We start from the raw sequence: 57,671 nt of genomic DNA on the forward strand, positions 1-57,671 counted from the left end.
CCGCGCTTGCGTGGGGACTTTCGGTGCGCTCCGCGCCACAACTCCCCACGCGAGCGGGGTGGGTGGGGTGACCGGGACCAACGGCGGACAATGAAGGGTGCGGCGATCGGTATGGACGCGCCAGCGGCCAGATCGCCGTGCCCGGCCCCCGCGGGAGCGGCGATCCGCACCCGGCACCCACCGGGGACATCATGATCTTGAAGTTGTTTTTGATCTTCGGATCGTGGGCAATCGGGGCGACGAGGCTCACACCCGGCGCGGAGGGGGTCGGCGGACGCGGGGAGAACGGCATGATCCACAATGGACGCTGCTCGGAAAGACCGTGCCAGCTGGGCGATCATCAGAATCGATAGTCGGACTGGTTGTGCGCTTTTATCTCCGCGGTCTGCCAATTCCGGGCAGTCGAGGACAGCGCGGCCGGAACCGGGCGGTAGTCTGGGACGGCAAGACTGCAGACGTACAGGAGGCCGAACGAGTGGCCAGTGTCGCCGAGGTCAGAGCGGCTGTGGACGCCGCGCTCCAGCAGGTGAACGAGGGGCAGGCGGCGATACAGGCGGCTCGGGAGAAGCTCGGTGAGGCTCAGCAGAGCCTGGCCGCGGCGCTCGACGGGAGCGCCCACGACGCGGTCGGCACCGCGCATGCCTCGCTGTCTCAAGCCGATCAACAGCTTGAGGAGTGTTTCACCGCGACGCTGGTCGCGGTCGAGGCGGCGCAGACCTACACCGCCACCCTCTGACGCGATGTCGCTGCTGCAGGAACTCGGCGCCCGCCTCCGGGCCGCCTCCGACGAGTTGCCCGACGGCCTCGTCGTGGTGGCGATGGAGAAACTCCGCACCGCCACCGAACTGCTGAACTGGGTGCGCGAGGCGTCCGAGCACAAGATGGGCGTGCCGGAGCTCGGCAACGCCACCGAGCACGCCGAACGCGCGGCCGCGGCGCTGCGCCTCGCCGAGGACGCGATCGAGACCTACCTCGCCTCCCTCGGCCTGGGCGGCGACCCCGGCGGCCCGCGCGGCCAGGAGTGGCGCGAGGCGCTGCGCCCCGACCCGGAGAAGGACCGCGCGCCGGCCGACCCGGCGGCCGAGGCGACCGGCGAGCAGCTCGGCCCGTGGTGGCAGGAGCGGGTCGCGCAGCTCACCGGCGAGGCCGCCCCGCCGGAGCAGAAACAGCAGGGCGACGCGGCGGGCCGGACCGACACCGCCGAGCTGCTGCGCCGGGTCGCGGCCGGGGTGCGCGCCGGCGACAAGGCCCGGCTGGGCCGGGAACTGCACGCGGTGACCGCCTCGACCGGGCTCGGCCTGTCCGCGGTCACCCCACCGGTGCTGCACCGGCTGGCCGGCGACCTGCTCGGGCACGAGCCGCGGCCGGAGGACGTGCCCCGGCTGCGCAGCGCGGCCGAGGCGCGGGTCAAGGCGTTGCTGCCGGGCACCTCGCCGGGCGTGCTGGACACCCTCATCGCCCGGATCTGCCGGGTGCCGGCCCCGCAGCAGGGCAACCGCCCGGCCGGGCATCCGGCCGACAACGCGGTGACCGCGAGCGTGCTCACCGGCGTGCTGCTGGCCCGGCTGGGCCGGGACGCCGCGGCCCTCGACCCGGACGCGCCGGAGCCGGTCCGGCCCCGCACCGAGGCCGAGGAGCAGCGCTCATGATGTCAGCGGGCTGGACAACTGCGACGATGCCGGCGGGTCATGGCTGAATCCACCAAACAGCAGGTCATGGAGATCCGGGCCGGGCTGTCCCACGCCCTCGGGGTCGCGGAGAACGCTCTCGGGCGCGCCCGCCATGACGAGGGCACCGCGGTCACCCGCTGGGAACGGATCCGCGCGGCGGCCGAGAGCCGGGTGCGCAAGCTCGGCGCGGCCCGCGACGAACGGCTGCGCTCGGTGACCGCGTGGCACGACTCCGAGCTGGCCGGGCTGGCCGGTGCGGCGGCCGGTGCGGCCGACCGCGCGGCGCCGGGCGCGGCCGGGGAGACCTGGTCGTCCTGGGAGCCGACACCGCTGCCGAAGGCCGCCGAGCTGCGGATCGGGCGGTTGCTGCTGCCCGAGCCGCCCGGCGCCGGCGCCACCGAGCCGGAACGGCCGGGCCGCCCGTGGCAGTGGGAGGAGGGCGCCGGGGAGCCCGCTCCCGCGCCCGACGTGCCGGCCCTGGTGCAGCTGCTCGACCACGGGCACGTGGTGGTGCAGGGCGACCGGAAACTCGGCGACGACGTGGTCGCCGCGCTGCTGCTGCGCGCCCTGGGCACCAGCACGCCGGGCACCCTCCAGGTGATCGGGTACGACCCGGAGCACCTCGGTGGCGGGCTGGCCGGGTTCGCCCCGCTCGCCCCGGTCCGGGTGCTCACCTTCGTCGCCCCGAACGCGCTGGGCAAGCTGCTCGACGACCTGGTCGGCGAGGTCCGGCGGATCAACGAGACGGTGCTGGCCGGGGAGTATTCGTCGCTGCGCGAGCTGCACGCGGCGACCAACCGGCGGCCCGAGCCGTGGCGGGTCGCGGTGCTGCTCGGCGGCGGCGAGCTGAACCGGCACGAGCGCACCCAGCTCGACCGGCTGCTGCGGACCGGTGCGGCCTGCGGGGTGCACCTGATCGTGCACGGGCTGACCGTCCCGCCCGGGCCCGGCATCGAGTGCGTCACCGCCGCGCCCGGCGACGAGGCCCGGATCAGCAGCGGCGGCGACCTGCCGGTCCGGCTCGACCCCGGCCCGCCGCAGCAGACGCTGACCGCGACCTGCCGGCAGATCGCCGAGGCGGTCGCGGCCGGTCCCGCGCCGATCGCCCTGGACAGCCTGCTGCCCCGGCCCGACCAGGAGTGGCGGGAGAGCTCGGCGACCGGGGTGACCGCGCCGCTCGGCGACAGCCCGCAGGGCACCCGGGTGCTGGTGTCGCTCAGCGACTACCCGCCGCACGCGCTGATCGCCGGGCCGTCCGGCACCGGCAAGACCAACCTGATCTACGCCTGGCTGGGTTCGCTCGCGGCCCGCTACTCCCCCGCCGAGCTGGCGTTCTACCTGCTCGACTTCAAGGAGGGCGTGTCGTTCGCCCGGTTCGCGCCGGGCCGCCGCGACCAGAGCTGGCTGCCGCACGTCCGGCTGGTCGGGGTGAACGTCAACACCGACCGGGAGTTCGGCCTGGCCCTGCTGAGGTTCCTCGGCGCCGAGCTGCGCCGCCGGGCGGACGCCGCGAAACAGCACGAGGTGACGAACCTGGCCGAGCTGCGCGCCGAGGACCCGGGTGGCGACTGGCCGCGGATCGTCGCCGTGGTCGACGAGTTCCAGGTGCTGCTGGCCGGGCGGGACTCGGTCACCAACGAGGCCGTCGACATGCTCGAGGACCTGGCCCGCCGGGGCCGGTCGCAGGGCATCCACCTGATCCTGGCCAGCCAGGACGTCTCCGGCATCGAGGCGCTGTGGGGCCGGCCCGCGCTGGTCGCGCAGTTCTCGCTGCGGATCGCGCTGCCCCGGGCCCGCCGGGTGCTCGCCGAGCAGAACACCGCCGCCGAGTCGCTGCCGCGCTACCACGCCGTGGTCAACCCGGACTCCGGCGCGACCGAGGCCAACCAGGTGGTCCGGGTGCCGTCGGCCGGCGACCGGGACCGCTGGAGCACGTTCCAGCACCGGCTGTGGCGCCGCCTGCCGAAGGACTCGCTGCCGCCCCGGCTCTTCGACGGCGACACCCAGCCGCGGCTGGCCGACAGCCCCGACTTCCGGTCGCTGATCGCCGACGACTCGCCCGCGCCGGCCGCCCTGCTCGGCGAGACCATCGACGTGATGTCCCGCTCGGCGCGGACCGTGCTGCGCCGCGCGCCGGGCCGCAACCTGGCCGTGCTCGGCACCCGGACCGAGGAGGCCTGCGCGGTGCTGGCCACCGCCGGGCGCTCGCTCGCCGCGCAGTTCGCCCGGGACGGCGCCCGCTTCTCGATCGCCTGCTTCGACCCGGACGCCCGGGCCGCCGCCGAGGCGCTGCACGCCCGGATCCCGGACTGCGGCTGGTACGACGCGTCGAACGTCGACTGGCTCCTCGAGGACGCCGCCGCCGAGTCGACAGCGGCCTGGCCGGCCGACCGACCGCACTTCATCCTGCTCTACGCGGCGGACGCGCTGCCCGGTGGCAAGGCCGCCGGTGATCAGTTGCGGACGGTCCTGCGGCAGGGCCCGGAACGCCGGCTGCACGTGCTCGGCTGGTGGCGTGGCGCCGGGCTGCTGCGCGACACCCTGGGCGGGCCGAGCTCGCGGACCGACCCGATCGGCGCCTGGGTGGCGCTGGACGTGCACGGCAGCGAGCTGGCCCCGTTCTACCCGGGCGCCGGTGCGCCCAACTGGTATCCGCGACCCTGGCGTGCGCTGCACTTCGACCGATCGGTGCATCGCGGCGCCGAGGTGATCATTCCGTACGGAGTGTCATGAGCGCCCTGGAACCGGCCGACTTCGAGCGGGCCGACTACCGCACCGTGCTGCGCCGGCTGACCACGCTGGACCAGCGCGCCGCCGACCTGCGCGCCGAAGCGGTCGCCTGGCACGCCGCGCAGCGACTCACCGCCGACGAGGCGGTGCAGGAGGCCGAGGACCGGGTACGGGCCACCAAGCGGGCCACCCGGGCCGCCCAGCGCGACCTGGAGGAGGTCGACGCGCGGGCGGCCGGGCTGTGGTCGGAGTACGTGCACCGGGTCGGGCCGGTGGCCGAGCGGTTCGGGCGCACCCTGCCGCCGCCCAGCATCCCCCGGCAGCGCACCGAGCTGGGCGCCCGGGACTACCTCGCCGAGGTGGAGAAACGGATCAACTGGACGCCGCCGGCCCGACCGGTCACCTTCGGCGTCAAGGTGCTCTATGTGATCTTCGGGCTGGTCGGCGGCCTGCTCGGCGCGCTCGGCAACCAGGTGCTGCGGCAGACCGGGCTGGCCTCGGCCGGTGACTGGCACCAGGCCGCGCCGGTGGTGGCACTGCTGGTCCTGCTGGCCTGCCCGGTGCTGGCGGTGGTCACGGCCAAGCTGGTGGCCGATCGGCGCAAGGCGGCCCTGGACACCGCGACCGTGGTCACCGTGCTGGCCACCGGCCTGGTGACGGCACTGCTGCTGTTCTCGGCCATGCAGTACGCGGCGACCTGAGCTGTCAGCGGGGCGTGGCCATCGCCCGGCGCTGCTCGGCCTCCTCGGTGAGGGCGGCGGGCACGTCCAGGTGGTCGCCCGCGCCGTGGGCCTCGTCGTACTCGAGGTCGCCGGCGTCGTCGTACTCGGGTCCGGTCTGTTCCTGCGGTTGCGCGGGGCTGGCGTCGGTCATCCTCTGGTTTTACCCCCGCCCGCCCCGCGAAACCGTTGTTGTCCCCGGATTCAGCCGACCGGCATCGGTTTCAGTTCGGCGTGCCGGAGGGTGTAGTCGCCCCGGGTCACCACCGCGAACGGGGCCGGGGCCAGGCAGGTGCCGATCCTCGCCTCGTGCCAGGTGCCGTCGGCGTCCTGGTCACCGCTGAACGACCAGGTGAACCCGACCCGGTCGCCGTGCCCGCGGCCGCCGTCCTGGACGCTGAACCCGACCCGCTTGCCGACCCAGTCCGCCACCACGCTGTCGGCCCGGGTGACCACCGCGGTCAGGGTGGCCAGACCGGGGCTGGTGACCAGGCAGTCGACGGTCGCCTCGAAGCGGACCGTCAGCTGCTGGGCGGGAACGAAGTGCGACACCCGGACCGTGCCGGTCGCGTCGGTCGGCAGGCCGTGCGGCAGGCCGGGGATCGGCGTGGTGTACGGCGTGGACCGGACGTCGAAGGCGAACGAGCGTACGTCGTCGTCCGGGTCGAACGGGAGCATGAAGTCGGCCGAGCCGGTCACCCTCGCGGTGTCCGGCCGGGCGCTGGCCGGCGCCGTCGCCGCCAGAATCGTTCCGGCGATGGCCGCCATCCCGGCGACCCATCGTGTGGTTCTGCGCATCGTCGACCTTTCCTGGTACGCCACCGCGGTGGTGGCGTCTGTGATCCAGGTTGGTCGATCGGCGGTGGTGGCAGATCCCCTGCGCGAGGGGATCCACTCCCTCTGCCGGGGGAGACGTTTACCGCCCGGCGATTTCGAAAGCCCATTGTTCTCGGGGACCTGTGCCGTTTCGGCACCCGCCCCGCATATTCCCCGCCGAATTGTCGACCAGATGGTCGACACGTTTTGCCGGTGCCCGCTTCCACCCGCACGAAAACGGGCACCGGAACGCTTCAGCTGGCCCGGCGCTCGCGGTTCTGCTTGCAGTGGACACAGGTGGTGGCCGACGGGAACACCTCGAGGCGCTCCCACGGGATCGGGTTGGAACACGCCTCGCAGTTGCCGTACGTACCCTCGTCGAGGCGGTGGATGGCGTGCTCCGCCTGCGTCCGCCGGTCGAGCAGGGTCCGCAGCAGCGACGTGGCAGCGTCCCGCTCCGCGGTCTTGGACCCGCTGTCGGCCTGGTCGTCGCCGGCAGCGTCGCCGATCTCGACCAGCCGCAGCCGGTGGTTCTGGGTTACGGCATCTTCGTACTCCGTGTCGAGCTCCGCGAACCGGTTCCGCAGGATCACCCGGATCTGCTCGATCTCCTCGGCCGAGCGCCCCTTCGCCGTGCTCGCGCCCTTACCCGCAACAACCGCTCCGTTGACGAGCATGCAGTCCCCCTGCCTTCCCTCAGCCCAGCCGGTGGGCATCATCCGGGTCAACCGCGACCCGGCCTGGCTCGACTTGTGGAGCCGCCTGATACCCACCGCCGGGGACCCCAAACGAGGCCCCCGCAAAAAAGTAACCGGAGCATAACTGTCAGTGGTCGAATCCGCCACGGACTCGGCACACGGGTCTTGTGCCGACGGTCACGCCGGCACTCAGCCCGACGCCATGACCAGGGCCGGATGCCGTGGATCATCCACCCTGACGACCACATCGGCGAAAGTCTCCGGCGCCACCTCACCGGCGTAGCGGGCGAACGCCGGCAGCGTCCAGCGCGCCTCCGGGCCGGTCCGCCGGTCCAGTGCCGCGGCCGAGAGCCCAAGGTGGACGGTGAAGTCGAAGGGCAGGCCGGAGCCGAGCAGCAGAGGGCCACTGAGCAGCACGATCGCGTTCGCCGGGAGCTGCCGGTAGGACTCCCGGGCGGCCCGGTCGGCATCCGCGTCCCAGAGACGGGTGACGATGCGGCCGGAGCCGCCCGGCCCGGCCGGATCGAGCACCTCACGGATCAGGCCGGCCTCGTCGAACCACCCGGCGTAGAACGAGTCCGGGTTGTCCCGCCCGAACTCCAGCCGCAGCGACGCAGGACGCAGGAAATCCCTGGTGTCGACGCGGATGGCCGGCCGCCCGAGGACCCGCAACGGATCGACCAGGGCGTCCGCCAACCGGCCCGGATCGGCCGCGTCCGCCCCGTCCACGGCCACCCGGACCCTACTGTCGGATTCCCGACTGGCCAACCGGTCCACGAGGTCGTCGACGAGGACGGCGAACGAGACGGGGCGCACACGCATGGCTCAATCGTGCGGCATGATCGTGATCCGGGCGTCATCGGCCAGCCGGTAGCCCACCCCGTAGACCGTGGTGACGGCCGGCACGGCGGCGCCCAGCTTCAGCCGCAGCCGCCGGACGTGCACGTCGACGGTGCGCTCACCGGCCCGCTCGTAGCCCCACACCCCGGCGAGCAGCTGCGCCCGGCTGAACACCCGGCGGGGCCGCTCGGCGAGGTAGAGCATCAGGTCGAACTCGAGCCGGGTCAGCGGGATCGTCTCGCCCTCCAGGAGCACCTGACGCGATCCGGTGAGCAGACGCACCTCCGGACCACTGGGGAGTGGCTCCGGGTCCGGCTCGACCGGCTCGGTGGCCGCCTCGACGGTCACCGTGCCCCGGCTGAGCTCCACGAGCTCACGGACCGCCGCGAGTAATCGATGCGCTTGTGGCGAGACCGCGTCCCCGGAGAGCGGAATGGCGAGCGTCACGGTCAGCGCCGGCTCGGGCCGCCGATTTCCGGGGCCCCGCCCCGGTCCGGCGGAACGACGATCGGCTCGCGGCGACAATGCGCTGACCGGCATTGAGTGATCCCCCAAGAATTTGTTGCGGCAAACGAATACGTGTGATCACTGAGCGTAAATCGGGGCTGATATTTCCGGGCCGCCGCTTTGCCGGTCAAGTCACCATCCACAGTGTGAGAAAGATGTTCCATATTGTTCCCGGTAACACGAATGCATTCAGGGAACGCTTTCTGTCAGGCTGATTAAGCATTGCCGAACGCCATGGGGCTCCAGCTGGGACGGAACACGCTGAAGGGGGCGTCCGCGGCTGCGGCGCCCCCTTCAGTGAATTTCCGGGAAATGTGTCGTCAGCCACCCGAGGTGAGACGACGCCCGACGGCCGCGATGAGCCGGTCCAGCTCCGAGCCGAACGGGTTGTCGTGCACCAGGTACGTCCACGTCGCGCTCGGCCGGACGATCTCGGCCCGCTCCGGCTGCCACCCGTCGGTGAGGTCGACCTCCTCGAACGCCTCGATGGTCCGCGTCTCCACCTGGGTCAGCAGCTCCTGGAAGGCCGGCACCGCGGCCCGGTGGAACTCGTCCAGCGGGTCCAGCTTGCCCAGTGCCCGCAGGTGCACACCCTCGCGCACCTCGGACAGGAAGGCCAGGTGGTCCACCCACAGCCGGTCCAGGTGGAACAGCGCGATCGCCCGGGCCGAGTCGGACAGCACGTCCTCGTCGATCTCCTTGGCCTTCTCCGGCGACTTCTCCAGCAGCATGATCGCCGCCACCTCGGAGGTGAGCAGCCGCTCCCGGCGCTCGGCCAGCAGCAGGCGCTGCTGCTCGATCACCACGCTGTAGCGCCAGGTGTTGCGGTGGATCTCGTGGTTCACGCCCTCGGCGACCCGCTGGGCGTGCTCGACCGCGTAGTCCACCTGCGGGTCGTGCACGACGCCGTCCATGTCCATCCGCGGCGAGGCCGGCAGGATCTCCCCGGCGTGCCGGGTGACCAGCTCGTCCTCGAGGCTGACGAAGAACACCGAGGCGCCCGGGTCACCCTGCCGGCCGGCCCGGCCACGGAGCTGGTCGTCGACCCGGCGGCTGTCGTGCCGGCCGGCGCCGATCACGTACAGGCCGCCCAGCTCGATGACCTTGTCGCGGTCCTTCTCGTCGCTGCCGCCCAGCCGGATGTCGACACCCCGGCCGGCCATCTGGGTGGAGACGGTCACCGCGCCGACCGCGCCGGCCTCCGCGATGATCTCCGCTTCCTCGGCGTCGTTCTTCGCGTTCAGCACGTGGCACGGCACACCGGCCTCGGCGAGCTGCTCGGCCAGCCGCTCGGACGCCTTCACGTCCACGGTGCCGATCAGGACCGGGCGGCCCTTGTCGTGCGCGATCTTGATCTCTTCGACGAGCGCCTCGTCGCGGGTGTCGTGCGCCGAGTAGATCCGGTCCGGGTCGTCCTCGCGGACGTTCGGGGTGTTCGACGGGACCACCGCGACCTCGAGCTTGAAGTACTCGCGGAGCTGCTCGCCGACGTGCACCGCGGTCGCGGTCATCCCGCAGACCGTCGTGTAGAGCGCGATGTACGCCTGCACCGTGACGGTGTTCAGCACCTCGCCCTCGGCGGTGGCGGACAGCCCCTCCTTGGCCTCCACGGCCGCCTGCAGACCGTCCGGCCAGCGGCGACGCTGGGCGACCCGGCCGCGCATCTCGTCGATCAGCTCGACGCCACCGTCGCGGACGATGTAGTCCACGTCGCGGCGCAGCAGCGTGTGCGCGTGCAGCGCCACGTTCACCGCGGACAGCTGCGCGACCTGGTCGTCGGCGTACAGGTCGACGCCGCCGAGCTGCTCCTCGATGTTCTTCAGGCCGTCCTCGGTGAAGGCGACGCTGCGGCCGTCCTCGGCCACCTCGTAGTCCTTCGCCTTGCGCAGGTTCTTGACCAGCGCGGCGGCCTCGTGCACCGGGTCGCTCTCGGTGGCGGTCGAGCCGGCGAGCACCATCGGCACCCGGGCCTCGTCGATCAGGATCGAGTCGGCCTCGTCCACGATCGCGGTGGCCAGGTCGCGCTGCACCCGGTCGGCCACGTCGGTGACCAGCTGGTCACGCAGGTAGTCGAAGCCCGCCTCGGACACCGACACGTACGTGACGTCGGCCGCGTACGCCTCGCGCCGCTCCTCCGGCGTCATCGACTCGGTCACCCACGTTGCGGTCAGGCCGAGCAGCGTGTAGATCGGCCCCATCCACTCGGCGTCGCGCTTGGCCAGATAGTCGTTGACGGTCAGCACGTGCACCGGCCCGTTGTCCAGGCGGGTGTGGCCGTACGCGGCGATCGCCGCGGTCAGCGTCTTGCCCTCGCCGGTGGCCATCTCGGCGACCCGGCCGGAGAGCAGCGCCATCGCGCCGAGCAGCTGGACGTCGTACGGACGCTGGCCGATCGCGCGGCGAGCGGCCTCCCGGCCGACCGCGCAGATCTCGGTGAAATCAGAAGCCTCGCGGGCGGCGTCGGTCAGCGCCGCGTCATCGAGCTCCTTCAGCGCCTCCTCTCGCGCCTCGATCGGCTCCAGGCGCTTCGCCAGCGGGCCGAGGTCCACGGTCGTGCCGGGACGCTGCAGAAACTTGCGGAAACGGTTCTTCAACCGCTGCGACACACCCATGGCGCGCAACGGTACTTTATTTATCTGCCGGGCATCGGCCGGACTCCCGCGCGACGCTCGCACGAGATTCGCCCCGGACAGTGGTTTGCCCCGGTCCGCGGCCGGGCACTCGCTGTCGACGGCCCGTCCCACGGGTCTCGCCGGGAAGGAGACCCGATGCCCAGCCAGCTCGTCTGCCGGCCGGAACGGGACCTCCCGGTAGCGGTCCTCACCGTCAGCGGCACCCTGGACCAGCTGACCGGCAACGCGCTCGGCGCCGCGGTCCGCCGCAGTCTCGCCGGGCAACCGTCGAGACTGCTGCTCGACGTGAGCCGCCTGACCGTGGCCGACCCGGTCGCGTTCGGCACGTTCGGCGCGGTGGTCTGCCAGACCGCGGAGTTCCCGAACGTACCGATAGTCGTCTGCGGCGCCGACCCGGGCACCTCCGCGGCGCTCGCCGCGATCCCGGACTGCGCGGGCGTCGAGCGGGCCGTGGACTGCGCGGCGGCCCTGGCCGACGCGAAGGCCCAGCCGGAACCGGACCGCGTCCGGGTCCGCTTCCGCCCGGTCCCCGAGGCCTGCCGCCAGGTTCGTCAGCTGGTCGGCCAGACCTGTGACCGCTGGCACCGCACCGATGTCGCCTCGACCGCCACGCTGATCGCCACCGAACTGGTCGCGAACGTGGTCCGGCACGCACACACCACCATGGAGTTCACTCTGGCCCAGCAGGACGGCCACCTCACCATGGCGGTCCGCGACGGCAGCCGGCACGTCCCGCGCCCGCTCGACCCGGCCCTCACCGACGCCGGCGGCCGCGGCCTCCGCCTGATCCGCGAACTCTCGGCCGCCTGGGGCGTCCTTCCGGTCAGCGACGGCAAGGTCGTCTGGACCCACCTGCTCCCGGCCCTCCCCTGACCGATCTTTTCCGGTACGACCTGGGGCCCCGACAGAAGCAGCTGCCCCGTCCCGGGCCTCCCCCCGCGACCGCCGCTGCGCACCGGACCGCCCGGCGACGCGCGGGTGAGTCAGTGCTCCCGGCCTCGACCGCCGGCTCGGGTCACCCGCATCCCTGACGACCACCGCCGCTCGCCGGGCCGGCGAGCGGTCATCGTCGTGGGCGCCGCGGTCACCGGCGGGGCAGGCCGCTCGGGGCGCTGGCCGGGTCGTCCGGGGGTGCGTCGGCCAGGTTCGCCGGGCCGGGGGTGGCGCGGGGTGCGCCCCGGCCGGGCAGGCCCGAGGGCGCGGCCGATTCGTCGACCGGAGCGCCGGAGGATTCCGCCGACGTCGCCGGCACGACCGGCGGGCCGGCGGCCGGGTTGTGCTGACCCATGTCCGGCGCCTGCAGTCCGGGGCGCACGGTGGGCGGGTTGTGCTGACCCATGTCCGGGGACTGCAGTCCGGGACGCGTCGGAGCTCCGGGCATTCCCGACGGCGGGTTGTGCTGACCCATGTCCGGGGCCTGCAGACCAGGACGAGGAACGGCAGGCGCGTTGTGCTGACCCATGTCCGGGGCCTGCAGTCCGGGACGCGACGGAGCTCCGGGCATTCCCGGCGGCGGGTTGTGCTGACCCATGTCCGGGGCCTGGAGACCTGACGGGCCCGGGGCCAGGTCGGGGGCCGGCAGGGCCGGGTTGTGCGGGCCGGACGGGGCCGGAGCCAGGTCGGACGGTGGCATCGGCGCCAAGCCGGACAGGCCCTGAGCCGCGGGGCTCTGCGGGGCGGCGCCGGTCATCGCCGCGGCGGACGGTCCGACGTCGGTGCCGGTGGCGGGCGCCATCGGCTGGGGTGTCCCGTGCATGCCGGGCTGGCCCATCGGCTGGCCGGCGGGCGGCACCATCGGCGGCAGGCCACCGATGGCCGGCGTCACGGCAGGGCGGGCCGAGCGGGTGAAGCGCGGCGCGTCCAGCGGGCTGTTCTGCTGGCTGAAGGCGGGCGCGGCGAAGGACGGCGCGGCAAGCGGATCCGGTATCGCCTCGGCGACCGGCAGCGGTGCGGACGCCATCGGCGGAGCCGCCCACGGCGGCGGCGTTCCCTCCACGGGGGCGGTCGGCACGACGGCGATCGGAGGCGCCTCCGCCGGTCCACCGGAATCCGGGCCACTGAAACCCGGGCCGCCGAAACCCGGGCCGCCGAAACCCGGGCCGCCGGGAGCCATCGTGCCGGGAGCCGTCGTTCCGGGGGTCGGCGCGGGCCAGGCCGGGTTCACCGCGGACTCGTCGGCGGCGCCTGTCGCCCACGGCGGTACGCTCGGCGGGGCCTCGACCGCGCCGGGTGCCGGCCACGAGCTGAGACCCGTCTCCCCGTTCGGGGCGGCGAACCCACCGGCCGCGCCGATCCCCGCGGAACCGGCGCCCATCCCGGCCAGCCCGCTGACCGCCGCGGACCCACCGCCCGGCGCCAGCCCGGCCGGACCTGCCGGGCCGATCGTGCTGACGTTCTCGCCCGGCATGCCGTCCGCCGGGGGCCAGGCCCGCAGTCCGCCGGCGGCCACCTCGTTCCCCGCGCCCGGCCCGGCCGGAGGCCACGCCTGCGAACCGCTCCCGGCCACGTCGCCGCCGACACCCGGTTCGGCCGGGGGCCACGCCCGCAGAGCACTGCCCGCGGCGTCGATGCCGGTGACCGCCTCGGCCGCCGGCCGCGAACCTCTGCCCGCAGGATCGACGCCCGGATGCGGCTCCGTTGACGACCACGGGCGCAGACCACTGGTCGCGGTATCGGCGCCGGGGTCCGCCGGGGGCCATGCGCGCAGACCGCTTCCCGTGGTCTCGGTGGCAGCCGGCTCGGCCGGGGGCCAGGCCCGCGGGCCGCCACCGGTCGCCTCGGCGCCGGGGTCCGCCGGGGGCCACGCGCGCAGGCCGCCGGCAGTGGCGCCGGTGACATCGGTGGCGCCGAGGCCCATCGCCGAGGCCAGACCCGCGCCGCCCAAGCCACCCAGGCCGCCCGCGACGCCCGGACCATCCAGGCTGCCCGGGCCACCGAGACCGCTCAGGCCGCCCGGAGCATGGAGACCGCTCGAGCCGCCCGGTCCGCTGGGACCGCTCACGCCGCCCGAACCGTCCGAGCCACCGGAAATACCGGAGATGTCGGGTGTGGTGAGGGTGGAGTTGTTGTCGGACGGGGGCCAGGTCTGCGGGCCGCTGCTCGGGTCGGGCTCGTAGCCGCCGCCGGACTCGGGCGAGGGCCAGGGGCGCGGGGTGCTGGCGTCGCCGCTGCGGGCCGTGGGGCCCGTCGCGCCGGGGCCGGGACCAGAAACAGAAGGCGGGGCGTCTGACGGCGACCAGGACCGGATTCCGCTGCCGGCTGACCCGGCGGCGGGATCCGCCGAGGGCCAGGGGCGGGCGAGTGCGGATTCGGCGGAGGGCGCCGGTGAGGTCGGTGCCGCGTGAGCGCCCCTGCGTTCCGGCCGGCCGAGACCGGAGTCTCCGTGGCCGGGGGCGGCATCCGCGCGGCCGGGGGCGGAAGGGCGGTCTCGCGGCGGGGCGGTGTCCGCGGGGGTGGCGCCGTTCAGGCCGATCGCGGCGTCCGGCATGCCGTTCCGGGCTTCACCGGTGGGCTCCGGGTGCCAGCCCGGTGCGATCTCGCTGCCACCGGCGAACAGGCCGGGGACGTCCTCGCGGCTCTCCGAGAACAGGTCAGCGAGGTTCTCCCGGCTGTTCGGGAGCAGGCCCGGGGCGGGCTCGTCGGTGCCGGGGAACGGGATGGGGCCGGGCGAGGGGGCGGTGTTCGTACCGGTGGAGGGTTTTGCGGGCAGGAAACCGGAACCGGCATTGGCTCCTGGGCGGAGCGCGGTCGTGGCCGGGCCTTCGTTGGCACCGGGGCCGAAGGGGGAGTCGGTGAGGCGCGGCAGGCCGCCGAGGCGGGACTCGGTCCACGACTCGGGTGCCGGTGAACCGGTGGCGGACGCGGGCCAGGGCTGTTCGTGGGTTCCGGTGGGTTCGGTCGCCCAGCTCGGGCGCTCCGACGAGAGCGGCCCGAAGTCGTCGGCCGGGGCCGCCGGAGAGGTGAAGGAGCCGAAGCCCGGGCCGGTCAGCGGATCGGCCGGGGTGAGCCACGGTGCGGGGCTTCCGGTCGTACCGTCGAGGTGCGGACCGGAGGACAGCGGTGGGTGACCGGCGCTCGGGCCGGGACCACCGGTGGTGTCCTCGGACGGCCAGGGCGGGCTGAAGGCGGGCGGGCCGGACTGCGGGGCGAACGCGACCCGGGTGGCGGCGATCAACCCGGATGCCTCGGCCAGACCGGCGGCCGCGAGGACCTCGGCGGCCGCCTGCCCGGAGCGGCAGGGCAGCGGCTCGCCGCAGACCGGGCAGCGGGTGAGTCCGTCGCGCGGGCCTTCGCCGCCGGCGTGCGCCGAGAGCATCTCGCGAGCGGTGCGCGCCAGGACGCTGTCCGGATTGACGTAATTCGTCGGTGTCACTGGTCTCCGCCCCCCGTCCGCGATGATTTTTCGCGGGACTCGGCGTCCAGTTCACCCCGCCGGGTCCCCCGTTAGGGCACGTTTCCGCAGATCCGTGGGTTGCCGGCCGGAATTTCCCGGTATCCGGCGCGGGCGCGGGCGGAGCTTGGTAGGTAGAGGAGATCACAAGTTCACCATTCACTCACGGTGCGCACCCGAGCCCGGTCCGTAACATTGAAGAACATCCAGGAGGTGATCCCCCATGGACGACACGGAACTGCACCGCGAGCGGATCCTCCGGCACGTCAGTCCGATCATCACCGGCCGGTTCGTCGGCTACCAGGCCGCGTACACGCGGGAAGTGCGGGTCGGGCGGCCACTGGCCGTCTTCGTCTTCCTCGCCGCCGGCCTCGCCCAGCTGGTCGGCTCGCTGCTGAAGATGAAACCGGCCCGGCGCAGCCTCAAGGAGCTGCGCAAGGGGCCGGAGTTCCTGGTCACCCCGGTCCGATTGCGCGACGATCTCGGGCAGACGTACGAGATCGAGATGCACGGCCAGCTCCCCCAGTCCGCCCTGCACCGGGGCGATCTGGTGCAGGTGCGCACCGAACCGCAACGCGACCGCACCCTGCCGGTCAAGCTGATGCAGGTGGTCAACCTGACCACGATGCAGCCGCTGACCCCGCGCATCCCGACCCGGTGGTCGCACCTGGGCCCGGCGATGCTGCTGCAGGCCGCCGCGGGGCTGGTGGTGGCCGGCGTGGTGCTGGCCGCACTGCTGCGCTGAGCGGCGCGTAAAGATCGCGACGATCGGGTACCGGTGCGTCCATGCTCGACGCACGGTTGTCCACCACCCGCCAATGCTGCTCCGCCGATGGGGGAACAGGCATCGACAGCGGTAATCATGAGTCTGGGGGGACCGCCGCGACGACGCCCGTTCTCCCTCGTCGCTGACGCCTGAAGAAGGTGGTGCCCGGTGGGCGAGAAAGTGGAAAAGACCGAGTTCTCCCGCGAGGACCGATCCCGGTACCGGCAGAAGATCCGCCGCAGTCTCGACGTGTTCGCGACGATGCTGCGCGAGTCCCGCTTCGAGTTCGAGCGGCCGATGACCGGCATGGAGATCGAGCTCAACCTGATCGACGACCACGCCGATCCGGCCATGCTGAACGCCGAGGTGCTCGGCGCGATCGCCGACCCGGACTTCCAGACCGAACTGGGCCAGTTCAACATCGAGATCAACCTGCCGCCCCGGCGGCTGGCCGGTGACGACCTCGGCGATCTCGAGAAGGCGCTGCGGGCCAGCCTGAACCACGCCGAGGGCAAGGCCCGGACGGTCGGCGCGCACATGCTGACCGTCGGGATCCTGCCCACCCTGCGCCGCGAGCACCTGACCGCCGAGGCGCTGTCGGCGAACCCGCGGTACCAGCTGCTCAACGAGCAGATCTTCGCGGCCCGCGGCGAGGACCTGGACATCCGGATCGACGGGATCGACCGGCTGGCGGTCACCACCGACAGCATCGCGCCCGAGGCCGCCTGCACCAGCACCCAGTTCCACCTGCAGGTGAGCCCGGCGCAGTTCGCGGCGTACTGGAACGCCTCCCAGGTGATCTCCGGGATCCAGGTGGCGCTGGGCGCGAACTCGCCGCTGCTGTTCGGCCGGGAGCTGTGGCGGGAGACCCGGATCCCGCTCTTCGAGCAGGCCACCGACACCCGGTCGGAGGAGATCCGGGCGCAGGGCGTACGGCCCCGGGTGTGGTTCGGCGAGCGCTGGATCACCAGCGTGTTCGACCTGTTCGAGGAGAACGTCAGGTACTTCCCGGCGCTGCTGCCGATCTGCGACGAGAACGACCCCGCGGACATCCTGGAACGCGGCGAGATCCCCGAGCTCAGCGAGTTGCGCCTGCACAACGGCACGGTGTACCGGTGGAACCGGCCGATCTACGCGGTCGTCGACGGCCGCCCGCACCTGCGGGTGGAGAACCGGGTCATGCCGGCCGGCCCGACGGTCGCCGACACCATCGCGAACGCCGCGTTCTACTACGGCCTGGCCCGCAGCCTGGCCGAGGCGGAACGGCCGGTCTGGACCCAGCTGAGCTTCCGCGCCGCCGAGGAGAACTTCCACGCCTGCGCCCGGCACGGCATCGACGCCAGCGTGTTCTGGCCGGGTGTCGGCACGGTGCCGGTGACCGAGCTGGTGCTGCGCCGGCTGCTGCCACAGGCCGCCGCCGGGCTGGACCGGTGGGGTGTCTCGCCGGCCCAGCGCGACCGGCTGCTGGGCATCGTCGAGCAGCGCTGCCTGCGTCAGCGCAACGGGGCGTCATGGCAGGTGGAGACGCTGCACGAGCTGGAGAAGCAGGGGATGGACCGGCAGCGGGCGCTGCACGAGATGGTCCGGCGGTACCTGCCACTCATGCACGAGAACATCCCCGTGCACGAGTGGCCGGTGGCCGGCTGACCGCCTTTTTACGCGCTGGCGCCGGTCACGCAGGTGCCGCCGGCCGCGCCGGCCGGCTTGTTGGCGATCGGAATGCTGATCCGGGGGATCGTCGCGTCGGACGGCCCGTCCTTACGGCAAGGTTCGCCGGGCCAGCGCCACGGTCACGCCATCGACGATCAGCTTCGGCAGCACGAGGACGGCGCCCGGTCCCGCGGCGAGCAGCGCGGCCGCCTCGGCGACGCTCGGCGTGCCGACCGCGGCCGCCACGATCGCGCTCGCCCCGGGCACCACCACCGCGGCCAGCTGCGCCGCGGTGAACGCGACGAGCCGCCGGCCGGACTCCGCGGCGAGCGCGAGTACGGCCGGTTCGGCCGCCCGCCGGTCCAGGGTGGCCAGCACGGTCACCTCGGCCCGGTCCACATCGGCCGCGACCAGGGCGGCCCGGACCGCCGCCGCCAGCGCCGCCGTCCCGGTGCCGGCCCGCGCGCCGAGCCCGGCCGCGATCACCCCGCGGCGGCCGCGCGGACCAGCCGGGACGCGATCCCGCGCTGCCCGGCCCAGTGCAGGTGCAGATAGGACGCGTGGACACCGCCCGACGCGAACCCCTCCGGGTCGGCGCCCCGCCACGCCCACGCCGCTCCCCCGGCCGGCGACAGCAGCAGCCCGGAGCGCGGATGCACGGCGGTCCGGTGGAACTCGTGCCCGGTCACCCGGGTGCCGGCCTCGGCGAGAGGGCTGTCGGTCAGCGCGACCGCGTCCCGGTAACCCAGCGTCAGGGTCGGTGTCATCGCCGCGTCCGCGTCCAGCACGCCGCACATCGGGGCGCCGTCCAGGGTGCGGCACAGCCAGAGCAGGCCGGCGCACTCCGCGGTGATCGGGCGACCGGCCGCGGCGAGCGCCCGGACCGACTCCCGGAGCGGCTCGTTGGCGGAGAGCTCGGCCGCGTACACCTCGGGGAACCCGCCGCCGACCACCAGCGCCCGGGTGCCCTCCGGCAGGGTGGCGTCCCGCAGCGGGTCGACGGTGATCACCTCGGCGCCGGCCCCGGACAGGAGTTCGGCGGTCTCGGCGTACGCGAAACTGAAAGCCGGACCACCGGCGAGCGCGACCGTCGGACGGCCCGGCACCGGATTCTCCGCTTCGGGGGTCCACGGCGTGGCGTGCAGCGGCGGCGCCGAACGGGCGACAGCGGCCACCGCGTCCAGGTCGATCGCGCCGGCGACCAGCGTGGCCAGCGCGTCCACCGACGCGAGGGCCTCGGCGCGGCGTTCCGCGGCCGGCACCAGACCGAGGTGCCGGCTGGGCGCGGCGACCGCGTCGGCCCGGCGCAGCGCACCGAGCACCGGGGTGCCGACCTCCTCGCAGGCGTCCCGGAGGATCTGCTCGTGACGTTCCGAGCCGACCCGGTTGAGGATCACCCCGGCCAGCCGGACGGTGCCGAAGCTGCGGAAGCCGTGCACCAGCGCGGCCACCGACCGGCCCTGCGCGGCGGCGTCCACGACCAGGAGCACCGGCGCGCCGAGCAGCTGCGCGACCTGCGCGGTCGACCCGGTCTCGCCGGCGCCGGTGCGGCCGTCGTAGAGGCCCATCACGCCCTCGATGACGGCCAGCTCGGCGCCCTGCGAGCCGTGCGCGAACAGCGGCCCGATCAGGTCCTCGCCGACCATCACCGGGTCCAGGTTCCGTCCGGGCCGGCCGGCCGCCAGGGCGTGGTAGCCCGGGTCGATGTAGTCCGGGCCGACCTTGAACGGCGCCACCGGCACCCCGCGCCGGGCGAACGCGGCGAGCAGCCCGGTGGCCACCGTGGTCTTGCCGTGCCCAGACGCCGGCGCGGCGATCACCACCCGCGGGATCGTCACCATTCGATGCCCTGCTGACCCTTGCGGCCGGCGTCCATCGGGTGCTTGACCTTGGTCATCTCGGTGACCAGGTCGGCGGCCTCGATCAGGTCCGGGTGCGCGTCCCGCCCGGTGATCACCACGTGCTGGGTGCCGGGTCGGTCGTTCAGCACCTGGATCACCTCGGCGACGTCCACCCAGCCCCACTTCATCGGGTAGGTGAACTCGTCCAGCACATAGAACGTGTAGGTCTCGGCGGCCAGGTCCCGCTTGATCTGCGCCCAGCCCTCGGCGGCCTCGGCGGCGTGATCCCGCTCGGTGCCGGCGCGCTGGATCCACGACCAGCCCTCACCCATCTTGTGCCAGGTCACCGGCGTGCCGTTGATGCCGTCGAGGGCCTTGAGCGCGGTCTCCTCGCCGACCTTCCACTTCTGCGACTTGACGAACTGGAACACCCCGATCGGCCAGCCCGCGCTCCAGGCCCGCAGCGCCATCCCGAACGCGGCGGTCGACTTGCCCTTGCCGGGCCCGGTGTGCACGGCGAAGACCGCCTGACGCCGGCGTTGCCGCGTCGTCAGACCGTCGTCGGGCACGGTGGTCACTTTTCCCTGCGGCATCAAAAACCCCTTCTGGTACGACCTGTGCACAGTCCCCCGCTGAACGGGAGGCCCGGCCCGCTCCCGACCGCCCGGCGACCGCCGGGCTGAATCCGGTGGTCACCGCGTGACCGCCCCCGGGTCGCGGCAGCTCACTCGCCCGGCACGCCCGCGCAGCTAGGCCCGCCTTTTCCGCGGCGCTTTTCCGGCGGCCCGCTCGTTGTCAGGCGGCTCGGCGGTAGGCCCGGTCGGCCGGCGCTGCCGCGGCTGCCGCCGGGCGGCTCCCGCCGGTCGCCGCCTCGAGCTGGTCGAGCGGCAGCACGTCGGCCTGCAGCGCACCGGCCAGCTTGCGCGCCAGGCCCAGCCGGATCGGGCCGGACTCGCAGTCGACGACGACCGTGGCCACCCCGGCCAGCGCCGGTACCAGCAGCAGCGGGTCCGGCCCGCTGGTGGCCCGCCCGTCGGTGACCACGATCAGCAACGGGCGGCGGCGCGGATCGCGGCGGCGCTCGGTGGCGATGGTCCGCGCCGCGGCGCGCAGGCCGGCGGCAAGGGGCGTGCGGCCACCGGTGCGCAGCGCGGCGAGCCGCATGACCCCGACCTCGTGGCTGGACGTCGGCGGCAGCACCACGTCGGCGTCCGCGCCCCGGAACGTGATCATCCCGATCCGGTCCCGGCGCTGGTAGGCGTCCCGCAGCAGCGAGAGCACCGCCGTCTTGACCAGGGTCATCCGCTTGCGGGCGGCCATCGACCCGGACGCGTCCACCACGAACAGCACCAGGTTCGCCTCCCGCCCGACGTGGATCGCCTCCCGCAGATCCCGCGCCTGTACACCCATCACCACGGCCCGCACTTCCCCAGCGGCCCGTGCTTCTCCGGCGGCCCGTGCTTCTCCGGCGGCCCGCGCTTCCCCGGCGGCCCGCGCTTCCCCGGCGGCCCGTGCTTCCCCGGCGGCCCGTGCTTCTCCGGCGGCCGGGGTCGTGGGCCGGGCGAGCGGGCCGGCGAGCGCGGTGCGGTGCAGGGCGGCGCGCAGGGTGGCCGGCAGGTGCGGGGCGCCGGCGAGCTTGCCCACCGGTTTCCGCGAGCCGATCACCCGGCCGCGACGCGCATAGGCCGGCGACCGTTTGCCGGTGTGCCCGCCCTCACCGCGTGCGGTGATCCGCAGAGCGCGCGGCCGGAACGCCTGCCCCGCCTGAGCGGGCGGCGCGGAAGCCTTCGTCGGCGGGGTGGCGGCGTCCGGCGGGGTGCCTGCGTCGCCCCCGTCCGGAGCAGCGCCCCCGCCATCCGTGCCGCTGCCCGGTCCCGGCCCGCCACCATCCGGGCCAGGGCCACCACTGTCCGGGCCAGGGCCACCGCCGTCCGGCGCAGGGCCACCGCCCGGCGACGGATCATCGTCGTCACTGTCGTCCGGCGCCGGATCCTGCTCCGCCGCCTCCTCCTGGGCCTGCCGCTCGGCGTCCTCGAGGGCCTGGTCCAGTTTCTCCTCATCGGTACCCGGCGGGTCCAGCGGATCGGTCCGGCGGCGGTGCGGCAGTGCCAGCCGGGCCGCGTCCCGCACGTCATCGGCGGTCACCACGTCCCGCCCGCTCCACGCCGCGAGCGCCACCGCGCACCGCGCCACCACGATGTCGGCCCGCATCCCGTCCACCCCGTACGCGAGGCACACCCGGGCGATCCGGTCCAGCTCGGCGTCCGGCAGCCGCACCGAGGGCAGCACCGCGCGGGCCGCCGCGATCCGGGCCGCGTACTCCCGCTCGTCGCCGGCGAACCGGGCCGCGAACCCGGCCGGGTCCGCCTCGTACGCCAGCCGCCGCCGCACCACCTCGGCCCGCAGCCGCGCGTCGCGCGGCGCGGCCACCGTGACCACCAGGCCGAACCGGTCGACCAGCTGCGGCCGCGGCTCGCCCTCCTCCGGGTTCATCGTGCCGACCAGCAGGAACCGGGCCGCGTGCTTGACCGACACGCCGTCCCGCTCGACGTGCGCGCGGCCCATCGCGGCCGCGTCCAGCAGCAGGTCGACCAGGTGGTCGGGAAGCAGGTTGACCTCGTCGACGTAGAGCACCCCGCGGTGCGCGGCGGCGAGCAGCCCCGGCTCGTAGGCCTTGACCCCGTCGGCGAGCGCGCGCTGGATGTCCAGGGTGCCGACCACCCGGTCCTCGGTCGCGCCGACCGGCAGCTCGACGAGCGTCGCGGGGCGGTGCGTGGCCGGGGTGTCGGCGGGGTGCGGCCCGTCCGGGCACTGCGGGTCGGGAGCGGCCGGGTCGCAGGCGAACCGGCAGCCGCGCACCACGGTGACCGGGGGCAGCAGGCTCGCCACGGCACGCACCACGGTGCTCTTCGCGGTGCCCTTCTCGCCGCGCACCAGAACCCCGCCGACCGCCGGCGACACCGAGGTCAGCAGCAGGGCGAGGCGCAGGTCGTCAAGGCCGACCACGGCCGAGAACGGGTACGGAGTCGTCACAGGGGGTTCCCTCCCGGCGGGTGTCCACGCCCGCGTGTCGGTCATCACGAGCGGCCGGAGTCTCCTGGCTTCCGGATCGCCGTTCCCCGCTCGCCTTCCGGCCCGGTCAGGGCCGTGGCGTGCCGCGCGTCAGCGGGTCGCTCCCCGGTCACAGTGGCGGGACCGTCCCGGATTCACACCGGGTTCCTCCGCTACCGCTCGACAATCAATCTTTCCTACCGCCCACCCACCCGTCAAACCAGCCCACCGTGACCGAACCCTCAGTGCGAAGCCTCCCGCCACCCAGCGTGGGGACTTTCGGCGCGCTCCGCACCCCAACTCCCCACACAACCGGCAACGCCTCGGGGCAGCGGGCGCTCAGGGTTGCTCGCCAGGCGGCACAGCCGGTGGTCGCCGTCCGCCGCGCCGGCACCGACGGCAACCCGGCGCGGCCGTCCCGCAGGGTGCACCGCCGCTCCCGGCGGGTGCCCCGGTCCAGCCCGCTCAGGGCGGCCCGGATCCGCGGCAATCCGCACTCCCCGACACCAGACGCACCCGTCACCGCCCCGGCCGGCGCTGACGGCCCTATCCGGCCCGTTCATACGACCACCAGCACCAGCCGACCGCGACCAGCCGGCCCTGACGGCCCCCTCAACCCCGCCATAACGGCCGCCACAACCAGCCCCTCAGCCTAAGTTGATCTTGATGGGCCGTTGACGACCGGAACCACCCAGCCCGCAAGGACATCCCGGCCCGCCCCGCGAAAGTCAGCGAACGGCAGGCTCCGTCGTCGGCCTTGGCGACCCGGGCTCCGTCCGTGATCAAGCCCGACGCTCGCGCTCGCCGGCCGGTGCCGGGTGCGGCCGTCACCCCGTGAACGACCCCCGGTCGCAGCGCGCTCACCGATCCAGCGTGCGTTCCGGTTCCCGGCTGGTGCTCAGGGGTGCCTCCCCGCCCCCGAGACACCCCTGAGCACCAGCCACCAACACCGAGCATGCGAGCGGTCCGCGCGGTCGCGCGGGTGACCGGGTACCGGCTACACGGCCGTGCGCTCGCGGCCGGGTGCTCGCGGCCGGGATGTAACCGACCCCGGGCCGGGGTGTAGGCGGCCCCGGCCGAGGGTTGAACACGGCGTCTGCCCGGGGAACGTCGAGCACGATGATCGCCGGCTGGTCGCCCTTCGAATCACCCTGTGGCCGGCGGGGGCACATGCCCGCTCGGATGCACCTGTCGGCTGCCGGGCAGGGCGGTGAGAGTCCGCAATGCCAGATCGCGTGCGGCTACCGCCCACCTGGGGGCGGTAGCCGCACGCACCACCCGACCGCGGACCGCCACCGCCCCGAACCCGACCCACCGCGGACCCCCGCCGCCCCTTCAGTGCCGAGCGCGGACCCCCGCCGCCCCTTCAGTGCCGAGCGCGAACCCTGGCCGCCCCTTCAGTGCCGAGCGCGGGCCCTGGCCGCCCGTTCGGTGCCAAGCGCGGACCCCGGCCGCCCCACCGGTGCCGAGCGCGGACTTCCACCGCCCCGCCGCATCGATCACCCACGCTGATCGTTACAGCGACGCTGAGCGACGGGACATCCCGGCCCGCAACGACACCCCTACCCACCTGCACCCGAACACATCGGGAACCACCCCAAGGCCGCAGGGCCCCACCGAGATCAAAATAGGCTGAGCGGCATTGCGACGAGTCCGGCTGGCCCTGACGGCCCCCTCAACCCCGCTATAACGGCCGCCAGAACCAGCCCACCGTGACCGGCTGGCCCCGGCGGCCCCCTGTCCGTGATCACCGTGAGCGCTCGCTGAGCCGGCCCGGCGAGCAGCCGTCGTGTCCTCCGAGCCGGCAGAACCCTCCGAGCCGCCAGAACCGCCACCCGCGCTCGCCACGCCCGACCGGCGAGCAGCCGCCGTGACCTCAGCACCGCCACAACCACCACCGGCGCTCGCCGCACCCGATCAGCGGGAGCCGTGGTGATCTCGCCGCGCCGGACGCAGGCCCACCCTCCCAGGGGGCTCCCCCTTTGACAGTGTGGTGGGGAGGGGTGGTGGGGTGGGGGTGGGTTGTGGATGGTGTTGAGTTGTGGAAATGGGGGCCCGCCTCGTCGTGGGCAGGGCCTGGGGTTTCCGGGACCACCCGCGGACGTCGCCCCGGAGGGCTTCGCGTTCTGGACGCGCCAGCGGCCAGCGAAGCCCGCAGGGGTCCCGGCGGGAGCGACGATCCGCACCACAGCGGACGCACGACAAAAAGCTCTTGATCTTCTGCACGTGGCCGGGGACGACAAACGCCCCACCGACCATCCGGTGGGGCGTGCTTCACGTCGGTCGTGCGGCCCCGCCTCGCCCGGGCCGCGCCGATCGTGCCGCCGTCCCGGGAGCGGCTGCGCCTCTTCAGCCGCGCCGGGATGTGACGGTGGAGCTCAGCGGTCGCCGATCGCGGTGATGTCGCGGACCGGGGCGCCGGTGTAGATCTGCCGCGGGCGGCCGATCTTGTTGGCCGGGTCGTGCATCATCTCCTGCCACTGGGCGATCCAGCCCGGCAGCCGGCCGATGGCGAACAGCACCGTGAACATCTTCGTCGGGAAACCCATGGCCTTGTAGATCAGGCCGGTGTAGAAGTCGACGTTCGGGTACAGCTTGCGGGAGACGAAGTAGTCGTCGTTGAGCGCGATCTCCTCGAGCTGGAAGGCGATCTCCAGCAGCGGGTCCGGCTTGTCCAGGGTCGACAGCATCTCCTGGGCGGCCTTCTTGACGATGGCGGCGCGCGGGTCGTAGTTCTTGTAGACCCGGTGGCCGAAGCCCATCAACTTGACGCCCTTCTCCTTGTTCTTCACTCGCGTGACGAAGGAGTTGACGTCGCCGCCGTCCTTGCGGATCTGCTCGAGCATCTCGAGCACGGCCGCGTTGGCGCCGCCGTGCAGCGGGCCGGAGAGCGCGCCGATGCCGGCCGAGACCGAGGCGAACAGGTTGGCCTGCGCGGAACCGACCAGACGGACGCTCGACGTGGAACAGTTCTGCTCGTGGTCGGCGTGCAGCACGAACAGCATGTCCAGGATCTTGGCGATCTTCGGGTCGACGTCGTAGTTGACGGTCGGCAGGCCGAACGTCAGACGCAGGAAGTTCTCCACGTAGTCCAGCGAGTTGTCCGGGTACGGCAGCGGGTGACCGATGGACCGCTTGTAGATGTACGCGGCGATCGTCGGAAGTTTCGCCATCAGCCGGATCGCGGAGATCTCCACCTGCTCGTCGTCGAGCGGGTCGAGCGCGTCCTGGTAGTACGTGGACAGCGCGGTGACCGCCGAGGAGAGCACCGCCATCGGGTGCGCGTCACGCGGGAATCCGGAGAAGAAAGTGCGCATCTCCTCCTGCAGGAGCGTGTGCACCCGGATCTTGTCCCCGAAATCACGCAGCTGCGTGGCGTTCGGCAGTTCGCCGTTCATCAGGAGATAGGACACCTCCAGGAACGTGGACTTCTCGGCCAGCTGCTCGATCGGGTAACCCCGGTACCGCAGAATGCCGGCGTCGCCATCGATATAGGTGATCGCCGACGTGGTCGACGCGGTGTTCACGAAACCCTGGTCCAGGGTGACGTACCCGGTCTCCTTCAGCAGAGCACTGACGTCGATGCCGCCCGGCCCGTCGACGGCCTCGCGTACCGACATCGACAATTGGCCACCAGGGTGGTCGAGCTTGACATCCGTCATGTATTTCCCTCACTTCACCGGCAGATGTCCCAAAGATTTTGCCGTTCACCGTAAACCCTCAACCTGAATGGGTCATCAGGTGGCCACCCGTTGAGGCATTGGTCACCAGTACGTACAGCCCGTTGCGCCATAGATGACGATCGGTATATTGCGAGAACGTTACGGGGAGCGGAGGTTCGACCGATGCAGATCCCGAATCGGCCACCCGTGGTGGTCGGGGTCACCGGAACCGCGGCCGGCCTGGCCGCCGTACGCCTAGCCGCGCGAGAGGCGGTCTCCCGCGGCACCTCGTTGTCGGTCGTGCACGCCTTCACCTGGACGGAGTCCGAGGTCGCGTGGGCTTCGGCCCGTCACGCCGCCGCACACGTCGTCGAGGCGGCGGTCGCCACCGCCCAGCGTTCCACACCCGGCGTCGACGTGCGCGGTCAACTCGTGGACGGACCCGCCGGCCGGGTGCTGCGCAAGCTCAGCCGGACCGCCGTGCTCCTGGTGCTCGGCGACGACGACCTGGCCGCCACCGGCCGGCTCACCGCCGGATCCGCCCTGCTGGAGACGGTGACGCAGGCCTGGTGCCCGGTCGCGGTGGCCCGCGGTCCGCGCCCGCCGTCCGGCCGGGTGCTGGCCGCCGTGGACGGTTCCGCATCATCTGTACTCGCGCTGCGGTTCGCCGGCGAGGACGCCCACCGGCGCGGCGTCCCGCTGGACGTGGTGCACGTGGTCGCACCGGGCCGCGAGGCCGCCGGGCACCGGCTGCTGGACGAGATGATCGCCGCGGTGCCCGGCCTGCCCGCGGCGCGCCGCCGGCTGCTGACCGGCCCGCCGGCGCCGGCCCTGGTCAGCGCGTCGCGCCGGGCCGGGCTGATCGCGCTCGGACCGCGCGGGGCCGGTGGCGCCGCCCGGTTCGGCGCGGTGGCGGGCGAGCTGCTGCGCCGCGGCGGCTGCCCGACCGTCTTCGCGCACGGCCGCCGCGCGGCGGCCCGGCACATCGGCGCGCCCGGATCGGGCCGGGAGACGGAAACCGGGTCGGGGCGGGGGATCGAAACCCGGTCGCTCAACTAGGCCGTTTCCCCTCCGATGCCGATACGCCCATTGCTACGGTGATCAAACCTTATTCTCTGGGCAAAACGGGAGGAATGGCCGGTGCGTTCCGTGCTCCCGCCCGGCATCGCCCGCCGCCAATGGCAAGCGATGGCCGCGATCGGGATCGTGGTGCTCGCGCTCTACGCGTCCCGATCCGCGTCGGACATGGCCTCGGCGAGCCTGGTGACGCTCGGTGTGCTCACCGTGGTGGCGTGCTTCTTCGGGCCCCGCCGCTGGGGCGCCGAGCCGCCGGTGGCCTGGCTGCTGATGGCCGTGGCCGCGCTGCTGTTCCTGGTCGGGCTGGTGATCCGCCCGATCGTCACCGACCTGGCGATGCCGCTGCCGCTGCTCGCCGACGCGGCCAGCTTCACCGCGTACCTGCTGCTCGGCGCGTTCCTGTTCATGCTGCTGCGGGCCCGGCAGAGCCTGGAACGGCACGCCGTGCTGGACGGGCTGATCGTCTGCCTGGCCGCCGGGCTGACCAGCACCCTGCTGCTGGCCGCGCCAGCCGCCGCGATCTCCGGCCGGCCCGCGCTGCTCTCCATCATCCAGGGCACCTATCCGCTGCTCGACGTGGTGCTCGCCCTGCTCGTGATCAACCTGGCCTTCACCACCAAGAGCTGGCCGGTCAGCATGGTCGCGCTGCTGGTGATGATGGTCGGGCTGTTCGTCGGCGACACCGCGTACGCGATCGTCGGCGCGAACGGCCAGATCTACGCGTCGCCACTGCTCAACCTGCCGTACGTGGTGGCGTACACGGCGCTCGGCGTGGCCGCCCTGCACCCGAGCGTGACCGAGATGAGCCGCGCCGACCGGCTGCCGGTGCAGGCCTGGTCCTGGCAGCGGCTGGCGATCCTGCTGCCCGCGCTGTTCCTGCCGTTCGGCCTGCTGCTGACCACCGGCACCAGCGCGGTCTCGCACCGGGCGATGGTCGCCGTGGCCGGCGCGCTGATGGTGGTGCTGCTGCTGGCCCGGGCGATCTCCGCGGTGCAGGCCCAGGTCGCCGCCGAGCTGCACTCCGAGCACCAGGCGCTGCACGACCCGCTCACCTCGCTGCCGAACCGGCAGTCGATGTCGGCCGCGATCGAACGGCTGGTCACCTCGGTCGACACGCACACCACCGAGCGGGTCTGGGTCTACATGCTCGACCTGGACGGCTTCAAGTGGGTCAACGACTCCTGGGGCCACGACACCGGCGACCAGCTGGTCATCGAGGTCGGTCGCCGGCTGCGCGCCGCGGTGCCCGAGTCGGTGCCGGTGGCCCGGGTCGGCGGCGACGAGTTCCTGCTCGCGTTCGTCGGCGACAAGGCCGGCGCGCTGCGGCTGGTGGACGACATCCGCGGCTGCTTCGCCCGGCCGCTGCCGGTCCGTGACACCGAGGTCGTGATCAGCGCGTCGATCGGCATCGCGCACTCGGTCGGCGACGCGGCCCGGTCCGCGGTGACCGCCGAGGCGCTGATGCGGGACGCGGACACCGCGATGTACCGGGCCAAGAGCGAGGGCCCGGGCCGGTCCACCATCTTCGACACCTCGATGCACGAGCAGGTGCGCGAGCGGATCGAGCTGGAGGTGGCGCTGCGCCAGGCGCTCGCCAAGAACCAGCTGCACGTGGCGTACCAGCCGATCGTCCGGCTGGAGACCGGGATGCCGGTCGGCGCCGAGGCGCTGGTCCGCTGGGAGCACCCGGAGCGCGGCTCGATCCCGCCGATGCTGTTCATCCCGATCGCCGAGGACTCCGGCATGATCTCGGAGATCGGTACGTTCGTCCGCAACGAGGCGCTGCGCCAGCTCGGCGTGTGGCGCTCGCAGGGTGTCGTCTCGGAGAGCTTCTACCTGTCGGTGAACGTGTCGCCGCGCCAGCTCAGCGAGCCGGAGCTGCCGCTGGTCTTCTCCGGCGAGCTGTTCCGGTACGGCGTGCCGGCCCAGTGCGTCGCGCTGGAGATGACCGAGTCGGTGATGGTCGACGGCTCCAGCGTCACCGCCCGGGTGCTCTTCGAGCTGCGCCAGCTCGGCGCCAAGCTGCTGGTCGACGACTTCGGCACCGGGTTCTCCGCGCTCGGCTACCTGCGTCGTTTCCCGGTCACCGGCGTCAAGATCGACCGCTCGTTCGTGACCGGCCTGGGCAAGAACGACCAGGACGACGAGATCGTCCGCGCCGTGGTGGCGATGAGCCACGCGCTCGGGCTGAGCGTGATCGCCGAGGGTGTCGAGACGAAGCTGCAGCGCGAGGCGCTCTACCAGGTCGGCGTGGTGAACGGGCAGGGCTGGCTGTGGGGCAAGGCGGTCCGGGCCGAGGAGTTCGCCGCGGTGTGGCACCTGGGCGCGGCGATCCCGGCGATCCCGCTGCCGGTCGCCTCGGTGACCGACAACTCCGGCCGGCACCGCCGCGGCGACGCCGACCGCTGACCGGCGCCCGTTGCCCGCCGGGCGACAAACCCTCCCGGTGGACTGGTGCGACACCGGCGACTGGGGCATTATTCGCTCACGGAGCAGCCAGCGGAATCCCCCGGGAGGCGACATGACGCACCTGATCGGCACCGAGGGCCGGGCGGTCTGGCTGGTCATGCTGCTGCTGATGCTGGCCGGGGGCCTGGCGGTGGCCCTGGTCGCCGCGACTCGCGGAGGCATCCCGCCGCGCCGATGAGCCCGCCGGGCGGCACACTTGACGGATGCGCTTCGCCACCTGGAACGTCAACTCGGTCAAGGCCCGGCTCCCCCGCCTGCTCGACTGGCTGGAGACGACCGCCCCCGACGTGGTCGCCCTGCAGGAGACCAAGGTCGGCGAGGACGCGTTCCCGGCCGGCGAGGTCGCGGAGCTGGGCTACCAGGTCGCCGCGCACGGTCAGGGCCGCTGGAACGGCGTCGCCCTGCTGTCCCGCACCGAGCTCACCGACGTCCGCCGCGGATTCCGCGGCGAGCCCGGGTTCCCCGGCCCGGAGGCCCGCGCGATCAGCGCGGTCGGCGACGGGATCAGATTCCATTCGCTGTACGTGCCGAACGGCCGCACCCCCGACGACCCGCACTACGCCTACAAACTGACCTGGCTGGCCGCGCTGCGCGACGTGCTCGCCGAGGACCTGGCGGCCGGCCCGCTGGTGGTGGCCGGCGACTTCAACGTGGCGCCCACCGACGCCGATGTCTGGGATCCGGCGCTGTTCGCCGGGTCCACGCACGTCACGCCGCCCGAGCGGGCCGCGATCGCGGCGCTGCGCGACCTGGGGCTCACCGACGTGCCGGCCCGGGCCATGAAGGGCGACCACCCGTTCACCTATTGGGATTACCGCGCCGGCATGTTCCACCAGAACAAAGGCATGCGGATCGATCACGTCTACGTCGGCGCCGACCTGGCCTCCGCGGTGACGGATGCCGTGGTGGACCGCGAGGCGCGCAAGGGCAAGGGCCCCTCCGACCACGCACCGGTGATCGTCGACCTCCAGCGCTGACGGCCCGCAAAAGGGGCGTTCCCCGGCGAGTCCCCGTAGGCTGGCATCCATGCCGCTCCGCAGACCTCGGGTTTCGACCGTCCCGGTGGCCACCCCGGCCCTTCTCCGGGCCGTGTTCGACGCCGCCGCCGAGGCCATGCTGCTCTGCTCAGCCGAGGACGACACCGTCCTGCTGGCCAATCCGGCGGCGATCGCGCTGGTGCCCGGCCTGGCACCGGGCGGCCCGCTGGCCGAGGCGCCACTGCCCGCGCTGGTCACCGCCGCCGCCGCGGGCGACGACAGCTTCCGGTCCGACCATCACCACCGATTCTTGTACGGCATGCGCCGCGACCTGGACGCCGCCCACTACGCCTGGTATCTCCGCGACCACACCGACGAGCGGGACCGGACGGTCGCGCTGGAGGCCGAGCGGGCCCGCGCGGCGTTCCTCGCCGACGCCGGTCGCCGGCTCTCCGCCTCGCTGCACCTGCGCCTCGTCCTGCGGACCACCGTCGAGCTGGCCGTCGAGCACCTGGCCGACGCCGCCGTGGTGGTCCTCCCGCCCGCCAAACGGCAGAGCGGCTGGATCCGGCTGCTGCCCGGCCACCCGGTCGAGGAGGGCACCCTCGCCGAACGCAACCTCGCCGACGTCCCCGGCCTGGTCGAGGCGCTGGACGGCTTCCCGCCGATCCCCAGCCGCTGGCTCGACCCGGCTCAGGCGCCCGGCTGGCTCTTCCCGGCCGCGCTCGGCCCGATCGGCGCGCTGCTGGTCATCCCGCTGCCCGGCAACGCCGAACCGGCCGGCGCGCTGATCCTGGCCCGGACCGGCACCCGGACGTTCCAGGAGGACGACGAGGCCCTGACCCGCGTGTTCGCCTCCCGGGCCGGCGCCGCGCTGGCCGCCGCCGGGCTCTACCGCGACCAGGTCGACGTCACCGAGGTGCTGCAGGCCGACCTGCTGCCGCCGGAGCTGCCGGAGACCGAGGGCTTCGAGCTGGCCGGGTCGTACCAGGCGGCCAGCGACGTGCTGCGCATCGGCGGCGACTTCTACGAGGTGTTCGGCCCGTCCGGGGCGAGCACCGACACCATGATCGCGCTCGGCGACGTGTGCGGCACCGGGCCGGAGGCGGCCGTGCTGACCGGCAAGGTCCGCCAGACGCTCCGCGCGCTGCGCGTGGTGCAGGCCGGCCCGGAGACCATGCTGCGAGTGCTCAACCAGGCGCTCACCGAGAGCGGCCGGTCGCAGCGGTTCGTCACCCTGGTGGTCGGCTCGGTCTCCCGGGCCGAGCAGGGCCGGGTCCGGCTCGAGCTGGCCAGCGGGGGCCACCCGCCGCCGCTGGTGCTGCGGACCGACGGCACGGTCGAGGAGGTGCCGGCCCGCGGCACCCTGATCGGCGTGCTGCCGAAGACGACGGTGCACCCGGCCACCGCCGAACTCGCCCCCGGCGAGCTGTGCCTGCTCTACAGCGACGGGCTGACCGAGGCGCGCGGCGGGCCGACCGGCGCCGAGCAGTTCGGCGAGGACCGGCTGCGGCGGGCGCTGGCCGACTGTGCCGGGCTGCCCGGCGCGGTCACCCTGGAACGCCTGCGCCAGCTGGTCTCCGACTGGCTGCACGGCGGGGCCAGCGACGACATCGCCATGCTGGCGGTCCGCGCGCGCACCCGGCCGCCGCTCAGCCTGCGCGGCGGCGGCGTGCCGAACCAGTCCCCGTACCTGATGACCAACCGCCGAGCCGACCGGCGGGTACGCCCCCGCGCATGATCACCTCGATCACCTCGCACCCGCTCGACGACCCCGAGCTGTTCGAGGAATACCTCGCCCTGGTCGGGGACGGCGACGAGGACGCGGCCGTCGCGATCGCCGTGGCGCTGCTCGACGACGGCGTGCCCGCGCAGCGGATCATGGTCGAGTTGATCGGCGGCACCCAGGCCCGGGTCGGTGAGCTGTGGGCCGGCAACGACTGGTCGATCGCCCGCGAGCACGCCGCCACCGCGGTCAACGAGCGGGTGCTGGCCGCCGTCGCCGGCCGCCTGCGGGTCAGCCCGTCGCGCGGCCGGATCACCCTGGCCTGCGTCGACGGCGAATGGCACAGCCTGCCCGCCCGGATCCTGGCCGAGACGCTGCGCCTGGACGGCTGGCGGGTCGACTACCTCGGCGCCAGCGTCCCGGGCCGCCACCTGATCACCCACCTGCACCAGACCGGCCCGGACGCGGTCGCCCTGAGCTGCATGATCCCGACCCGGCTGCCCCGCGCCCACGCCGCCATCACCGCCTGCCGCGCCGCCGGCGTCCCGGTGATCGCCGGTGGCCGCGGCTTCGGCCCGGGCAGCCGCTACGCCGAACGCCTCGGCGCCGACGCCTGGGCGTCCACCGCCGCGGAGGCGGTCGACCGGCTCGCCTCGCGCTGGCCCCCGCCCCCGGCGCCGGAGTTCCCCGGTTCCCCGGTCCGCGACTATCTGGCCGGCGAGGAGTACACCCACCTGGTCCGCTCCCGCGCCCAGCTGATCGCGACCGCGATGCAGCGCCTGGCCGACGGCTACCCACCGGCCCGGGACTACGACGAGTACCAGCGCGAGTCGACCGCCGAGGACTTCGGCCACCTCGCCGACTTCCTGGCCGCGTCCCTCTACATCGGCGAGCCCCAGGTCTTCCTCGACTTCACCCACTGGACCGCGGCGGTCCTGACCGCCCGGCAGGTGCCGATCTCCGCCTTCCGCGGCGGCCTGCACCTGATCCGCGACCAGCTCGTCGACTTCCCCACCGCCACCAGCACCATCGACCAGGCCCTGGCCAACCTCCCCACACCCTGACCGCCGGCGACCCGCCGTGCACCCGGCGACCCGCGGTCCGCACCCCCGCTCCCGGCCGCCGGTGGTCCCTGTCCTCCCCCGAGGTGGGCATCCGGTTCCGGCACCTGTTCCGGCGCGGGCATGCGGGGGGACCGGTTCCGGCCACACGGTACGTCGTGGAGCACGCGACGTTCCGCGTGCCAGCACGGCACCGGCGCGAGTCGCGGCCCCGGCTGGCCCTCACGGCCCTTTTCCGGCTGTCACAACGGCCGTCAGAACCAGCTGAACCCGACCGGCTCGCTCCGACGGCGCAAGCACCACCGGCACTCGCCGGGACGGGAGGCGCGGGGCAACCCGGTGGCGCGGGTGGGCCGGGTGGGGCGATCATCGGGCCGTGATGAATCGGGTGGCCGCGGTGGCGGCGATGCGGGGGCTGGCGCTCGGGGACGCGTTCGGGGAGGCGTGGCTGCTCCGGCCCGCCGACGGGCTGGAGAGCGCGGTTCTCGAGCGGCGGCTGCCGGACGGGCCGTGGCCCTGGACCGATGACACCGCGATGGCGCTGTCCGTGCTGCGCACCCTGGACCAGCACGGACACATCGACCAGGACGTGCTCGCCACGGCATTCGCCGATGCTTACGCCGAGGACCCGTACCGTTCCTACGGCGGTTCCATGCATGAGGTGCTGCGCGCGATCGGCCAGGGCGAACCGTGGCCGGTCGTCACCCGGCGCAAGTTCGGCGGGATGGGGTCCTGGGGCAACGGCGCCGCCATGCGGGTCGCGCCGCTCGGCGCCTGGTTCGCCGACGACCGGGACGCCGTCACCGTCCAGGCGACCCGCTCGGCGGAGGTGACACACGCCCATCCGGAGGCGGTCGCCGGGGCCGTCGCGGTCGCTCTCGCCGCCGCGGCCGCCGTCCGGGGCGCACCGGCCGGCGACCTGATCACCACGGTCGCCGACGGCACGCCGGACAGCGAGGTCGCCTCGCGTCTGCGCCGCGCCGCCCGGATCGCCCCGTCCGCCGACCCCCGGCACGTGGCCGGCATGCTCGGCTGCGGCGAGCAGATCTCCGCGGTGGACACCGTCCCCTACGCGATCTGGTGCGCCGCCCGGCACCTCGACGACCTCACCGAAGCCCTGTGGGCCACCGTCCTGCCCGGCGGCGACACCGACACCACCTGCGCCATCGTCGGCGGCATCATCGCCGCCCGCACCACCCTGGCCGGCATCCCCAGCGCCTGGCTCACCGCCTGCGAACCCCTGCCACCCTGGCTGACCCCCGAGCCCGGCACCGCCGCGGACGACGACCAACCACCGCCCGACTGATCGCCGGCCACGACCGCAAACGATCACGGGCCGGGTGACCACGAACGATCACCCGGCCCGTCACCGACGATCAAAGCCGGTCACCGGCTGATGACCGATGACGATCACCAGCTGGACACCGGCCGCTGGGATCAGCTGCGGCGGAAGGCGTAACTGCGCCCGCCACCGGCCCCGGCAGCCCGCCCGGACCGGGCCCGCTCCGACCGCTGCCGAGCAGCCAGCCGTTCATCCCGGGCACCGTGATGCGCCACCTCGACCGCACCACCCTGCCCACTGTCCGCACCGGACGACACCGGCCGGGCCAGCGCCGCCGCGATGTCCCGGCGCGCGAGTTCGTCACGATCCGGTCGTACCGAAAAAGCTTCTGCAGGCATGCCGCCACCTCCAGGGAAATCAGAGTCTGATGCCCGGTCCGGGGTCCAGGCGAACCCGGCGCCGATCCATCCGCCTGGAGCGGCGGGAATGATCGAAGGCCGGCAGAAAGGCGACCGCAACGGACCTCCAGGCATCCCCATCGGACACCGAGATCAGCAGGTAGTGCGCAGGTCGCCAGGCGCGAATCACAGCATGCCGCCAACCTATGCCCGCCGGGAAAGCCCCGCCACTGATTTATCCAGCACCCGCGGCACCCACCCTGACCAGGCAAGGTTTTGGGCGGGGCCGGCCCACGCAGGGATCAAGCCTGACCGCCCGGAGTGGGCCGGCCCCGCCCGGAACCGTCCCCGTCGCGGAACCGAAAGCACGCCGCGCAGCCGAAAGAACACAGCACAAAGCCAAGCGGGCCAGCCCGCAAAGGGCCGGCCCGCATGATGGAAAAGAATCAGCCCACCTGGATGTAAACGTCGTCCAGCTGCCCGTGGTACATGTCGCTGGACGCCCCGAAGTTCGGCCCGCCCACCCGCAGCGGCATGGTGTTGTCCACCGCGAGCGTCGCCGGGATCGTCACCTTGGCACCGGCCTCCCCGTCCACCGAGATCGACAGGCTGGTGGCCGACCGCTCACAGACGATCTTCTTCCAGGCGCCGTCGGCCACCGGCTTCGCCGAGGTGGCGCTGAAGGTCTGCCCGGTGCCCTTGCCGGTCATGATGCACTGCGCCCGCCCGGTCTTCCCGGTGAGCTGCAGCTTCCAGACGCTGGCGGCGCCGGCCAGGCCCTTCTGCATGATGTTCGCCTTGCCGCGCAGCTGCGCCGCGGTCACCCGGACGCTGGCCGCCCACCGGAACGTCCGGATGCCCGGGTTCAGGTCGGGCGCGTTCGGGGCCTCGAGCAGGGCCCGCCCGCAGGTGCCGGTGGTCGGGCACAGGGCGGGGAAGGAGGCGTACCGTCCGGCGCCCTCGGTGTTGATCGCGACGGTGCCGTTGTCGGCACTGCGGACCGTCAGGCTGGAGCCCTTGCCGGACAGGTCGGAGATCTTGCCGGCGACCGCGCCGCCGTCGAAATTGTAGCGAGCCACCAGTGTCGGTGGCTGGTCCACCGAGGGCGCGGCGACCGCGGGGGCGGCCAGTGCCGGGACCGTCAGAAGAACCAGAGTCGTGAGCTTGAACATCCTCATGTCCCAGAAGATGCCTCATCGTGCCGGTTTGTGGGGTAAACAACCCGACTAAGTAGATCGTACGGGTCAGAGAAGACCCGCGGACACGGCGATCTGGCACACAGCAACCAGTCGCAGGAGCGGCCAACCGGCGTTGGTCCATTCGGCCACCGTCATCGGAGCCTCGCCCGCGGCGGGCAGCGGACGGCGCATCCGGACCGCGGCGAAGGCGATGCTGCGGGCGTACGCCGCCAGCCCCTCGGCGTCGATCGCCCGGTCCGCGTCGTGCAGCGACTCCCGGATCGCGGCCGCGTGCTGGTCGACGGTGGCGAGCAGACCCGGCTCGGCGAACGCGGCGGTGAGGCCGTCCACGCCCACCCGGGCCATCATCTCGTCGAGGTACGCGTCGGCGGAAACGGTGGCGATCGGGGCGGCGATCGGGGCGAAGGCGATGCTCTCGTTCGTCATGGGAGAGACGTTATGGGGTGCCGCCCGGTCACGACAGGGACGTGACCGAACGGCACCACAGGCGCACCGAGCTGCACCTGAACGGCCCGCCGGGCTAGAGCGGCAGCGCGTCCATGGCCTTGAATATGCGCTTGTCAGAGACCGGGTACGCGGTCCCCAGCGCCTGCGCGAAGAAGTTGATCCGCAACTCCTCGAGCATCCAGCGGATCTCCCGCAACCCCTCCGAGGCCGGCCCGCCGACCGGTGCCTCGGCCTTCAGCTCGCGGTACTCCGTCTCGATCTCGTGGAATTGCGTGGTCAGCTGCCGGTCCCGCCCGGCGCCGGCCGCGAGCCGGTCCAGCCGGTGCACGATGCCGCGCAGGTACCGCGGCAGGTGGTGCAGCTGACGCCACCCGGTCTCGGTCACGAACCCCTGGTAGACGAGCCCCTTGAGCTGGCCACGGATGTCGGCGAGCGCGGGCAGCAGCGCCGGGTCCTTGACGACCCGCAGTCGCTGCTCCACGTCGTACGCGGAGGAGAGCACGGCCTGGACCTGGGTGACCACGTTGGCCACCGCGTCGACGAGGTCCTCCCGGACCGTGTCGCGCAGCGACGCGAACTCCACCGACGACCAGACCGGCCCGCCGGCGTCCGCGACCAGCTTGTCCACCGCCGCGCCGGCGCAGTCGTCGAGCAGGTCGGCGATCGACCGGTACGGGTTCGACCGGGACAGCTCCAGCTTCGCCCGGTTGTCCAGCCGGCCCTGCAGGAACCGGGCGGCCGGCGGCAGCGTGAGCAGCAGCAACCGCCGGGTGCCGGCTCGCATCGCGACCTGCTGCTCGGCCTCGGTCTCGAACACCTTGACGCCGATGCTGGCGCCCTCGTCGACCAGGGCCGGCCAGACGTTGACCTGGTAGCCGCCGCGGGTCTGCGCGACCCGGCGCGGCAGGGCGCCGAAGTCGTTCGTGGTGATCCCGGTGCGTTCCAGGTTGCCGGCCGCGCGGGAGATGGTGGCCTGCACCTTGGGTGCCAACTGGCGCCGGAGCACCTCGATGTCGCGGCCCTCGGCGACCACCTCGCCGTGCTCGTTGATCACCCGGAAGTTCATCCGCAGGTGGTCCGGGACCTGGTCGGGGCGCCAGGCGTCGCGGGGCACCACGGTGCCGGTGAGCCGGCGCAGCTCGGCGCCGATCGCGTCGGGCAGCGGGCCGCGCCGGACCGGTGCCCGGTCGAGGGCCGCCTCGGCCCAGTCCGGCACCGGGACGAAGCTGGTGCGCAGCGCCTTGGGCAGGGCCCGGATCAGCGCGACGACCACGTCCTTGCGGAATCCGGGCACCGACCAGCCGAAGTCGTCCGCGTCGATCTTGTTGATCAGGTCGAGCGGCACCTTCACGGTGACGCCGTCGGCGTGCGAGGTCGGCTCGAACTCGTAGATCAGCGGCAGTTTGACGCCCGCCGACATCCAGGCGTCCGGGAACGCGTTCGGGTCGACGGTGTCGCGGCCCGCGTTGACCACGTCATCGCGGGTGAAATGCAAGAACTGCGGATTGTCGTGCTTGGCCTTTTTCCACCAGCCGTCGAAATGGCGGGAGGACACCACTTCAGCCGGGATGCGCGCGTCATAGAGCGCATACACCGTCTCGTCGTCGACGGCGATGTCCCGGCGTCGCGCGCGATTCTCGATCTCGGTGATCTGCTTCAGCAGGCGCTGGTTGGCAGCGAAGAACGGGTGGTGCGTCTCCCAGTCACCCTCGACCAGGGCGTGCCGGATGAACAGGTCACGGGCCGCCTCCGGGTCGACCTTTCCGTAACCGACGCGGCGGCGCGGGATGATCGGCAGGCCGTACAGGGTGACCTTCTCGAACGCCATCACGGCGCCCAGCCTGCGGTCCCAGTGCGGTTCGCTGTAGGAGTGTTTGACCAGGTGGGGGGCGAGTTTTTCGGCCCACTCCGGCTCGATCCGGGCGTTCACCCGGCCCCACAGGCGGCTGGTCTCGACCAGCTCGGCCGACATCACCCAGCGTGGCTGCTTCTTGAACAACGCCGAGCCCGGGAAGATCGCGAACTTCGCGCCGCGGGCGCCCAGGTATTCACGTTTGTCGGTGTCCTTGAGCCCGAGGTGGCTGAGCAGACCCGCGAGGAGGGCGGTGTGCACCGGTTGCGGCGCGACTCCGGCTTCCCAGTTCTCCTGGAAGGGCAGATCGAGGGTACGGACGACCTGCCGCAGCTGGGCATAGATGTCCTGCCATTCCCGGATCCGCAGGTAGTTCAGGAACTCCGACTTGCACATCCGGCGGAACTGGTTGCCGGAGAGCTCCTGCTGCTGCTCGCGCAGATAGCGCCACAGGTTGAGGTAGCTGAAGAAGTCCGATTCCTTGTCGGTGAACCGGGCGTGCTTCTCGTCGGCCTGCTGCTGCTTCTCGGCCGGCCGCTCCCGCGGGTCCTGCAGCGACAGCGCGGCCGCGATCACCATCACCTCGGCGACGCACTCCTGCTTGCCGGCCTCGATCACCATCCGGGCCAGCCGCGGGTCGACCGGCAGCTGGGCCAGCTGGCGGCCCATCGGGGTGAGCTTGCGGTCCTCGAGCGCGCCGAGTTCCTCGAGCAGCTTCACGCCGTCGTTGACGTTGCGCTTGTCCGGCGGGTCGATGAACGGGAACTTGGCCAGGTCACCGAGGCCCAGGTTGGTCATCTGCAGGATGACCGAGGCCAGGTTGGTCCGCAGGATCTCCGGCTCGGTGAACTCCGGGCGCCCGGCGAAGTCCTCCTCCGAGTACAGCCGGATGCAGATGCCGTCCGAGGTGCGCCCGCAGCGGCCCTTGCGCTGGTTCGCGCTGGCCTGCGAGACCGCCTCGATCGGCAGCCGCTGCACCTTGAGCCGGCTGGAGTACCGGCTGATCCGGGCGGTGCCCGGGTCGATCACGTAGCGGATGCCGGGCACCGTCAGCGAGGTCTCGGCGACGTTGGTGGCCAGCACGATCCGGCGGCCGGTGTGGCGTTCGAAGACCTTGTGCTGCTCGGCCGCGGAGAGCCGGCCGTAGAGCGGGACCACCTCGGTGTTGCGCAGGTTCTTCTTGTTCAGCGCCTCCGCGGCGTCCCGGATGTCGCGCTCGCCGGAGAGGAAGACCAGGATGTCGCCGTCGGTCGGCAGCTCGTCGACGGCCGCGCTGATCCCCTCGAGCTGGTCGATCGGCTCCTCGCGCAGTTCCTCGTCGTCGAGCACGGTCGTGGTGACCAGCGGGCGGTACCGGACCTCGACCGGGAACGTGCGCCCGGACACCTCGATCACCGGCGCCGGTTTCCCGTTCGCGTCGGCGAAGTGCTCGGCGAACCGCTGCGTCTCGATGGTCGCCGAGGTGATCACGAGCTTGAGGTCGGGCCGCTTCGGGAGCAGCTCGCGCAGGTAGCCCAGGATGAAGTCGATGTTGAGGCTGCGCTCGTGGGCCTCGTCGATGATCAGCGTGTCGTACCGCCAGAGCATCCGGTCGGTCTGGATCTCGGCCAGCAGGATGCCGTCGGTCATCACCTTGACCAGGGTGTCCTCGCTCACCTGGTCGGTGAACCGGACCTTGTAGCCGACCGTCTTGCCGAGCGGCCGGTCGAGCTCCTCGGCGATCCGCTCGGCGACGGTCCGGGCCGCGATCCGGCGCGGCTGGGTGTGCCCGATCTGACCGCGGACGCCCCGGCCCAGCTCCAGACAGATCTTGGGGATCTGGGTGGTCTTGCCGGAGCCGGTCTCGCCGGCCACGACCACCACCTGGTGGTCGCGGATCGCCGCGGCGATGTCGTCCTTGCGGGCGCTGACCGGCAGCAGCGGCGGATAGGTGATCGGGGGCACGCCGGCGATCCGGCTGGCCAGGCGCGACTGCGCCCGGTCCACCTCGGCGGCGATCTCGGCGATCGCCGCAGACCGGGCGGTGTCCTCGCGGATCCGCCTGGTCCCGTCGAGGCGGCGCCGGAGCCGGTGTTCGTCACGGGGCAGGAGCTGGGAGATCCGGTCGCGAAGCTCGTGCGCGGGAGCCGGAGCGGGAGGAGGCGTTATCGACATGGCGCGACAAGAATAGGCGGATCCGCAGCGGAACGCCTGGTGATTAACGCCGCCCTCGGCCCGGTCAGTTGCTGGCCGTGCTGTCCGGGTTCGCCAGCAGCCACTGATCGATGGTGTCGTTCTTGATCGCGGCGAACATCGCGGTCGAGGCGTCGTAGTCGAGATCCACCGCGGAGCCGGCCGGCGTCTTGAGGTTCGACGAGGCGTACGGCACGGTCGCGAACGTGATGTTCGCCGGACGGATGTCGCGCACCGCCAGGGTCAGGTCACGCAGGTCGAGGTTCTCGTCGACGGTCAGCGAGTCGGCCGCGATGCCGAGCAGCGAGTCCAGGGCGAGCGGCTTGAACAGCATGTTGTTCTTGGCCACCTTGGCGATCACCGCCTTGACCACGAGCTGCTGGTTGCGGATCCGGCCGAAGTCGCCGCCGGGCACGTTGTAGCGCTGCCGCATGAACTCCTCGGCGACGTCACCGTCCATGTCGTGGCAGCCCTGCTTCCACTCCCGGGCCGAGAACGTGGACTTCACGTCGTACGGGACGCAGACGTTGACCCCGTCCACCGCGTCGACCAGGTCCACGATGCTGGCGAAGTTCGCGATCATCGCGCCGTCCAGCGGGACGCCGGTGAGCTTGCGTACGGTGGCGGCGGTGAGCGCCGCCCCGCCGAACGCGAACGCCGCGTTGATCTTGTTCTTGCCGCCCTTCCAGCTCCCGCCGGCCGGCACGTCGACGTAGCTGTCCCGCGGGATCGAGACGATCGTCGCCTTGTCCCGGCTCTTGGCGATGTGCACCAGCATGATGGTGTCCGACCGTTCGCCGATCGGGCTGGTCCCGCCGGGCTCGATGGCCCGCGAGTCGGAGCCGAGCATCAGCAGGTTCAGCGCGCCGGAATCCCAGTTCTCCTTGCTCTGCTCGGCCTCCCCGGCCGGGGCGGACGGCAGCAGCGCGGCCCGGTCCACCTTGCCGGAGTACCGGCTGACCAGCAGGTACCCGCCACCGACCACGCCGGAGACAACGACCACCAGCAGCACCGAGAGCACGATCAGGGCTTTCTGCCATCCCGGCCGTCGCCGGAAGCGCCCCTTTCGTCCGGTCGGGGTCTCGGTGGCCGGCTCGGCGGTCGCGTCGGGCGCGGTACCGGGATCCTGATGATCTGAATTCACCCGCCTCACTGTCGGGGCGGCGGGCCCGCCGGTCAAGCCGGAGGCCTCCCCCGTTCAGCCCTTTCGCACCGGCCGACGCGGCCGGTGACATCCCGTTTCCCCGGGGCGCCCTGGATCGATATCCCGGATGACGGGATACCGAGTAACCGAATCGAGGTCGAGGGTGATCGTTGTCGCAGAGGACCACGACGACATCCGGTACGTGCTCAAACGCTCTTTGGAGCGGGCCGGGCACCGGGTGGTGGTGGCCGCGGACGGAGCGGCGGCCCTGGAGGCGATCCGGGAGCATCGGCCGGATCTGGTGGTCACCGACGTCGACATGCCGCAGATGACCGGGCTGGACCTGTGCCGGGCGATCCGGGCGGACGACGACCTGCGGCACATCCCGGTGGTGGTGGCCAGCGGGTCGCTGATGCCCGGGGACAAGCAAGCCAGCGACGCGGGTGCGTCGGCGACACTGCTCAAGCCGTTCGTGCCGGCGCAGCTGCTGGCCCTGGTGGCGGCGCTGCTGCCACAGACCGCCAAGGACGGTGTCAGCGGATAGGGGTGCCGGTCAGCCCGGGTGCCGGTCAACCCGGGTGCTGGTCAGTCCTGGTGCTGATGGTCGGGCACCGGGGCGTGCAGGCGGGCCGCCGCCGGGTCGTGCGACGACGGCGCGGCGGACGGCAGCGCGCCCATCCCGGGCAGCCGGCTGTCCAGGACCGCGGCCCGCTCGGCCAGGGCCCGGTCCAGCGCGGCGCGGACCTCGGCGTCCTCGTCCCCGACGGGTTCGGCCGGAATGTGGTTCATCGTGTCGTCCTCTCCGACGGCCGCGGCCGGCAGGGTGAAGTGGAAGCGGGTGCCCCCGCCGGGGTTGTCCTCGACGCCGATCTCGCCGCCGTGCCGGTCCACGATCCGCTGGCAGATGGCCAGGCCCAGGCCGGTGCCGGCATAGGCGGCCGACCCCTGCGCCCGATGGAACGACTCGAAGATCCGGGCCTTGTCCGGGTCCGGGATGCCGATCCCGGCGTCACTGACCTCGATCTGCGCCCAGCCCGGCGCCGCCACGCCGGACGTGACGGTCGCGCGCGGCACGGCGCCCGGCCGGACGTACTTGAAGGCGTTGCCGATCAGGTTGTCCAGCACGTGCCGGAGCATCGCCGGGTCGGCCCGGACCGCGGGCAGCGGCTCGACCGACCACTCGGGTTCCGGCCCGCTGCCGCGCAGCGCCGCGGCCCGCTCCTGCAGCACCTCCCGGATCAGCGGCTCCAGCGCGACGTCGCCGATCCGCAGCGGCGCGTCCCGCGCGGTGCTGTACGCCAGCAGCGTCTCGATCAGCGTGTCCATCCGGTCCACCGACCGGATGATCCGGCTCAGCGAGTACCGCAGCTCCTGCTCGTCACCGGGGTCCTCGATGGCCAGCTCGCAGTGCCCGCGCACGATGGCCAGGGGTGCCTTCAGGTCGTGCGCCACCACACCCGCGAAGATCGCCAGGTCCTTCTCGTACCGGCGCAGGTCGGTGATGTCCCGGGAGACCGCGACCGCGCCGCGCAGCCCGGCGCTCGGGTCCAGCGGCCGCCCGTCGACGCTGAGCAGCACCCCGTCCGGGCGCCCGGCGTTGCGGATGAACACCTCGACCCCGTCGGTCTGCTCGCCGTGCAGCGCCCGGATCAGCGGCATCTCCTCCAGCGGCATCGGGGTGACCCCGTCCGCCCGGTACGCGCCGTAGTGCTCCTGCCAGGTCTCCGGGTGGCCGCCGACGTCGTCCACGCCCATCAGCCGCCTGGCCGCCGGGTTCTCCAGCAGCACCCGGCCGTCGCCGTCGACGACGCTGACCCCGTCACCGAGGGTCGTCATGATCGCGCCGAGCAGCCCGGCCTGTTTGCGGCTCTCCACCTCGGCGGCGCGCAGCTCGGCGGTGGCCTGCTCGACCCGGGCGCGGGCCCGGGCCCGGCCGGTGGCCAGCACCAGGACCAGCCAGCCCAGCAGGCCGGTGAGGATCAGCCCGCCGGTCAGCACGATGACCGGCAACCGGCTCCCGGCGCCGGGCAGCCGTGCCGAGTCGGCGCGCAGGCCGAGCTCCCAGACGTGGTCGGCGACCGGGACCGGATCCACCCGGCTCAGGTCCGGATCGCCGGGGACGCTGAGCCGGGCCACCTCGGCGCGGCTGCCGTCGCTGTTGACCGCGACCAGGCTGCCGTCCAGCTGGCCCTGGCTGACCGTGTCCAGCACCCCGGCCAGGAAGTCGCCGCCGCGCAGGCCGAGGACCACCCAGCCGCGGAACACCGGGTCGTTGGCCCGGGTCCAGACCGGCGCGGCGAAGACGAACGACTGCTGCTGCCGGCCCGCGGGCAGGCCGCGGTCACGGACCAGGACGTACGTGTCGGAGACCGTGGGGCGCATGGTCTCCTCGGCGGCCCGCAGCGCGGCGGCCGGCTGGGGCACCCCGCTCAGGTCGGTTCCGGTCCGGCCGGCGCCGTCCTGCTCGTTCAGCAGCCGGGTGAAGACCGGGAAGTAGTGGTCGTCGCGGCCGGGCTCGGGACGCAGGGTCAGGTCGGTGGTGCCGGCCGCGCGCCAGTGCGCCTGGGCGGCCGGGATCTGCGCGGTGGTGACCGGCACGACGTACGCGACGGCGACCGCCCCGATCAGCCCGGCGGACGCCAGCGGCGCACTGGCCAGGTCGAAGTCCGCCCAGTTCAGCTCGTCACCGGCGGCGATCCCGGCGGCCGTGGTCTCGAGCAGGGTGCGGTACCGGTCGGTCTCGGCGCGGACCGCGGCGAGGGCCATCTGCGCGCGCTGGTCCATCACCCGCTGGCTGCCGTCGTGTTGCGCGGTGCGCAGCCCGGCCACCACGAACAGGGTGGCGAGCACACCGCCGAGCACGACGGCGGCCGCCAGCGCCGAGCCGGTCCATCGGCTCCGGACCCGTCCCGCAGTCACCCCTCGCTCCACCATGAGGAGCGTAAGCCGCACAACGCCCCCGTCGGCCTGACTTCGGCCAATGGGGGCGCGGCGGGGCTATTTCCAGGTGTCGTACTGATAAAGGTTGTAGGTCGCCATGATCCCGGTGACCTTGGTGTAGTAGTTCGGGTCGGTGGCGTAGCCGGCCTTCCACACCTGCCAGATGAAGTTGTTGGCGTCCTTGGTGTAGACGAACGCCGGGGTGTACCGCTTGTTGACCTTCAGGAAGTTGCCGTGGTCGCGGAACGAGTGGGTCATGCTCGCGTAGGTCCGGAACGCGTCCGCGGTGGCGAAGCACTTGCCGGTCTTGTCGCACTCGGTGGTCTGGTAGACGTGGCAGCCGCTGGCGATCGTCCCGTACCCGCCGCTCTGGCACTTGATCCCGAAGTAGTTCTTGTCGACCGAGGCCAGCCCGCTCCGGCCCCAGCCGGACTCCAGCACGGCCTGGGCGATGGTGACCGACGGCGGGACGCCGTACTGGCGCCAGCCGAGCTGCGCGCCGGGTACCGCCGCCGCGATGAACTGGGCCGGCGTCAGGGCCGGTGCGGTGGTGGCGGGCGTGGTGGCGGGTGCGGTCGCGCAGGCCTTCAGGGTGGCCGCGACGACGTACGCGTGCGACACGTACATCCCGTCGGTCAACCGGTCCCACTGGCTCGTGGTCCGGACGGTCCCCCGCACCGAGGTGCCGGGCACGGCGCAGACCAGCTGCACCGCCGCCCCGTTCAGCACCTTGCGCACCGAGGCGCCCCGCGTCGACGGCGCGGTACGCACGTTCACGCCGCCGTCGGCCGTCTTCACCCTGGCCACGACGTACCCCGGATCCTGGGTCCTGGGTTTGGTCCTGACCTTCTCGGCGGCCGGCGTCCCGGAACACGACGGGATGCTCCGCGCGCTGGTGATGTACGAGTGCGACACGTAGTACCCGCTGCTCAGCTTGTCCCAGGCGGTCGTGGTGCGCAGCTTGCCGCGCACGTTCTGGCCGGTGACCGAGCAGACCACGGTGATCTTCTGGCCGTCGTGCAGGGTGCCCTTCACCGCGGACGCCAGCGACGGCGTGGCCCGCACCTTGAGCTGACTGTTCACGTCGACGACGGCGGAGACGCCGGCTGCCTGCGCGGCCGACGGGGCAGCGCCCAGCCCGGCCCCGGCGGCGAGCACCAGCAGTGCGCCGGTGAGCAGTCGTCGGGAGCTGTGCCTCATGAAGATGGTCCCCTTCGGTCCGGATGTCGTCGTTCGTCTACGAAGATCCGGTCCGGGTGGTGCGTAGCAAGAGCGCAACAGGGTGCGAGTAGGTTGCTGTGATCTGTGAGGCGGATGTGACCCGCGACGCGCTTGAAAACCGGCGCTTCGGGGAAAGCCCGTGACCACATCCGAGCGTTGATGATCAAGGAGTGGCGATGACTGTGGTCGCACCACGTCAGGCACGCGGCGACACCACGGCCCCGAGCGGCAGCTCGACCACCCCGAGCCGGTGGCACGCCATATCGCCGCTGCTCGTCGCCCTGCTCGCAGCGGGCGGCGCCGCGCTGATGTACGAGGTGTTCATCCGTACCGGCCTGGGCCAGACCGTGGACACCAACGCCATGCGCGGCGGCGACGTGCACCACGAGCAGTTCACCGAGGTGCTCAGCCGTACGCTCAACGCCACCCAGCTGGTCGTCCTCGGCGTGGTCTGCCTGATCGCGGTCATCGTCGGCGCGCTGCGCCGGCGGTTCGACCTCGCGATCGGCGTGGTCCTGCTGGTGATCTCCGCGAACATCGCGGTGCAGCAGCTCAAATCGCACCTGGGCCGCCCCGACCTGGACGGCTCGGGGATGTCCAACTCGTTCCCCAGCGGGCACACCGCGGCCGCCGCGTCGGTCGCCTTCATCCTGATCATGGCGTTCCCGCGGGCACTGCGCGGCGCCATGGGCCTGCTCGGCGCCACCTACGTCACGATCGTCGCGGTCGCGACGGTCTGGGCCGAGTGGCACCGCCCCAGCGACACCATCGCGGCCCTGCTGATCGTGCTGGCCTGCGGCTCGCTGATCATCTGGGTGATCCGGCTGCGCCGCTTCGGCAACCCGCGCGCCTCGTTCACCCCGGCCCGGGTGGCCACCCTGCCGCTCACCCTGGTCGGCGCCATCTCCACCGCGGCCGCCCTCTTCGGGCTGGCCACGCTGGCCGTGTCCGAACGCGTCATGCCGGACCTGGTGTCCGGCCGGTTCGCGTTCCTGACCGGCGTGGCGGGCATCGTCGCCGCCGTCGCCGGAACGTTCTATTTCTGGGTCCGGCTCACCGCGGGTGACCCGCTGCCCGGACCTGTCGAGGGAGGCACCACATGACCAGCCCCACACCCGCTTCCAGCCCCGCTTCTGATGGCACCTCCGCAGCGGCCACCGGCACCCCGCCGATCGTCGACGAGCCGGCCGCCGCCGCACCGGGCACTTCCGGCGGCACGGTCCCGCCCGGCCCGGCCGGCGTTCCGCTGCTGCCCGCGCAGACCCCCGGCCGGAAGGGCCACACCGGCCCCACCGTGGTCGTCGGCACCTACGCCGACTACCCACTCGCCCAGCAGGCCGTCGACCACCTCTCGGACAACAAGTTCCCGGTCGAGCGCACCTCGATCGTCGGCACCGACCTGCGCCTGGTCGAGACGGTCCTGGGCCGCCTCACCACCGCCCGGGCCGCGGCGGCCGGCGCGGCCAGCGGCGCCTGGTTCGGCCTGTTCATCGGCGTCCTGTTCGGCCTGTTCAGCGACTCGAACTGGTTCGCGGTCATCCTCACCACGGTCATCGTCGGCGGCGTCTGGGGCGCGATCTTCGGCGCCATCGCCCACGCCGCCACCGGAGGCCGCCGCGACTTCAGCTCCCGCAGCTCCCTGCAGGCCGCGCAGTATGCGGTCATCGCCGACGCGGACGTGGCCGACGAGGCCCGCGCCCTGCTGGTCCGCCTGAACTGGAAGGCCAGCGGCGCGGAGTAACCGCCCAAACAAGATCAAATTCAAGAACGGGATGTCGTGCCTCCGCTGGGGTGCGGACCGCCGCTCCCGCCGGGACCCCTGCGGGCTTCGCTGGCCGCTGGCGCGTCCAGAACGCGAAGCCCTCCGGGGCGACGCCCGCGGGTGGTCACGGAAAACCGCTGGTGGTGGGGGCGCGGCGAAAAGCGCGGCGTCCACAGTCCGGCACCATCCACAGGACACCACCCCACCCCTCCCCTCCCCCGCCACACTGTCTGTGGGGGAGCCCCCAGGGAGGGGCGGGCCCTGCGGCTGGGCCAAGATCGCCACAGCCGCGCCCGGCTCCACCCGCCCAAGCGAGGCGCACCCCGTGAGCGTGTGAAGTTACGGCGCGCTCCGCACCCAAACTCCCCACACAGCGACCGAAACCACCGACCGTGTGAAGTTACGGCGCGGATCGCACCCAAACTCCCCACACAACCGCCGAAACCACCGACCGTGTGAAGTTACGGCGCGGAGCCGACCCGGCCACGACCACCGCGACTTCACCCAGCGGGTCGAATGACTGCCGAAGTCCCCAACAGCCCGGCAAGAGCCAGCCACAACCGCCCAGCTGGTGCTCACGGCCGACAAAACGGACCCGAGACACCCCTCCACGCCAGCCGAGACCGCCCGGCTGGTCCTCAGGGCTGTCAAAACGGACCCGAGACACCCCTCAGCGCCAGCCGAGACCGCCCCGAGACCGCCCAGCTGGTGCTGAGGGGTGTCAAAACGGACTTGAGGCACCACTGAGGACCAGCTGGGGCTTGAGACGACCGTGGGGACCAGCCGGGGAATGCCGCGCCGGGCCACGGGACGGCAACGCGGCGTATCCCGTACGCAAGCTGCCCCCGATGACCTCGCACCGGACCCACCACCCGGGACCGAGCACCCACCCGGGACCGCGACCGGCGCAGCGGACCGCCACCGGCAGACTCCGCCGCCCAGCCGCCCGCAGCCACCCAACTGCCAGCAACCAGCCGGCGAAACACCAACCGGCGAGACACCAACCGGCTGGACACCAGCCGGCCGGGCAGCAACCGCGGCAACGCCGGGAAAACCGCGAGCACAAGCGGTGCGGAGAGAACCCCCCGCACCGCCCGGGACCGGTCAGAGCTCGTTCGCCAGCTGACTGCGCAGCTTGCCGAGCGCCTTGGTCAGCAACCGCGACACGTGCATCTGGGAGATGCCGATCTGGTCGGCGATCTGCGACTGGGTCAGGTTGCCGTAGAACCGCAGGGTCAGGATCTTCTGCTCGCGCTCGTCCAGGGACGCCAGCGCCGGCCCGAGGGCGACCCGGGTCTCGGCGAGTTCGTACTCGTGGTCCTCGCCGCCGAGGGTGTCGCCCAGCTCGGTGCTGCCGTCGGCGCTGATCGGGGTGGAGAGGCTGGTGGCGTTGTAGGCGCGGGCGCCTTCCAGGCCTTCCAGCACGTCGTCCTCACTGATGCCGAGGTGGCGGGCGATGTCCGGGACCAGCGGGGAACGGCCCAGCTTGTGGGTGAGCGTGGCGTTGGCCTCGGTGATCGCGAGGCGGAGCTCCTGCAGGCGGCGCGGGACCCGGACCGACCAGGTGCGGTCGCGGAAGTGCCGCTTGATCTCGCCGATGATGGTCGGGATCGCGTAGCCGGCGAAGTCGACGCCGCGCTCCGGGTCGAATTTGTCGACCGCTTTGATGAGGCCGACGGTGGCAGTCTGCACCAGGTCGTCGGTGGGCTCACCGCGGCCTGAGTACCGGTTGGCCAGATGCCGGGCGAGAGGCAACCACGCCTCGATCGCCCGGTCCCGCAGCCGGGCACGGGCCCGGCCGGCCGGCGCGACGGCCATCGCGGCCAGCAATTCGGTGGCGGTCGCCTCGGGTGAGAGGTGCGCCGGCGGGGTATACGGCTCGGTGACTGTCATGGGTGGTCCTCCATCAGCGGGCAGAGAGCCGTGCCCGCACGCGGCGACCGTTCTGAAAGTGCAGTGCCTCTGAGACGCAACGCTAGCCGACAAGCCTAGGCCTGCCTAGCCGAAAGTATGAGTGACATTACGTGAATGCGGGATCTACAGAGCGGATTCATCCTAGGGAGTCACCCGCTCTTCCGCAGGGGCGCGCAGGATTTGCTGTCGGGCCCTCGTGGTAGACAGCACGGCAGAGTGACCAGCAGCAAGAAGACGGGAAGACAACGGATGACCATCCTCGGCATCGACATCGGCGGCTCGGGCGTCAAGGGAGCACGGGTCGACACGGTGCGCGGCGAGCTGCTCGACGAGCGGTTTCGCGTGCCCACCCCGCAGCCCGCTGACGTGGACAGCGTGGTGGACGCGGTCGCCGAGGTGGCCGCCCAGTTCGAGGGGTTCGACAGCGTCGGCGTGACCTTCCCCGGCGTGGTCGTCGACGGTGTCACCCGCACCGCCGCCAACGTGCACAAGTCCTGGATCGACGCGCCCGCCGCGGAGCTGTTCCGCGAGCGGCTGGGCAAGCCGGTGACGGTGCTCAACGACGCGGACGCGGCCGGCGCGGCCGAGGTGGCGTTCGGTGCCGGGCGCGACCAGTCCGGCCTGATCATGATGGTGACCCTGGGCACCGGCATCGGCACCGCGCTGTTCCTCGACGGCGTGCTGCTGCCGAACACCGAGCTCGGCCACCTGGAGATCGACGGCAAGGACGCCGAGTTGCTGGCCTCCGACCGGATCCGCGAGTCCGAGGACCTGAGCTGGGAGAAGTGGGCTCACCGGGTCAGTAAGTATCTCCGTCACGTGGAGATGCTGCTCGCCCCGCGGCTGTTCATCATCGGTGGCGGCGTCAGCAAGAAGTCGGAGAAGTATTTCCCGCTCCTGGAGGTGCGCACCCCGATCGTGGCGGCCACCCTGCTGAACAACGCCGGCATCATCGGCGCGGCCGTGTCCGCCGGCCAGGCGCACACCCTGGACACGATGACCGCCGGGCAGGCCGGCTGATGGCCCGCTCGATCGCCACGAACACCACGGTGAGCCGCGAGGAGCTCGTCGCGTTCCTGCGCCCGCGGCACCACGCGATCCTGATGACGGTCCGCCGGGACGGCCGCCCGCAGTCCTCGCCGAACACCTGTGGCGTCGACGCCGAGGGCCGGATCGTGATCTCCAGCTATCCGGAGCGCGCCAAGGTCGCCAACCTGCGGCGCAACCCGCAGGTCACGCTCTGCGTGCTCTCCGACGAGTGGAACGGGCCGTGGGTCCAGGTCGACGGCACCGCCGAGGTGATCGAGCTGCCGGAGGCCGTCGAGCCGCTCGTCGACTATTTCCGCAGCATCTCCGGCGAGCACTCCGACTGGGAGGAATACCGCCAGGCCATGCGCGACCAGGGCAAGTGCCTGATCCGGGTGACCATCGACTCCTGGGGCCCGCTCGCCACCGGCGGCTTCCCGCCCCGGCTGGCCGAGAGCTGACGTGGCATAAAGACAAGCCGAGAGCTGACCTGGCATAAAAACAAGCCGAGAGCTGACGTGGCATAAAGACAAAAGGCCGCGCGGCCCGGCACCCCAGGAGGACGAGGGTGCCGGGCCGCGCGGCTTCCAACCCGCTTCCCGCGCTGTCCGGCGGGCCTGAGCCCCAGCGCACCGTACGAAGAGGGTTGAGCGCGATCCCTGCCGAGCGGAGCGAGGCCGGCAAGCTCAGCTGGTCTGGTTGCCGCCGAGCTGCGCGAGACCGTCCGACGGGACCTCAGCGTCCAGCAGATAGAGCAGCGTGTCGCGGTGCATGGCGGCGATCGGGTCCAGCAGGTCGGGATGACGCAGCAGCGTGGCGGCCTCCCGGTCCCGGGCGTCCGGCTGCAGCAGCCGGCGGAACTCGGTGGGCAGCCCGCCGGCGCGGCGCGAGTGCGGCCGCGGCCGGGGCTCCGGGATCGGCATCGCGGCGATCACCGAGTCGACACCGCGGCGGGCCAGCATCGGGTCGGCGAGCAGGCACGCGGCCCAGCTGACGACGACCTCGTCGACCCAGGTGCGCCAGCCCTCACCCTCGGCGAACTCGTCCTCCGGCTCGCTGCCGGCCTTCCAGTCCAGCACCGCGGAGCCGCCCGGCCCGGCGATGGCGACCAGCGCGGCGTCGATCTCGGTCGGGTAGCGCAGCCAGGCGGCGACCGTCACGGCCTGCCGGGCCTGCAGCTCGGCGAGCGTGTGTGCGACCGTGTTCGACTCCCCACCGGGGTACGCCCGGGCCAGCCAGTGGGTGCTGGCGGCGATCACCGGGGACAGTGCGGTCGACGGTCCGGCCACGACGTTCTCCTTGCCTCAGGCGCCGCCGATGCGTCGGTGGCGTCACCGGAATAGCTCGGTCGCGCCGCACCCGCCGTTAGCAGGGTTCCTCGATGGCAACGCACGGCAACCGACACACTCCCGAGCGGGAGATACCGCCGGCGCGGGCGGTGGTCATGACCGAGGGGCGACACCCGGCAGGCGACGGGGAGGTCACCCATTCCGGGGTACGCCGTGAGCGCGCGTGCCGGGCGCGGGGTGGAGCTGTAACGCCCAGGTGAACTTGTCGTGTTTTCCAGCGGCGCGCGGCCGCGTATGGATGCGAATCGGTACGGGGTCTCCGGTAGGTTTGGCGGTAACGGCGATCGGCCGTTTCAAAAACTCCACTCCGGAGAAGTCATAGGACGACCGTGGTGGTTTTTCCGGTCGCCGGGTCCTGCCCAGCCCCTCTGACTACGGTGGAGATCATGACCGGTCGCTTCCCCATCGAAGACGTGACACCGGCGGTGTCCGGTGGCCGCTACCCCGCTAAAGCGGTGGTCGGCGAGCTCGTACCGGTATCCGCGGTGTCCTATCGCGAAGGTCATCACGCACTTGGTGTGAATGTGGTATGGCGCGGCCCCGACGGGGAGACGCAGCCTTTCACCCGAATGACCCCCGGTGCGCCGGGGCTCGACCAGTGGCACGCCACGATCCGGCCGGACCGGGTCGGCCGGTGGACGTTCACCGTGGAGGCGTTCGACGATCCGTACCGGACGTGGCGCGACGCCGTGGTGAAGAAGATCGGCGCCGGGCAGGGCGCCGAGGACCTGGCGAACGACCTCGCCGACGGTTCCGACGTGCTGGACCTGGCCACCAAGATCGTGCCGGCCGAGTTCGAGGAGCGGGTCCGCGACGCGGCCGCCGCGCTGCGCGACGAGCAGCGGTCGCTGTTCTCCCGGGTCACCCCGGCGCTCGACCTCGAGGAGCTGCTCTGGCACAACCCGGTGCGGCACCTGGTCACCACGACCCGGTCGTTCGCCGTCTGGGTGGATCGCACCCGGGCGCTGTACTCGGCGTGGTACGAGTTCTTCCCGCGCTCGGAGGGCGCCGTGGTCGGGCCGGACGCCACCCCGATCAAGCACGGCACGTTCCGTACCGCCGCGGAGCGCCTGCCGGCCGTCGCGGCGATGGGCTTCAACGTCGTCTACCTGCCGCCGATCCACCCGATCGGCAAGATCAACCGCAAGGGCCGGAACAACACCCTGATCGCGCGGCCGGAGGACGTCGGCTCGCCGTGGGCGATCGGGTCGGACGAGGGCGGCCACGACGCGATCCACCCGCAGCTGGGCACGCTCGAGGACTTCATCGCGTTCCGCGAGAAGGCCGAGGAGCTGGGCATGGAGGTCGCGCTCGACCTCGCCCTGCAGGCCGCGCCGGACCACCCGTGGGTCAAGGAACACCCGGAGTTCTTCACCACCAAGGCCGACGGCACGATCGCGTTCGCCGAGAACCCGCCCAAGAAGTACCAGGACATCTACCCGATCAACTGGGACAACTCGTACCGCGCGCTGCGCGACGAGGTGTACCGCGTGGTGATGCACTGGGTGAACGCCGGCGTGAAGATCTTCCGGGTGGACAACCCGCACACCAAGGCGGTCAACTTCTGGCAGTGGCTGATCCCGAAGGTCAAGGAGACCGACCCGGACGTGCTGTTCCTGGCCGAGGCGTTCACCCGGCCGGCCATGATGAACGGGCTCGGCAAGATCGGCTTCACGCAGTCGTACACGTACTTCACCTGGCGCACCACCGCCGCGGAGATGCGCGAGTACATGCAGGAGCTGCTCACCTCGATCGACTGGATGCGGCCGAACTTCTGGCCCAACACCCCGGACATCCTGCACGAGTCGCTGCAGCACGGCGGCCCGGCGATGTTCAAGATCCGCTCGGTTCTCGCGTCGATGCTCACCCCGTCCTGGGGCCTGTACTCCGGTTACGAGCTGTTCGAGCACGTGGCCCGGCCCGGCGCCGAGGAGTACATCGACAACGAGAAGTTCGAGCTCAAGCCGCGCGACTACGCCGCCGCCGAGAAGGCCGGCCGGTCGCTCGCGCCGTACCTCACCAAGCTGAACCGGATCCGCGAGCAGAACCCCGCGCTTCATTGGCTCCGCAACCTGCGATTCCACGAGATCGACAACGGCTCGCTGCTGTGTTTCTCCAAGCGTGACCCGGAGACCGGCAACACCGTGCTGGCGATCGTCTCGTTCGACTCTGCCAACGTGCAGTGGGGTAACACCACTCTGGACATGCCGGCGCTCGGCCTCGACTGGCACGAGCGTTTCACCGTGATCGATCAGATCAGCGGGGCGACGTACGAGTGGGGGCAGTACAACGCGGTCCGGATCGACCCCTATGTCGAACCGGCGCACATCTTCGTGGTGCAGGCGGGGTAAGGGGACACCTGATGGAGTTGACGAGCGAGCACGACCCGGCAGAGGGCAGTCACACCGAGGACGGCGTGGTCGAACACCCGTCCGCGGACGACTTCGGCCATGCCCGGGCGCTGCCGGCGGACCGCACCTGGTTCCAGCGTGCGGTCTTCTACGAGGTTCTGGTCCGGGCGTTCTACGACTCCGGATCGGACGGCGGCGGCGACCTGCGCGGCCTGATCGAGAGACTGGACTACCTGCAATGGCTCGGCGTCGACTGCCTCTGGCTGCCGCCGTTCTACGACTCGCCGCTGCGCGACGGCGGGTACGACATCCGTGACTTCTACAAGGTGCTGCCCGAGTTCGGCACGGTCGAGGACTTCGTGGCGCTGCTGGACGCGGCGCACAAGCGCGGCATCCGGGTGATCACCGACCTGGTCATGAACCACACGTCCGACTCGCACCCGTGGTTCCAGGCGTCCCGGCACGAGCCGGACGGCCCGTACGGGGACTTCTACGTCTGGAACGACACCAGCGACAAGTACCAGGACGCCCGGATCATCTTCGTCGACACCGAGGAGTCGAACTGGACGTTCGACCCGGTGCGGCGGCAGTTCTACTGGCACCGGTTCTTCTCGCACCAGCCGGACCTCAACTACGAGAACCCGGCCGTGCAGGAGGCCATGCTCGACGTCCTCCGGTTCTGGCTGGACCTGGGCATCGACGGGTTCCGGCTGGACGCGGTGCCGTACCTCTTCGAGGAGGAGGGCACCAACTGCGAGAACCTGCCGGCCACCCACGCGTTCCTCAAGCACTGCCGCAAGGTGATCGACGACGAGTTCCCGGGCCGGGTGCTGCTGGCCGAGGCGAACCAGTGGCCGGCCGACGTCGTCGAGTATTTCGGTGACGCGAAGTCCGGCGGCGACGAGTGCCACATGGCGTTCCACTTCCCGCTGATGCCGCGGATCTTCATGGCGGTGCGGCGCGAGTCGCGCTTCCCGATCTCGGAGATCATGGCGCAGACGCCGGCCATCCCGGAGAACACCCAGTGGGGCATCTTCCTGCGCAACCACGACGAGCTCACGCTCGAGATGGTCACCGACGAAGAGCGCGACTACATGTTCTCGGAATACGCCAAGGACCCGCGGATGAAGGCCAACGTCGGCATCCGCCGCCGGCTGGCCCCGCTGCTGGAGAACGACCGGAACCAGATCGAGCTGTTCACCGCCCTGCTGCTGTCGCTGCCCGGCTCGCCGGTGCTGTACTACGGCGACGAGATCGGGATGGGTGACAACATCTGGCTCGGCGACCGCGACGGTGTGCGTACCCCGATGCAGTGGACGCCGGACCGCAACGCCGGCTTCTCCACCGCGACTCCCGGCCGGCTCTACCTCCCGGTCAACCAGGATCCGGTGTACGGGTACCAGGCGGTCAACGTGGAGGCCCAGCGGGACAGCGCGACGTCCCTGCTGAACTGGACCCGCACCATGCTGGCGGTGCGCCGCAGGCACGAGGCGTTCGCCGTCGGCACGTTCCGTGAGCTGGGCGGATCCAACCCCTCGGTGCTGGCCTACCTCCGGGAGTACGGCGACGACGTGGTGCTCTGCGTGAACAACCTGTCGCGGTTCCCGCAGCCCATCGAGCTCAACCTCCAGCACTGGAACGGGTACACCCCGGTGGAGCTGACCGGGCACGTCAACTTCCCGCGCATCGGCCAGTTGCCGTACCTTCTGACCCTCCCGGGACACGGTTTCTACTGGTTCCAGTTGTGCGGGTCTGAGGAGAAGCAATGACGCTGCCCTACGCCGAATGGTTACCGACACAGCGCTGGTACGCGGGACGCAGCCGGGTGCTCGCCTCGGTGAAGCAGGCCTCGGCCACCCCGCTGGGTGACAGCCTCGAGCTGGTCCTGCTCGACGTCTCGTACACCGACGGCAGTTCGGAGCGCTACCAGCTGGTGGTGGCGTACGGATCCCTGCCGATCCCGGAGTACAGCGCGGTGGCCACGATCGGCACCGACGACGCGGGCCGGACCGGCTACGACGCGCTCTACGACGCGTCGGCCGCCCGGCACCTGCTCGAGCTGATCGACAGGTCCGAGCCGGTCGGCGACCTGATCTTCACCAAGGAGCCGGGCGTCGACCTGCCGCTGGACAGCTGGCCGCGGGTGTTCGACGCCGAGCAGAGCAACACCAGCGTGATCTTCGAGCAGGACGCGATCCTCAAGCTGTTCCGCCGGGTCACCTGCGGGATCAACCCGGACATCGAGCTGAACCGGGTGCTGGGCCGGGCGGAGAACCCGCACGTGGCGCGGCTGCTGGGGTCGTTCGAGGCCTCCGACGATGGTGGCCAGTGTTCGCTGGGTATGGTCACGGCGTACGCGGCGAACTCGGCCGAGGGCTGGGCGATGGCCACCGCGTCGGCCCGTGACCTGTTCGCCGACGCCGAGCTCGCCGCCGACCAGGTGGGCGGGGACTTCCAGGGCGAGTCGTACCGGCTGGGCGAGGCGGTCGCCTCGGTGCACCTGACCCTCGCCGCCGAGCTGGGCGCCGGACCGGCGCCGTTCCCGCTCGACGCGGTCCTGGCCCGGCTGCGCACCGCCGCCAACGCGGTGCCCGAGCTGCAGCAGCACGTCCCGGCGATCACCGAGCGGTTCACCGCGCTGACCGGTGAGCAGGTGACCGTCCAGCGGGTGCACGGCGACCTGCACCTCGGCCAGGTGCTGCGCACCCCGGAGGCCTGGCTGCTGATCGACTTCGAGGGTGAGCCGGGCCAGCCACTGGACGAGCGACGGCTGCCGGACTCACCGCTGCGCGACGTGGCGGGCATCCTGCGCTCCTACGAGTACGCGGCCTACCAGCTGCTCGTCGACCAGGACGACGACGAGCACCTGGCGGCCCGGGCCCGCGAGTGGGTCGACCGCAACCGGGCCGGGTTCTGCGACGGGTACGCGCACGCGGCCGGCATCGACCCGCGCGAGCAGGCGGCGCTGCTGGCGGCATACGAGCTGGACAAGGCGGTCTACGAGGCCGCGTACGAAGCCCGGCACCGTCCCGGATGGCTGCGGATCCCCCTGCGGTCCATCACGCGGCTGGTCGGCTGAGACCCCCTGTGAAGGAAGCGAAGATGATCGGGCACACCACCCCTGCGCTCGCCGCCGACCAGCGCGCGATGAACGCGGTGATCTCCGGCGACACCCACGATCCGCACGCCGTGCTCGGCGCGCACCCGGGCGGGGGCCACACCGTCATCCGGACCCTGCGCAAGGGCGCCGAGAAGGTCACCCTCCTGGTCGAGGGCGAGCCGCACGAGATGACCAAGGTCCACGACGACGGGATCTTCGCGGCCGAGCTGC

At 72.3% G+C, this 57,671-nt stretch carries 44 protein-coding genes and 1 riboswitch (1 of these 45 running past the window's edge); of the genes, 23 read left to right on the plus strand and 21 right to left on the minus strand.

Features of this window, described 5'->3' with window-relative positions:
- Nucleotides 1-475: 475 nt before the first annotated feature.
- From Apa02nite_RS37975 to Apa02nite_RS37990, 4 genes are read left to right on the plus strand one after another with little or no spacing between them, the layout of a single operon-like run.
- Nucleotides 476-736 carry a hypothetical protein gene (locus Apa02nite_RS37975; protein WP_067706689.1) on the plus strand — a complete coding sequence of 87 codons (261 nt, stop codon included), beginning with the start codon at nucleotides 476-478 and terminating at the stop codon, nucleotides 734-736.
- A gap of 4 nt (nucleotides 737-740) precedes the next feature.
- Nucleotides 741-1,649 carry a hypothetical protein gene (locus Apa02nite_RS37980; RefSeq protein ID WP_067706691.1) on the plus strand — a complete coding sequence of 303 codons (909 nt, stop codon included), beginning with the start codon at nucleotides 741-743 and terminating at the stop codon, nucleotides 1,647-1,649.
- A gap of 39 nt (nucleotides 1,650-1,688) precedes the next feature.
- Nucleotides 1,689-4,403: an FtsK/SpoIIIE domain-containing protein gene (locus Apa02nite_RS37985; RefSeq protein ID WP_203829360.1), complete on the plus strand. Its 2,715-nt coding sequence runs from the start codon at nucleotides 1,689-1,691 to the stop codon at nucleotides 4,401-4,403.
- Nucleotides 4,400-5,101, plus strand: coding sequence for a hypothetical protein (locus Apa02nite_RS37990; protein WP_203829361.1), 702 nt, complete (start codon nucleotides 4,400-4,402; stop codon nucleotides 5,099-5,101). The genes Apa02nite_RS37985 and Apa02nite_RS37990 overlap by 4 nt, the downstream gene beginning before the upstream one ends.
- 4 nt (nucleotides 5,102-5,105) lie before the next feature.
- Here Apa02nite_RS37990 and Apa02nite_RS37995 read toward each other — a convergent pair whose 3' ends face one another.
- The 6 genes from Apa02nite_RS37995 to secA2 all read right to left on the minus strand — a co-directional run bounded on the left by Apa02nite_RS37995 (nucleotide 5,106) and on the right by secA2 (nucleotide 10,592).
- Nucleotides 5,106-5,273 carry a hypothetical protein gene (locus Apa02nite_RS37995; protein ID WP_157442042.1) on the minus strand — a complete coding sequence of 56 codons (168 nt, stop codon included), beginning with the start codon at nucleotides 5,271-5,273 and terminating at the stop codon, nucleotides 5,106-5,108.
- Nucleotides 5,274-5,323: 50 nt separating this feature from the next.
- Nucleotides 5,324-5,917 carry a hypothetical protein gene (locus Apa02nite_RS38000; protein ID WP_203829362.1) on the minus strand — a complete coding sequence of 198 codons (594 nt, stop codon included), beginning with the start codon at nucleotides 5,915-5,917 and terminating at the stop codon, nucleotides 5,324-5,326.
- A gap of 272 nt (nucleotides 5,918-6,189) precedes the next feature.
- A complete protein-coding gene (locus Apa02nite_RS38005) occupies nucleotides 6,190-6,612 on the minus strand; it encodes a TraR/DksA family transcriptional regulator (protein WP_067706703.1) in 423 nt (140 codons plus the stop codon).
- Nucleotides 6,613-6,822: 210 nt separating this feature from the next.
- Nucleotides 6,823-7,455, minus strand: coding sequence for a nucleoside/nucleotide kinase family protein (locus tag Apa02nite_RS38010; RefSeq protein WP_067706706.1), 633 nt, complete (start codon nucleotides 7,453-7,455; stop codon nucleotides 6,823-6,825).
- Nucleotides 7,456-7,458: 3 nt separating this feature from the next.
- Nucleotides 7,459-7,920, minus strand: coding sequence for a winged helix-turn-helix domain-containing protein (locus Apa02nite_RS38015; protein ID WP_198171314.1), 462 nt, complete (start codon nucleotides 7,918-7,920; stop codon nucleotides 7,459-7,461).
- Between the two features lie 380 nt (nucleotides 7,921-8,300).
- Nucleotides 8,301-10,592 (minus strand): accessory Sec system translocase SecA2, encoded by a 2,292-nt coding sequence (gene secA2 / locus Apa02nite_RS38020; protein ID WP_203829363.1) that lies wholly within the window; start codon nucleotides 10,590-10,592, stop codon nucleotides 8,301-8,303.
- Nucleotides 10,593-10,748: 156 nt separating this feature from the next.
- Between secA2 and Apa02nite_RS38025 the strand changes: the two genes are divergently transcribed.
- Nucleotides 10,749-11,486 carry an ATP-binding protein gene (locus tag Apa02nite_RS38025; protein ID WP_203829364.1) on the plus strand — a complete coding sequence of 246 codons (738 nt, stop codon included), beginning with the start codon at nucleotides 10,749-10,751 and terminating at the stop codon, nucleotides 11,484-11,486.
- Between the two features lie 211 nt (nucleotides 11,487-11,697).
- On the opposite strand, the gene Apa02nite_RS52050 is transcribed toward Apa02nite_RS38025, so the two are convergent.
- Entirely contained in the window at nucleotides 11,698-14,985 is a 3,288-nt protein-coding gene (locus tag Apa02nite_RS52050; RefSeq protein ID WP_203829365.1) for a hypothetical protein, read from the minus strand.
- Between the two features lie 241 nt (nucleotides 14,986-15,226).
- Here Apa02nite_RS52050 and Apa02nite_RS38035 point away from each other — a divergent pair, with 241 nt between their 5' ends.
- On the plus strand, nucleotides 15,227-15,748 hold the full coding sequence (locus Apa02nite_RS38035; protein ID WP_067706719.1) for a hypothetical protein: 522 nt from the start codon (nucleotides 15,227-15,229) through the stop codon (nucleotides 15,746-15,748).
- Between the two features lie 189 nt (nucleotides 15,749-15,937).
- Nucleotides 15,938-17,416 (plus strand): glutamate-cysteine ligase family protein, encoded by a 1,479-nt coding sequence (locus Apa02nite_RS38040; protein WP_203829366.1) that lies wholly within the window; start codon nucleotides 15,938-15,940, stop codon nucleotides 17,414-17,416.
- 111 nt (nucleotides 17,417-17,527) lie between these two features.
- On the opposite strand, the gene Apa02nite_RS38045 is transcribed toward Apa02nite_RS38040, so the two are convergent.
- The 5 genes from Apa02nite_RS38045 to Apa02nite_RS38065 form a co-directional block, all read right to left on the minus strand.
- A complete protein-coding gene (locus Apa02nite_RS38045) occupies nucleotides 17,528-17,905 on the minus strand; it encodes a cobalamin biosynthesis protein (protein ID WP_203829396.1) in 378 nt (125 codons plus the stop codon).
- Nucleotides 17,902-19,260, minus strand: coding sequence for a cobyrinic acid a,c-diamide synthase CobB (locus Apa02nite_RS38050; RefSeq protein WP_203829367.1), 1,359 nt, complete (start codon nucleotides 19,258-19,260; stop codon nucleotides 17,902-17,904). Before Apa02nite_RS38050 ends, Apa02nite_RS38045 begins: the two co-directional genes overlap by 4 nt.
- On the minus strand, nucleotides 19,254-19,853 hold the full coding sequence (cobO, locus tag Apa02nite_RS38055) for a cob(I)yrinic acid a,c-diamide adenosyltransferase (protein WP_203829368.1): 600 nt from the start codon (nucleotides 19,851-19,853) through the stop codon (nucleotides 19,254-19,256). Before cobO ends, Apa02nite_RS38050 begins: the two co-directional genes overlap by 7 nt.
- Nucleotides 19,854-20,055: 202 nt before the next feature.
- Nucleotides 20,056-22,338 (minus strand): VWA domain-containing protein, encoded by a 2,283-nt coding sequence (locus Apa02nite_RS38060; RefSeq protein WP_203829369.1) that lies wholly within the window; start codon nucleotides 22,336-22,338, stop codon nucleotides 20,056-20,058.
- Nucleotides 22,329-22,507, minus strand: a riboswitch (cobalamin riboswitch). It overlaps the preceding gene by 10 nt.
- Before the next feature lie 2,182 nt (nucleotides 22,508-24,689).
- The gene (locus Apa02nite_RS38065; protein ID WP_067696233.1) at nucleotides 24,690-25,973 is read right to left on the minus strand and encodes a citrate synthase; all 1,284 of its coding nucleotides are present in this window, start codon (nucleotides 25,971-25,973) and stop codon (nucleotides 24,690-24,692) included.
- A gap of 183 nt (nucleotides 25,974-26,156) precedes the next feature.
- Between Apa02nite_RS38065 and Apa02nite_RS38070 the strand changes: the two genes are divergently transcribed.
- The 7 genes from Apa02nite_RS38070 (at nucleotide 26,157) to Apa02nite_RS38095 (ending at nucleotide 34,589) form a co-directional block, all read left to right on the plus strand.
- Nucleotides 26,157-27,032, plus strand: a complete 876-nt coding sequence (locus Apa02nite_RS38070) for a universal stress protein (RefSeq protein ID WP_203829370.1) — start codon at nucleotides 26,157-26,159, stop codon at nucleotides 27,030-27,032.
- A gap of 81 nt (nucleotides 27,033-27,113) precedes the next feature.
- Complete coding sequence (locus Apa02nite_RS38075) at nucleotides 27,114-29,459, plus strand: putative bifunctional diguanylate cyclase/phosphodiesterase (protein WP_203829371.1); 2,346 nt, start codon at nucleotides 27,114-27,116, stop codon at nucleotides 29,457-29,459.
- A 112-nt stretch (nucleotides 29,460-29,571) separates the two neighbouring features.
- The gene (locus tag Apa02nite_RS52055) at nucleotides 29,572-29,697 is read left to right on the plus strand and encodes a hypothetical protein (protein ID WP_269748377.1); all 126 of its coding nucleotides are present in this window, start codon (nucleotides 29,572-29,574) and stop codon (nucleotides 29,695-29,697) included.
- A gap of 25 nt (nucleotides 29,698-29,722) precedes the next feature.
- Nucleotides 29,723-30,496, plus strand: a complete 774-nt coding sequence (locus Apa02nite_RS38080) for an exodeoxyribonuclease III (RefSeq protein WP_203829372.1) — start codon at nucleotides 29,723-29,725, stop codon at nucleotides 30,494-30,496.
- A gap of 49 nt (nucleotides 30,497-30,545) precedes the next feature.
- Nucleotides 30,546-32,237, plus strand: coding sequence for a PP2C family protein-serine/threonine phosphatase (locus Apa02nite_RS38085; RefSeq protein WP_203829373.1), 1,692 nt, complete (start codon nucleotides 30,546-30,548; stop codon nucleotides 32,235-32,237).
- Nucleotides 32,234-33,286, plus strand: coding sequence for a cobalamin B12-binding domain-containing protein (locus tag Apa02nite_RS38090; protein WP_203829374.1), 1,053 nt, complete (start codon nucleotides 32,234-32,236; stop codon nucleotides 33,284-33,286). The genes Apa02nite_RS38085 and Apa02nite_RS38090 overlap by 4 nt, the downstream gene beginning before the upstream one ends.
- A gap of 376 nt (nucleotides 33,287-33,662) precedes the next feature.
- Nucleotides 33,663-34,589, plus strand: a complete 927-nt coding sequence (locus Apa02nite_RS38095; protein ID WP_203829392.1) for an ADP-ribosylglycohydrolase family protein — start codon at nucleotides 33,663-33,665, stop codon at nucleotides 34,587-34,589.
- Between the two features lie 131 nt (nucleotides 34,590-34,720).
- On the opposite strand, the gene Apa02nite_RS38100 is transcribed toward Apa02nite_RS38095, so the two are convergent.
- The 5 genes from Apa02nite_RS38100 to Apa02nite_RS38120 all read right to left on the minus strand — a co-directional run bounded on the left by Apa02nite_RS38100 (nucleotide 34,721) and on the right by Apa02nite_RS38120 (nucleotide 41,777).
- On the minus strand, nucleotides 34,721-34,963 hold the full coding sequence (locus tag Apa02nite_RS38100) for a hypothetical protein (protein ID WP_203829375.1): 243 nt from the start codon (nucleotides 34,961-34,963) through the stop codon (nucleotides 34,721-34,723).
- 446 nt (nucleotides 34,964-35,409) lie between these two features.
- Nucleotides 35,410-36,141, minus strand: a complete 732-nt coding sequence (locus tag Apa02nite_RS38105) for a LamG-like jellyroll fold domain-containing protein (RefSeq protein WP_067696256.1) — start codon at nucleotides 36,139-36,141, stop codon at nucleotides 35,410-35,412.
- A 66-nt stretch (nucleotides 36,142-36,207) separates the two neighbouring features.
- A complete protein-coding gene (locus tag Apa02nite_RS38110) occupies nucleotides 36,208-36,588 on the minus strand; it encodes a DUF6401 family natural product biosynthesis protein (RefSeq protein WP_203829376.1) in 381 nt (126 codons plus the stop codon).
- Between the two features lie 94 nt (nucleotides 36,589-36,682).
- Nucleotides 36,683-40,615, minus strand: a complete 3,933-nt coding sequence (gene hrpA, locus Apa02nite_RS38115) for an ATP-dependent RNA helicase HrpA (protein ID WP_203829377.1) — start codon at nucleotides 40,613-40,615, stop codon at nucleotides 36,683-36,685.
- A 64-nt stretch (nucleotides 40,616-40,679) separates the two neighbouring features.
- Nucleotides 40,680-41,777 (minus strand): LCP family protein, encoded by a 1,098-nt coding sequence (locus Apa02nite_RS38120; protein WP_203829378.1) that lies wholly within the window; start codon nucleotides 41,775-41,777, stop codon nucleotides 40,680-40,682.
- A 163-nt stretch (nucleotides 41,778-41,940) separates the two neighbouring features.
- Between Apa02nite_RS38120 and Apa02nite_RS38125 the strand changes: the two genes are divergently transcribed.
- Nucleotides 41,941-42,321: a response regulator gene (locus Apa02nite_RS38125; RefSeq protein ID WP_083971723.1), complete on the plus strand. Its 381-nt coding sequence runs from the start codon at nucleotides 41,941-41,943 to the stop codon at nucleotides 42,319-42,321.
- 41 nt (nucleotides 42,322-42,362) lie between these two features.
- Here Apa02nite_RS38125 and Apa02nite_RS38130 read toward each other — a convergent pair whose 3' ends face one another.
- Complete coding sequence (locus Apa02nite_RS38130; RefSeq protein WP_239164826.1) at nucleotides 42,363-44,696, minus strand: ATP-binding protein; 2,334 nt, start codon at nucleotides 44,694-44,696, stop codon at nucleotides 42,363-42,365.
- A 78-nt stretch (nucleotides 44,697-44,774) separates the two neighbouring features.
- Entirely contained in the window at nucleotides 44,775-45,917 is a 1,143-nt protein-coding gene (gene gsmA, locus Apa02nite_RS38135; RefSeq protein WP_203829380.1) for a sporangiospore maturation cell wall hydrolase GsmA, read from the minus strand.
- A gap of 197 nt (nucleotides 45,918-46,114) precedes the next feature.
- Here gsmA and Apa02nite_RS38140 point away from each other — a divergent pair, with 197 nt between their 5' ends.
- Nucleotides 46,115-47,041 carry a phosphatase PAP2 family protein gene (locus tag Apa02nite_RS38140; RefSeq protein ID WP_067696534.1) on the plus strand — a complete coding sequence of 309 codons (927 nt, stop codon included), beginning with the start codon at nucleotides 46,115-46,117 and terminating at the stop codon, nucleotides 47,039-47,041.
- Nucleotides 47,038-47,679, plus strand: a complete 642-nt coding sequence (locus tag Apa02nite_RS38145; protein WP_239164827.1) for a YflT domain-containing protein — start codon at nucleotides 47,038-47,040, stop codon at nucleotides 47,677-47,679. The genes Apa02nite_RS38140 and Apa02nite_RS38145 overlap by 4 nt, the downstream gene beginning before the upstream one ends.
- Before the next feature lie 1,125 nt (nucleotides 47,680-48,804).
- On the opposite strand, the gene Apa02nite_RS38150 is transcribed toward Apa02nite_RS38145, so the two are convergent.
- Nucleotides 48,805-49,593 (minus strand): RNA polymerase sigma factor SigF, encoded by a 789-nt coding sequence (locus tag Apa02nite_RS38150; RefSeq protein ID WP_203829381.1) that lies wholly within the window; start codon nucleotides 49,591-49,593, stop codon nucleotides 48,805-48,807.
- Between the two features lie 270 nt (nucleotides 49,594-49,863).
- On the opposite strand from Apa02nite_RS38150, the gene ppgK reads away from it, so the two are divergent.
- Both ppgK and Apa02nite_RS38160 read left to right on the plus strand, forming a co-directional pair.
- Entirely contained in the window at nucleotides 49,864-50,634 is a 771-nt protein-coding gene (gene ppgK, locus Apa02nite_RS38155) for a polyphosphate--glucose phosphotransferase (protein WP_203829382.1), read from the plus strand.
- On the plus strand, nucleotides 50,634-51,101 hold the full coding sequence (locus tag Apa02nite_RS38160) for a PPOX class F420-dependent oxidoreductase (RefSeq protein WP_067696281.1): 468 nt from the start codon (nucleotides 50,634-50,636) through the stop codon (nucleotides 51,099-51,101). The genes ppgK and Apa02nite_RS38160 overlap by 1 nt, the downstream gene beginning before the upstream one ends.
- 225 nt (nucleotides 51,102-51,326) lie before the next feature.
- Here Apa02nite_RS38160 and Apa02nite_RS38165 read toward each other — a convergent pair whose 3' ends face one another.
- On the minus strand, nucleotides 51,327-51,929 hold the full coding sequence (locus Apa02nite_RS38165) for a hypothetical protein (protein WP_067696284.1): 603 nt from the start codon (nucleotides 51,927-51,929) through the stop codon (nucleotides 51,327-51,329).
- Between the two features lie 446 nt (nucleotides 51,930-52,375).
- On the opposite strand from Apa02nite_RS38165, the gene Apa02nite_RS38170 reads away from it, so the two are divergent.
- The 4 genes in view from Apa02nite_RS38170 to glgB are tightly spaced (at most 23 nt apart) and all read left to right on the plus strand, a layout consistent with a single transcriptional unit that may run on beyond the window.
- Nucleotides 52,376-54,340, plus strand: a complete 1,965-nt coding sequence (locus Apa02nite_RS38170; RefSeq protein WP_203829383.1) for an alpha-1,4-glucan--maltose-1-phosphate maltosyltransferase — start codon at nucleotides 52,376-52,378, stop codon at nucleotides 54,338-54,340.
- Between the two features lie 11 nt (nucleotides 54,341-54,351).
- A complete protein-coding gene (treS, locus tag Apa02nite_RS38175) occupies nucleotides 54,352-56,109 on the plus strand; it encodes a maltose alpha-D-glucosyltransferase (RefSeq protein ID WP_067696287.1) in 1,758 nt (585 codons plus the stop codon).
- Complete coding sequence (locus Apa02nite_RS38180; RefSeq protein WP_203829384.1) at nucleotides 56,106-57,419, plus strand: maltokinase N-terminal cap-like domain-containing protein; 1,314 nt, start codon at nucleotides 56,106-56,108, stop codon at nucleotides 57,417-57,419. Before treS ends, Apa02nite_RS38180 begins: the two co-directional genes overlap by 4 nt.
- 23 nt (nucleotides 57,420-57,442) lie before the next feature.
- Nucleotides 57,443-57,671, plus strand: partial view of a 1,4-alpha-glucan branching protein GlgB gene (gene glgB / locus Apa02nite_RS38185; protein ID WP_239164828.1) — the 5' end (the start) only. 1,922 nt of this gene lie beyond the right edge of the window; only the first 229 of its 2,151 coding nucleotides appear in the window; it begins with the start codon at nucleotides 57,443-57,445; the stop codon falls past the right edge of the window.

It is taken from the genome of Actinoplanes palleronii (genome assembly GCF_016862315.1).
GTDB classification, from domain to species: domain Bacteria; phylum Actinomycetota; class Actinomycetes; order Mycobacteriales; family Micromonosporaceae; genus Actinoplanes; species Actinoplanes palleronii.

Bases quoted from the DNA above. Each gene is read 5' to 3' on its own strand.
- Apa02nite_RS37980 (WP_067706691.1), top strand. From the start codon at position 741: ATGTCGCTGCTGCAGGAACTCGGCGCCCGCCTCCGGGCCGCCTCCGAC.
- Apa02nite_RS37985 (WP_203829360.1), top strand. From the start codon at position 1,689: ATGGCTGAATCCACCAAACAGCAGGTCATGGAGATCCGGGCCGGGCTG.
- Apa02nite_RS37990 (WP_203829361.1), top strand. From the start codon at position 4,400: ATGAGCGCCCTGGAACCGGCCGACTTCGAGCGGGCCGACTACCGCACC.
- Apa02nite_RS37995 (WP_157442042.1), bottom strand. From the start codon at position 5,273: ATGACCGACGCCAGCCCCGCGCAACCGCAGGAACAGACCGGACCCGAG.
- Apa02nite_RS38000 (WP_203829362.1), bottom strand. From the start codon at position 5,917: ATGCGCAGAACCACACGATGGGTCGCCGGGATGGCGGCCATCGCCGGA.
- Apa02nite_RS38005 (WP_067706703.1), bottom strand. From the start codon at position 6,612: ATGCTCGTCAACGGAGCGGTTGTTGCGGGTAAGGGCGCGAGCACGGCG.
- Apa02nite_RS38010 (WP_067706706.1), bottom strand. From the start codon at position 7,455: ATGCGTGTGCGCCCCGTCTCGTTCGCCGTCCTCGTCGACGACCTCGTG.
- secA2 (WP_203829363.1), bottom strand. From the start codon at position 10,592: ATGGGTGTGTCGCAGCGGTTGAAGAACCGTTTCCGCAAGTTTCTGCAG.
- Apa02nite_RS38025 (WP_203829364.1), top strand. From the start codon at position 10,749: ATGCCCAGCCAGCTCGTCTGCCGGCCGGAACGGGACCTCCCGGTAGCG.
- Apa02nite_RS38035 (WP_067706719.1), top strand. From the start codon at position 15,227: ATGGACGACACGGAACTGCACCGCGAGCGGATCCTCCGGCACGTCAGT.
- Apa02nite_RS38050 (WP_203829367.1), bottom strand. From the start codon at position 19,260: ATGGTGACGATCCCGCGGGTGGTGATCGCCGCGCCGGCGTCTGGGCAC.
- cobO (WP_203829368.1), bottom strand. From the start codon at position 19,853: ATGCCGCAGGGAAAAGTGACCACCGTGCCCGACGACGGTCTGACGACG.
- Apa02nite_RS38060 (WP_203829369.1), bottom strand. From the start codon at position 22,338: ATGACCGACACGCGGGCGTGGACACCCGCCGGGAGGGAACCCCCTGTG.
- Apa02nite_RS38065 (WP_067696233.1), bottom strand. From the start codon at position 25,973: ATGACGGATGTCAAGCTCGACCACCCTGGTGGCCAATTGTCGATGTCG.
- Apa02nite_RS38070 (WP_203829370.1), top strand. From the start codon at position 26,157: ATGCAGATCCCGAATCGGCCACCCGTGGTGGTCGGGGTCACCGGAACC.
- Apa02nite_RS52055 (WP_269748377.1), top strand. From the start codon at position 29,572: ATGACGCACCTGATCGGCACCGAGGGCCGGGCGGTCTGGCTGGTCATG.
- Apa02nite_RS38080 (WP_203829372.1), top strand. From the start codon at position 29,723: ATGCGCTTCGCCACCTGGAACGTCAACTCGGTCAAGGCCCGGCTCCCC.
- Apa02nite_RS38085 (WP_203829373.1), top strand. From the start codon at position 30,546: ATGCCGCTCCGCAGACCTCGGGTTTCGACCGTCCCGGTGGCCACCCCG.
- Apa02nite_RS38090 (WP_203829374.1), top strand. From the start codon at position 32,234: ATGATCACCTCGATCACCTCGCACCCGCTCGACGACCCCGAGCTGTTC.
- Apa02nite_RS38095 (WP_203829392.1), top strand. From the start codon at position 33,663: ATGAATCGGGTGGCCGCGGTGGCGGCGATGCGGGGGCTGGCGCTCGGG.
- Apa02nite_RS38100 (WP_203829375.1), bottom strand. From the start codon at position 34,963: ATGCCTGCAGAAGCTTTTTCGGTACGACCGGATCGTGACGAACTCGCG.
- Apa02nite_RS38105 (WP_067696256.1), bottom strand. From the start codon at position 36,141: ATGAGGATGTTCAAGCTCACGACTCTGGTTCTTCTGACGGTCCCGGCA.
- Apa02nite_RS38110 (WP_203829376.1), bottom strand. From the start codon at position 36,588: ATGACGAACGAGAGCATCGCCTTCGCCCCGATCGCCGCCCCGATCGCC.
- hrpA (WP_203829377.1), bottom strand. From the start codon at position 40,615: ATGTCGATAACGCCTCCTCCCGCTCCGGCTCCCGCGCACGAGCTTCGC.
- gsmA (WP_203829380.1), bottom strand. From the start codon at position 45,917: ATGAGGCACAGCTCCCGACGACTGCTCACCGGCGCACTGCTGGTGCTC.
- Apa02nite_RS38140 (WP_067696534.1), top strand. From the start codon at position 46,115: ATGACTGTGGTCGCACCACGTCAGGCACGCGGCGACACCACGGCCCCG.
- Apa02nite_RS38145 (WP_239164827.1), top strand. From the start codon at position 47,038: ATGACCAGCCCCACACCCGCTTCCAGCCCCGCTTCTGATGGCACCTCC.
- Apa02nite_RS38150 (WP_203829381.1), bottom strand. From the start codon at position 49,593: ATGACAGTCACCGAGCCGTATACCCCGCCGGCGCACCTCTCACCCGAG.
- ppgK (WP_203829382.1), top strand. From the start codon at position 49,864: ATGACCATCCTCGGCATCGACATCGGCGGCTCGGGCGTCAAGGGAGCA.
- Apa02nite_RS38160 (WP_067696281.1), top strand. From the start codon at position 50,634: ATGGCCCGCTCGATCGCCACGAACACCACGGTGAGCCGCGAGGAGCTC.
- Apa02nite_RS38170 (WP_203829383.1), top strand. From the start codon at position 52,376: ATGACCGGTCGCTTCCCCATCGAAGACGTGACACCGGCGGTGTCCGGT.
- treS (WP_067696287.1), top strand. From the start codon at position 54,352: ATGGAGTTGACGAGCGAGCACGACCCGGCAGAGGGCAGTCACACCGAG.
- Apa02nite_RS38180 (WP_203829384.1), top strand. From the start codon at position 56,106: ATGACGCTGCCCTACGCCGAATGGTTACCGACACAGCGCTGGTACGCG.